The sequence below is a fragment of the Methanosarcina sp. DH1 genome (assembly GCF_020804205.1).
In the GTDB taxonomy this organism is placed as follows: domain Archaea; phylum Halobacteriota; class Methanosarcinia; order Methanosarcinales; family Methanosarcinaceae; genus Methanosarcina; species Methanosarcina vacuolata.
The window spans coordinates 88,771-146,441 of sequence record NZ_WJBJ01000005.1; the positions used below are offsets into that span (position 1 = coordinate 88,771).

43 protein-coding genes and 1 pseudogene are annotated in these 57,671 nt (G+C 41.4%); 35 read left to right on the forward strand and 9 right to left on the reverse strand.

Translation table 11 applies throughout. The annotated features are described in order from the left end of the window. Positions 1 to 539: 539 nt before the first annotated feature. The 4 genes from FXW07_RS02245 (at position 540) to FXW07_RS02260 (ending at position 3,497) form a co-directional block, all read left to right on the forward strand. On the forward strand, positions 540 to 1,007 hold the full coding sequence (locus FXW07_RS02245; RefSeq protein WP_229393567.1) for a DUF2124 family protein: 468 nt from the start codon (positions 540 to 542) through the stop codon (positions 1,005 to 1,007). 252 nt (positions 1,008 to 1,259) lie between these two features. Beyond that, on the forward strand, positions 1,260 to 1,619 hold the full coding sequence (locus FXW07_RS02250; RefSeq protein WP_229393787.1) for a carboxymuconolactone decarboxylase family protein: 360 nt from the start codon (positions 1,260 to 1,262) through the stop codon (positions 1,617 to 1,619). A gap of 355 nt (positions 1,620 to 1,974) precedes the next feature. Then, on the forward strand, positions 1,975 to 2,487 hold the full coding sequence (locus tag FXW07_RS02255) for a DUF6141 family protein (RefSeq protein ID WP_229393568.1): 513 nt from the start codon (positions 1,975 to 1,977) through the stop codon (positions 2,485 to 2,487). 515 nt (positions 2,488 to 3,002) lie between these two features. After that, positions 3,003 to 3,497 carry a DUF6141 family protein gene (locus FXW07_RS02260; protein WP_229393569.1) on the forward strand — a complete coding sequence of 165 codons (495 nt, stop codon included), beginning with the start codon at positions 3,003 to 3,005 and terminating at the stop codon, positions 3,495 to 3,497. Between the two features lie 297 nt (positions 3,498 to 3,794). Here FXW07_RS02260 and FXW07_RS02265 read toward each other — a convergent pair whose 3' ends face one another. Together FXW07_RS02265 and FXW07_RS02270 are read right to left on the reverse strand one after the other, a co-directional pair. Beyond that, positions 3,795 to 4,364 (reverse strand): UPF0228 family protein, encoded by a 570-nt coding sequence (locus FXW07_RS02265; RefSeq protein ID WP_229393570.1) that lies wholly within the window; start codon positions 4,362 to 4,364, stop codon positions 3,795 to 3,797. Positions 4,365 to 5,028: 664 nt separating this feature from the next. Further along, positions 5,029 to 5,457 (reverse strand): hypothetical protein, encoded by a 429-nt coding sequence (locus FXW07_RS02270; protein ID WP_229393571.1) that lies wholly within the window; start codon positions 5,455 to 5,457, stop codon positions 5,029 to 5,031. Between the two features lie 438 nt (positions 5,458 to 5,895). Here FXW07_RS02270 and FXW07_RS02275 point away from each other — a divergent pair. After that, positions 5,896 to 6,388: pseudogene (locus FXW07_RS02275) on the forward strand (DUF6141 family protein). A 112-nt stretch (positions 6,389 to 6,500) separates the two neighbouring features. On the opposite strand, the gene FXW07_RS02280 reads toward FXW07_RS02275, so the two are convergent. Continuing rightward, positions 6,501 to 7,532: a class I SAM-dependent methyltransferase family protein gene (locus FXW07_RS02280; protein WP_229393572.1), complete on the reverse strand. Its 1,032-nt coding sequence runs from the start codon at positions 7,530 to 7,532 to the stop codon at positions 6,501 to 6,503. Positions 7,533 to 7,974: 442 nt separating this feature from the next. On the opposite strand from FXW07_RS02280, the gene FXW07_RS02285 reads away from it, so the two are divergent. The 22 genes from FXW07_RS02285 to FXW07_RS02390 all read left to right on the forward strand — a co-directional run bounded on the left by FXW07_RS02285 (position 7,975) and on the right by FXW07_RS02390 (position 38,945). Beyond that, a complete protein-coding gene (locus FXW07_RS02285; protein WP_229393573.1) occupies positions 7,975 to 8,304 on the forward strand; it encodes a hypothetical protein in 330 nt (109 codons plus the stop codon). A gap of 1,008 nt (positions 8,305 to 9,312) precedes the next feature. Continuing rightward, positions 9,313 to 9,729 carry a hypothetical protein gene (locus tag FXW07_RS02290; RefSeq protein ID WP_229393574.1) on the forward strand — a complete coding sequence of 139 codons (417 nt, stop codon included), beginning with the start codon at positions 9,313 to 9,315 and terminating at the stop codon, positions 9,727 to 9,729. 18 nt (positions 9,730 to 9,747) lie between these two features. Beyond that, positions 9,748 to 11,256: a phage tail sheath C-terminal domain-containing protein gene (locus tag FXW07_RS02295; RefSeq protein WP_229393575.1), complete on the forward strand. Its 1,509-nt coding sequence runs from the start codon at positions 9,748 to 9,750 to the stop codon at positions 11,254 to 11,256. Positions 11,257 to 11,269: 13 nt separating this feature from the next. After that, positions 11,270 to 11,797 (forward strand): phage tail protein, encoded by a 528-nt coding sequence (locus FXW07_RS02300; protein WP_229393576.1) that lies wholly within the window; start codon positions 11,270 to 11,272, stop codon positions 11,795 to 11,797. Further along, positions 11,794 to 12,537 carry a hypothetical protein gene (locus FXW07_RS02305; RefSeq protein ID WP_229393577.1) on the forward strand — a complete coding sequence of 248 codons (744 nt, stop codon included), beginning with the start codon at positions 11,794 to 11,796 and terminating at the stop codon, positions 12,535 to 12,537. Before FXW07_RS02300 ends, FXW07_RS02305 begins: the two co-directional genes overlap by 4 nt. Then, positions 12,534 to 14,159, forward strand: a complete 1,626-nt coding sequence (locus tag FXW07_RS02310; RefSeq protein ID WP_229393578.1) for a hypothetical protein — start codon at positions 12,534 to 12,536, stop codon at positions 14,157 to 14,159. The genes FXW07_RS02305 and FXW07_RS02310 overlap by 4 nt, the downstream gene beginning before the upstream one ends. Next, positions 14,152 to 15,462 (forward strand): Pvc16 family protein, encoded by a 1,311-nt coding sequence (locus tag FXW07_RS02315; protein WP_229393579.1) that lies wholly within the window; start codon positions 14,152 to 14,154, stop codon positions 15,460 to 15,462. Before FXW07_RS02310 ends, FXW07_RS02315 begins: the two co-directional genes overlap by 8 nt. Beyond that, positions 15,455 to 17,428, forward strand: a complete 1,974-nt coding sequence (locus tag FXW07_RS02320; RefSeq protein ID WP_229393580.1) for an AAA family ATPase — start codon at positions 15,455 to 15,457, stop codon at positions 17,426 to 17,428. Before FXW07_RS02315 ends, FXW07_RS02320 begins: the two co-directional genes overlap by 8 nt. Further along, entirely contained in the window at positions 17,425 to 17,685 is a 261-nt protein-coding gene (locus FXW07_RS02325; RefSeq protein ID WP_229393581.1) for a hypothetical protein, read from the forward strand. Before FXW07_RS02320 ends, FXW07_RS02325 begins: the two co-directional genes overlap by 4 nt. A 143-nt stretch (positions 17,686 to 17,828) precedes the next feature. After that, positions 17,829 to 18,479, forward strand: a complete 651-nt coding sequence (locus tag FXW07_RS02330) for a hypothetical protein (RefSeq protein WP_229393582.1) — start codon at positions 17,829 to 17,831, stop codon at positions 18,477 to 18,479. 249 nt (positions 18,480 to 18,728) lie between these two features. Continuing rightward, positions 18,729 to 19,016, forward strand: coding sequence for a hypothetical protein (locus FXW07_RS02335; RefSeq protein ID WP_229393583.1), 288 nt, complete (start codon positions 18,729 to 18,731; stop codon positions 19,014 to 19,016). Positions 19,017 to 19,027: 11 nt separating this feature from the next. Further along, positions 19,028 to 20,149 carry a hypothetical protein gene (locus FXW07_RS02340; protein WP_229393584.1) on the forward strand — a complete coding sequence of 374 codons (1,122 nt, stop codon included), beginning with the start codon at positions 19,028 to 19,030 and terminating at the stop codon, positions 20,147 to 20,149. After that, entirely contained in the window at positions 20,146 to 20,649 is a 504-nt protein-coding gene (locus FXW07_RS02345; protein WP_229393788.1) for a phage baseplate assembly protein V, read from the forward strand. Before FXW07_RS02340 ends, FXW07_RS02345 begins: the two co-directional genes overlap by 4 nt. Further along, positions 20,649 to 20,984 carry a hypothetical protein gene (locus FXW07_RS02350; protein WP_229393585.1) on the forward strand — a complete coding sequence of 112 codons (336 nt, stop codon included), beginning with the start codon at positions 20,649 to 20,651 and terminating at the stop codon, positions 20,982 to 20,984. Before FXW07_RS02345 ends, FXW07_RS02350 begins: the two co-directional genes overlap by 1 nt. Continuing rightward, on the forward strand, positions 20,909 to 21,340 hold the full coding sequence (locus tag FXW07_RS02355) for a GPW/gp25 family protein (RefSeq protein ID WP_229393586.1): 432 nt from the start codon (positions 20,909 to 20,911) through the stop codon (positions 21,338 to 21,340). Before FXW07_RS02350 ends, FXW07_RS02355 begins: the two co-directional genes overlap by 76 nt. A 1-nt stretch (position 21,341) precedes the next feature. Further along, the gene (locus FXW07_RS02360; protein WP_229393587.1) at positions 21,342 to 23,711 is read left to right on the forward strand and encodes a putative baseplate assembly protein; all 2,370 of its coding nucleotides are present in this window, start codon (positions 21,342 to 21,344) and stop codon (positions 23,709 to 23,711) included. Then, complete coding sequence (locus FXW07_RS02365) at positions 23,708 to 26,689, forward strand: putative baseplate assembly protein (RefSeq protein WP_229393588.1); 2,982 nt, start codon at positions 23,708 to 23,710, stop codon at positions 26,687 to 26,689. The genes FXW07_RS02360 and FXW07_RS02365 overlap by 4 nt, the downstream gene beginning before the upstream one ends. A gap of 7 nt (positions 26,690 to 26,696) precedes the next feature. After that, positions 26,697 to 29,060, forward strand: a complete 2,364-nt coding sequence (locus tag FXW07_RS02370; RefSeq protein WP_229393589.1) for a hypothetical protein — start codon at positions 26,697 to 26,699, stop codon at positions 29,058 to 29,060. 400 nt (positions 29,061 to 29,460) lie between these two features. Continuing rightward, entirely contained in the window at positions 29,461 to 34,221 is a 4,761-nt protein-coding gene (locus tag FXW07_RS02375; RefSeq protein WP_229393590.1) for an S-layer protein domain-containing protein, read from the forward strand. A 251-nt stretch (positions 34,222 to 34,472) separates the two neighbouring features. Beyond that, positions 34,473 to 35,435, forward strand: coding sequence for a DUF4157 domain-containing protein (locus FXW07_RS02380; protein WP_229393591.1), 963 nt, complete (start codon positions 34,473 to 34,475; stop codon positions 35,433 to 35,435). Positions 35,436 to 36,566: 1,131 nt separating this feature from the next. Beyond that, entirely contained in the window at positions 36,567 to 38,216 is a 1,650-nt protein-coding gene (locus tag FXW07_RS02385; RefSeq protein WP_229393592.1) for a DUF4157 domain-containing protein, read from the forward strand. Positions 38,217 to 38,543: 327 nt separating this feature from the next. Then, positions 38,544 to 38,945 (forward strand): hypothetical protein, encoded by a 402-nt coding sequence (locus FXW07_RS02390; protein ID WP_229393593.1) that lies wholly within the window; start codon positions 38,544 to 38,546, stop codon positions 38,943 to 38,945. Positions 38,946 to 39,789: 844 nt separating this feature from the next. Here FXW07_RS02390 and FXW07_RS02395 read toward each other — a convergent pair. Then, positions 39,790 to 40,885 (reverse strand): IS1 family transposase gene (locus FXW07_RS02395; protein ID WP_229393594.1). Its coding sequence is split into 2 segments (ribosomal slippage): positions 39,790 to 40,465 and positions 40,464 to 40,885, totalling 1,098 coding nucleotides; the frame shifts between segments, so codons are not numbered across the junction. 213 nt (positions 40,886 to 41,098) lie between these two features. On the opposite strand from FXW07_RS02395, the gene FXW07_RS02400 reads away from it, so the two are divergent. Together FXW07_RS02400 and FXW07_RS02405 are read left to right on the forward strand one after the other, a co-directional pair. Beyond that, positions 41,099 to 41,911, forward strand: coding sequence for a hypothetical protein (locus FXW07_RS02400; protein WP_229393595.1), 813 nt, complete (start codon positions 41,099 to 41,101; stop codon positions 41,909 to 41,911). Next, entirely contained in the window at positions 41,904 to 43,562 is a 1,659-nt protein-coding gene (locus FXW07_RS02405; protein WP_229393596.1) for a PKD domain-containing protein, read from the forward strand. The genes FXW07_RS02400 and FXW07_RS02405 overlap by 8 nt, the downstream gene beginning before the upstream one ends. Positions 43,563 to 43,736: 174 nt before the next feature. Here the strand turns inward: FXW07_RS02405 and FXW07_RS02410 are convergent, their stop codons facing one another. Both FXW07_RS02410 and FXW07_RS02415 read right to left on the reverse strand, forming a co-directional pair. Then, complete coding sequence (locus tag FXW07_RS02410; protein ID WP_229393597.1) at positions 43,737 to 44,816, reverse strand: cache domain-containing protein; 1,080 nt, start codon at positions 44,814 to 44,816, stop codon at positions 43,737 to 43,739. 287 nt (positions 44,817 to 45,103) lie between these two features. Next, positions 45,104 to 45,802 (reverse strand): hypothetical protein, encoded by a 699-nt coding sequence (locus tag FXW07_RS02415; RefSeq protein ID WP_229393598.1) that lies wholly within the window; start codon positions 45,800 to 45,802, stop codon positions 45,104 to 45,106. A gap of 746 nt (positions 45,803 to 46,548) precedes the next feature. Between FXW07_RS02415 and FXW07_RS02420 the strand changes: the two genes are divergently transcribed. The 3 genes from FXW07_RS02420 to FXW07_RS02430 all read left to right on the forward strand — a co-directional run bounded on the left by FXW07_RS02420 (position 46,549) and on the right by FXW07_RS02430 (position 47,903). Then, positions 46,549 to 46,938 (forward strand): VOC family protein, encoded by a 390-nt coding sequence (locus FXW07_RS02420; RefSeq protein WP_229393599.1) that lies wholly within the window; start codon positions 46,549 to 46,551, stop codon positions 46,936 to 46,938. Positions 46,939 to 47,430: 492 nt separating this feature from the next. Next, complete coding sequence (locus FXW07_RS02425) at positions 47,431 to 47,697, forward strand: hypothetical protein (protein WP_048123766.1); 267 nt, start codon at positions 47,431 to 47,433, stop codon at positions 47,695 to 47,697. 47 nt (positions 47,698 to 47,744) lie between these two features. Then, on the forward strand, positions 47,745 to 47,903 hold the full coding sequence (locus FXW07_RS02430; RefSeq protein WP_229393600.1) for a hypothetical protein: 159 nt from the start codon (positions 47,745 to 47,747) through the stop codon (positions 47,901 to 47,903). 126 nt (positions 47,904 to 48,029) lie between these two features. On the opposite strand, the gene FXW07_RS02435 is transcribed toward FXW07_RS02430, so the two are convergent. The 3 genes from FXW07_RS02435 to FXW07_RS02445 form a co-directional block, all read right to left on the reverse strand. Further along, complete coding sequence (locus FXW07_RS02435; protein WP_229393601.1) at positions 48,030 to 48,851, reverse strand: methyltransferase domain-containing protein; 822 nt, start codon at positions 48,849 to 48,851, stop codon at positions 48,030 to 48,032. A gap of 661 nt (positions 48,852 to 49,512) precedes the next feature. After that, entirely contained in the window at positions 49,513 to 51,015 is a 1,503-nt protein-coding gene (locus FXW07_RS02440; protein ID WP_229393602.1) for a right-handed parallel beta-helix repeat-containing protein, read from the reverse strand. 165 nt (positions 51,016 to 51,180) lie between these two features. After that, positions 51,181 to 51,351 (reverse strand): hypothetical protein, encoded by a 171-nt coding sequence (locus FXW07_RS02445; RefSeq protein ID WP_229393603.1) that lies wholly within the window; start codon positions 51,349 to 51,351, stop codon positions 51,181 to 51,183. Between the two features lie 469 nt (positions 51,352 to 51,820). On the opposite strand from FXW07_RS02445, the gene FXW07_RS02450 reads away from it, so the two are divergent. The 3 genes from FXW07_RS02450 to FXW07_RS02460 all read left to right on the forward strand — a co-directional run bounded on the left by FXW07_RS02450 (position 51,821) and on the right by FXW07_RS02460 (position 57,617). Beyond that, complete coding sequence (locus FXW07_RS02450) at positions 51,821 to 54,031, forward strand: phosphoadenosine phosphosulfate reductase family protein (RefSeq protein ID WP_229393604.1); 2,211 nt, start codon at positions 51,821 to 51,823, stop codon at positions 54,029 to 54,031. A gap of 167 nt (positions 54,032 to 54,198) precedes the next feature. Beyond that, the gene (locus FXW07_RS02455) at positions 54,199 to 55,305 is read left to right on the forward strand and encodes an AI-2E family transporter (protein ID WP_229393605.1); all 1,107 of its coding nucleotides are present in this window, start codon (positions 54,199 to 54,201) and stop codon (positions 55,303 to 55,305) included. A 404-nt stretch (positions 55,306 to 55,709) separates the two neighbouring features. Further along, complete coding sequence (locus tag FXW07_RS02460; RefSeq protein WP_229393606.1) at positions 55,710 to 57,617, forward strand: threonine--tRNA ligase; 1,908 nt, start codon at positions 55,710 to 55,712, stop codon at positions 57,615 to 57,617. The last annotated feature ends 54 nt before the right edge of the window (positions 57,618 to 57,671 follow it).

The window sequence follows — 57,671 nt, forward strand, 5'->3', positions numbered from 1 at the left end:
ATATTTATGTTTTTATGAAAGTTATGAAAATAAATTGCAATAAATTCTAATTTTGAAAGTAAATGTAATATTATATCAATTTTTGAACTTAACTCGTATTCAAAGGTATTTTGAAGTATTATTTTAGAGGCTTAAAAAGTAATTTTATGCCAAAATACGTGATTTTAACAGATTTTTTAGGTTTTAGAGCATTTTTATCAATTTTGGTAGAGCCTCAATTCTTTTTAATTTTATTCAACTTTTTTAATTTTATATTTACTTGTCTTTATTTCCCTTTTTACTTCCCTTTTTACTTTCTTATTCCCAAATTCATTTCCATTTCAATATTCAAATTTTTTAATTTCATATTTCTTGTTCCTGGCGAAAACTGTGATTTTTTTCCCGATTCTTCCCTTATACACGCTGTTAACATCACCTATTTAAGTAAATGTCTCCAATCCTACTGTAAAAATATAATGCCACAAAGAAATGTCATAACGAGATGTTATGAAGAATTGTTCAGAAGTAAAATTTTACTGAAACCTTAAGGAGAGAATTCAGTGCCAATAATAAACACTTCAAAGGGAGTAGGAGGCATCCTGAACAGCTTCAGGGGCCTTGTCGAAGGCGCAAAAAAGATTACTTTTGTGGGAACTCCGGGGTTCTGCACACCTTTTGCCGAACTTATCGGTTTTGTAGCCCGGGACCGGGAACTTGCTTTTGTTTCCAGCGATGATTTTGAGAAAGCCAGATCTATCTACATGGATCGTGAAGGCATGCAGCTTGGAGATCTTACAGATAAACACGCTGATGTTGTTGTCCTGCTTGGAGGGCTTTCGATGCCAAAGATAGGGATTAGCCCTGAAAAAGCAAAAGAAATTGCCAGTAAAATCCTTGAAGGCTCTGAGAATGGAAAAATTATTGGCGTTTGCTTCCAGTCCGCATTCATGCAGCAGAAATGGGACGAAATAATAAATTTTGAGTATATAATCAATGCCGACCTGGCAGTTGAGGTACTGCAAGTCTGAAAGATTCGGAAGTATATTTTCAGGAATTCTTGTGACTTCCAGGCAAAAAAATACCTTTTTTAGTTCTTTTTGCAGTTCTTCACTGTTTATATTTCCTTACTTTTTTACATTTCCTTACTTTTTTACATTTCCTTACTTTTTTACATTTCCTTACTCTTTTTGACTCTTCTTTACCTGTTTATTTTCCCAATTCTGTAAATTTTCTAGTAAGATAGGATTATATCCGATCCTGACTTATGACATATGATAATTATGGAAAAAGCGGCTAAAGAAGTCAGGGAATTAAAAGGGTTTATGCCCAGGTCTATTGAATATGCCGGAAAGATAAACAAAGATTTCGCCGACGGGATAGCAGGCTTTTATAAGGCTATCTGGAGTGAAAGGGAAGGCGGGCTTTCTATGAAAAATAAGCATTTAATAGTCTTTGCTATAGCCTGTTCAACCAACAACACCCAGAGCGCGGTCAAAATCCTTGAAAGACTTCATAAATTCGGAGCCACAAGAACCGAGATCAATGATGCCATGATGCTTGCTGCCTGGGCAGGAGGAATCCAGCACTTTACGGATTTCAGTGAAGCAATAATTAAAGAGATGGATAGATTAGGTTATTAATTTCATAAAAACGCACTTATTTAATTATTTTTTCTTTAATTTTTCTGCAGATTTTGCTTTTGTGATGTTATATATTATAGGACTTACGCGGTTGAACTGAAGAATCAACAGCATTAGACATGAAACTGTCTAAAACATTACTTTAATCCACAGTCTTTGTTGTAATTGATTTTGTTCCTCAAGTGCGTAAGTCCTATATTAAAATAGTCAGATCTCAAACCTAAGAAACTCCTATCTCATACAAGTTTTATGAGACCAACAATGCATTTTACATAATTTAGAGACCTGGTAAAAAATAAATTTTGTAGATGTAGATCGAAAATTGAATGGTCAAAAGCAAATTGGTCAAAAGCAAATGAATTCTCAAGTTCTTTATAGAGAAGTTCAAAAAATGAACCAGATCTGGATCTGGCTCATTATTGCGATCCCCGTTGTTCTTTCATGGTATGGGGCGTATCAGCAGCTCTTACTTGGAAAGCCTTTTGGAAATAACCCGGCTCCTGACTGGATGATGTTTCTTTTACTTCTATTATTCGGGATTCTTTTCCCTATTTTATTTTATTCCATGAAGCTGGTTACTGAGGTCAGAAAGGACGGGCTATATGTTCGCGTTTACCCTTTTCATCCATCATTCAAAAGATTTCCATTTGAGAGCATTCAAAATTACAAAGTTCTAACCTATAACCCTATCAGAGATTATGGAGGCTGGGGTATTCGCTACGGAATAAAGGGAAATGCCTATAATATGGCAGGTAACAGGGGTATACTTTTCGAATTTGCAGATGGGAAAAAAGTGAAAAAGCTAATGATTGGGTCCCAGACCCCGGAAAAACTCTCAGAAGCTATTAGAAGGTCTATTGAAAAGTAATAGATATGGCACAGAGCATCAAAAAGTTAAATGTAGCGCTATAAAGAGTACTAAAAAATTCCTGAAAAAGGGCGTTAGAAAGTAATCTTTTATTAATTCACTTTTTTCGTTATTGTCTTTTGGACTATTTTTCTTTATAATTTTTGATTTTTAAAAGACACCGTTGTTTTTTTACACTGATATTATTTTCAAATTTTTAAATTAAAAAATGTATACAATTTTTAATTTTTTTCGGAAGGTTTATTACTCAGTTTTTATAGAGAAAATCAGGAATATTTTCTACTACATACCCCTACTCCAATACTGAGTCGGTATGCTGGTATCTAAATAATACGTATTAAACGGAAGAGAATTCGGTCGGGTGTATAAACACCATATGCAGTTCAATTAGTAGCCAATTAGTAGCTGTAATATAAATTTCAGCAATATCGAGATTTCTGTCAGCCAGGCAATCTAAAAATTGAGTCTCCAGTTAAAACAAAAATGAATCAGACAGGTTTCAAAGAAGGGATTTTGTGGAAAAGCCAAAAGCAGATGTGATTTTTAGGGAAGTACAGGATCTGCGGAACAATTTTTTCCTGGTTTCGGTCCTTTATCCTGCGCTCCTTCTCTGGTATATCGAAATCCATAGCCTGATTTTTGGAAGACCTGTCGGAATTAAGAATATCCCTGGAACATATCTGTTTGCGCTCTGGATTGTCTTCGGGTTATTTTTCCCTCTTATGTTTTACTGTACAAAGCACATAACTGAAGTAAGAAGTGATGGAATATACGTTCGCCTGGTACCCCTTAATCTATCCTCCAAGAAAATCCCGTTATATGTAGTGGAGGACTGCAAAATTAAGGTTTATGACCCTCTCACTGGAAAAGAATCTGATGTGTCACAGTCTTCCAAAAAAGTTAGCCCGGTTGTAATCCTCAAACTTATTTCAGGAGAACGAATGCTTCTTAGCTCCAGGAAACCTGAAGAACTCTGTAGTGCAATCAAGCAGGCTACAGCAGAATACTGAAAATTCCTGCTTTGAAAGGTTCTGTCTTTGTGATTACTGCTTTATAATTCTGCTTTATAATTCTGCTTTGATAATTCCTGTTGTCCAGAGTTAAGCATATTAATGATGTCAAAGGCTTTTAAGTACTTCCTTACAGATGGATAGTAGAATGTACTTGGATGGCTGGAAAGTTATCGACGTTTAGTAAGGACTACAGAATTTGACAGAGTCAAGTTAAACATTAATATAAGCTACTATAGTCCGTATAATGATTAAGACGACTATTATAGAGCCCGAATTGCATCGATTTTTAAATATTTATGATTCAACATGTTCAACGAATACAGTGAAAATATTCTCGTCTTTTTCAAGCCTGCTTCTTAATTCATTTGCATTTTCCTGAGAAATCCCATTTTTAGTGTGATCTGTGAAAATAACACGGCACCAGAAGAACTTTTTCACCTGAAGATTACGTTTGTTTAGCATTTCAATAAAATTTTTATCTTGAATAGCTTGTTCAGATATTGAAATCATGCAATAATTTCCTTTTTCGACATCAGGAGTAACTCCTATCCAATTTTTTTCTTTTCTCAACTCATATTTTATTTGTGTCGCTTCATCTTTATTGACTGTTATGTAGTATTTACCCATATCATGAACATTGTAATCTATCTTATACGCAGTCAAATTGTAATTCTCAAGAATTTCTCTTGATTCCTGTTCAGTAATACCATCTTTGAATTGAATAATTAAGCTAGACACATATGATTCATGACCTGGTGTATCCGTAGCAACAAACGTTGGTGTAAATAATAATTTTATTCCGAAAATCAAAATAATAATAAAAGCAAAGGTAAATAATATCTTATATATTAATTTTTGTGTCATGAAAAAAATACACCCCTATAATAAGGATTAGTTTACTTTTAAGAAGATATGTCTTGGTCTCTACACATCTTTTTAGAGCTATAAAAATACCCTGTAATTTAAATCATATACATTAATCCCACATTCCGCAGTATTTTTTTGAAAATCAATATCCTGTTCCAGTTCATAATAAATTAAAATATTTAACGAATGTTGAGGGAACTGAAGCAATTTGCCACAGTTCTTTACTTAACCGAAGATGCATGAAATCGAGTTCATCCCAAAACTTGAAATTTGCTTCATAGACCTTGTATTTTGAATAATCAATCAAGCTTATGATCATGAAAATAATTCTGAGAATTCCCAATGATTAAGAGTAAAGTAACTTTTGGGATAGGCTCCTCATATATTGGTTTGCTTGTAGTCCCCTACTCTAGTGACACCAAACAAACTTATTTTTCGAAATAGACTCATTCAGTACTGTATTACAGATAATATTTGAGTGAACGTTATATATTTACTTTATAAACGCACATGAATCTATTTGACTAAAAGCTTCAATACCATTTATATTCTAAAAAATAAAATATCCTCAATATTCAAAAAAATATTAAGGATATTGCATTAAAATCTTTTAGTAACTGTTTTACTAACCAATTCTTTCTAGATTTTTAATAACGCTCAATTAATTATCAATGTAACTTTTAGTAACTTGTCCATATTTGTTACAAGACATATCTAGCTCTATATATTTATCTTGTACTTTTATAGTGTTCCCAGAAATTGTATATCCCCAACTGAAACGCCCATCACAATAAACCTCTGCAGTAGTAGAAGAAGTTTGTCTTGCACCCTCATGCCAGTTCGAAACCTCCCATGGATTGAAAACTATATATTTTGAGTACCAGGAGTCTATGTGATAAGCCTCAACAGTATTATAGTCATACCCAAAATACCCTTTTGTGTAGACTGTAAATAATTTCCAGCCTAGATAATTATACCAGCTCACGCTATATTTTATCGGATCAGTATAAGCTGGAGGAACTACCCATTGTGGATTCATTACATTGTTTTTATTACTCGATTGAGTGTTATATTTGTTTGCATTGGTCATCGGTTAAGGATACATGTCCGTCCTCTGACCCTCTTTTTTAACCCAATTCTTTCATTTTTTATTCAAACCATTCGTCTCTAAATCTTTCTCCATTGGTCATCGGTTAAGGAATTTTCTTACCTGAAAGCTATCGATTTAGCACTGGAAGCCTGCTTTAAATCTTTGCCTCTTTACATGAAATCGATACCCTGTTCCAGCTCATAATTTATTAAAATATTTAACAGATGTTGAGGAAATTGACGCAATTTATTACGATTCTTCACTTAACCGAAGACGCATGGAAAAGAATTTGGTTGTGTGTACGAACACTATATGCAGTTCAATTAGTAACCGTAAGATAAATTTCAGCACTATTGAGATGCCTGTCAGCAAGGCAATTTAAAGTGAGTCTCCAATTAAAACACAAATAAATTAGGCACGTATCAAGGAAGGAAGTTTGTGGAACAGCCAAAAGCAGACGTAATTTTTAGGGAAGTACAGGATTTGCGGAACAATTTTTTCCTGATTTCGGTCCTTTATCCTGCGCTTCTGCTCTGGTATATTGAAATCCATAGCCTTATTTTTGGAAGACCTGCCGGAATCGATAACATCCCTGGAACATACCTGTTTGCTCTCTGGATCGTCTTCGGGTTATTTCCCTTTTATGTTGTACTGTACAAAGCATATAACTGAAGTGAGAAGTGATGGAATATACGTTCGCCTGGTCCCCCTGAATCTGTCCTCCAAAAAGATTCCTTTACATGTAGTGGAGAACTGCAAAATTAAGGTTTATGACCCCCTCACTGAAAAAGAATCTGATGTGTCACAATCTTCTAAAAAAGTTAGCCCAGTTGTAATCCTCAAACTTATTTCAGGGGAAAGAATGCTTCTGAGCTCCAGGAAACCTGAAGAACTCTGTAGCGCAATCAAGCAGGCTACAGCACAATATTGAGAATTCCCGCTTTGAGAACTTCTGTCTGTGAGTACTGCTTTGCGAGTTGTTGCTTTATAATTCTGCTTTGATATTTCCTTTTGTACAGAATTAAAAGCGAAATTTCAAATTTTTATTCGAATATCCGTGCGTCCACAACCACATGCAGGACACCAGGAGAGTACTTTTTTATCCTGTGGGTTTCCAGAATCTCAACCTTCTTTCCAAGGGCACAGGCAGCTTTTTCTATCCTTTCCTGGGGTCTGGTTCTAGCAAGACTTTCCGGGACTGTTTCGTGATAGTGCAGAATTCCCCCACTTTTTTTCAGGGCCTTTATAGCCGGCTCAAGATAGTAGTGTGTTGTTCCCACATATCCCATAAGCACGCGGTCGGCTGTTCCTTCAGGAGCAAACTTTGAGCAGTCCCCACAGATTGGGATAAAGATATCCTCTACCTTATTTAATCTGATGTTTTCCTTAAGATAGGCAAAAGACTCAGGATTAATTTCTATCCCAATAATTTTTTTTGGCCTGGAATGCACAGCCATAGGAATTGAGAAGTACCCTATTCCCGCAAACATATCCACTATAACTTCTCCTTCTCCGAGCTGGCTCATCCTCTTTCTCTCTTCGAGGTTGCCTTTGGAGTACATTACCTTTGTTACGTCCTGCTTAAAAAAGCAGCCATGTTCCTTGTGGATGGTTTCGGTTTCGTTGCCGAGAAGGAGTTCTCTTTTTGGCTGGCGGAACTGCCCTTCAATTCCAAAATCCCTTACAACGGTCCTGCACTTTGGGTACATCGAAAGTAAAGACTCAGCTATTCTCGTTTTTTTGTCTTCTAGGATTTCAGGGATGAAAACTATTATTATGTCTCCCAGGACCTGCCAACCTGACGGGACAGATGCAAGTTCAGTTTCGGAAAGAAAACCTTTAAGGGAATCCTTGAGAGAGTTGGGCTTTTCAAGGAATTCCGGATTTTCCTGTTCAAGAATCAGAAAACCGTCCACACTGTCGTATGCAGACTCCGTGACCGGGATTTCCAGAAAATTGCCTTCTTCAGTCCTGACTTTTCGAATCTTTCTTGAAGTATCCAGAAATCCCCCTTGAATTGCTTTTTTCCTTAACTCTTCTCCTTTTTCCGGGGCAGTCCTTATCATTCTGTACATTGGAATTGAAGGATAGCATACATAGAATTAATGTTTTTTTGTCTGAACTTTATATAGGCAGGTTGTTTGATCAATAGCAATTGACTTCAAGAATACACTACATATTCAAAAATTAAATTAATAAAAAAGTATAAGTAGTCTCAAAATATAGATATATCTTGACCTGTGAGGTATCCGGTTAGAGGACATTATCCTTTTTGGCTTTCTGGAGCGAGCAATAGGGCGATGAAAACTCCTACGACCAGCTTATGCTGTAATTGTTAATACAATTTTTTATTTTTTAGTAAGATTATTGCAGCATAAAAAATATTACAGGTAAATCAGTAGCTTAAGTAGTCATAGTTATTATTTATATCAATCCGGGTTGAATTTGACTATTTTATTTGACTGTTTTCGGAAACACAGGTTGTTTTTAAGATATATGTTGGAAGGAGGAGGTTCCGTGTTTATATGTGAGTGTGGAAAATTGTTAAGGGGAAAACTACGGGAAGATACATTCAAAGATTATATCGAAACATCCCGAAGTCCATCTACAAGAACGATAGGACATAAGAACTGTGGGCTCATTTTTAATTTTGTGGACGGGAACTGGCCAAAGAAATACTCTTCAAAAAAGGAATTAAAAATTCTGGCGGCAAATTTTGCGAAAAGCAATAACCTATGTCCCGAAAATATCGAAAAATTTTTCCTCGAGGTAGACAGGCTTAAGTCTCATGGAAAATTTTCAGATGATCAGATTCTCGTATATGCATATCACAGTATTATTGAGTAGGACTTACGCAGTTGAATTGAAAAATCAACAGCAACCGGCCGTCAACGGTCTAAAATGTGACCTTAATCCACAGTCTTTGCCGTAATTGATTATGTTGCTCAGGTGCGTAAGTCCTAATTGAGTTTTGAATTTCATTGATTTCTGAGTTTCATTGATTTCTGAGTTTCATTGATTTCTGAGTTTCATTGATTTCTGAGTTTCATTGATTTCTGAGTTTCATTGATTTCTGARTTTCATTGATTTCTGAGTTTCATTGATTTCTGAATTTCATTGATTTCTGAGTTTCATTGATTTCTGAGTTTCATTGATTTCTGAGTTTCATTGATTTCTGAATTTCCAATGATTAATATGATATTGGAGTTTGAACTGGTTCATTGCTGATTTAGTTGTAAAACCTATGAAAAATCGTGAGACAACAACTTGTGAGACAACAACTTAACTGATTTTCAGCTCAAAACATTAAAGCATTTTTCACTTTCATTTTCACAGTACACTCATGAGTTTACAATGTTTCTCAAATAAACTATAGTTTCAAGTGTACTGATACACTTATAGTCACGCCTTTAATTGTTGCAACAAAAAACTTCATCGTACTTCATTGGACAGTTGCATTATTTAGCCTCGTGATTATAAGTCACCCAAAACTCGATAATTCTAAAAAAACGCGGAAGATATTTTCCAGTATCTATTTTCATCTATTTATCTGAAGTTTATCCAGGTTTAAAATAGTGAAGAAATTTTGATACGTGACCACAGGTGCATTTTCTCCTTTTAATGGACATTGATTTTTTTGTTTTGAGGAGACTACAAAACGCTTTCTCAGTACCATGGTCGATGTATTAATTGTACAACCTGTGTCAACTCAGGAGGAATATGAATGCGTAAATATATTTTATTTGATTCATCTGCTGGTGATGATATGGAGGTTCTAGACTCGGTATCTTCTAGCGTGATGATTAATCGTAGCATAACTACAGAATCTACTGCTATCTATATGGAGGTACAATGATGACCGAAAAGATCATTGTTACAGCGAATATCGGCGTACAGAATGGCCCTAGCATAAGTGTAAACCGAGTAATGGAAGTACAGGCATATGAACTGATAGATGTAGAAATTAAAACGGCAGAACCCGAAAAGTCAGTCAAGCTCCCAAGCACAGAAGAAGGCGAAATGCTTCTGCTGGCGATCACTTCGAACTGGTATGAAGATAGTAAAGACCCGGATCACTGTGTTACTTATAAGGTTAATGCTAGTGACGGTGAAGAATTCATACTCGACCAGCCCCACCTTCTTATGGGCAATAGTTCCGTAACTATGTTGGATTCTGTACCCACACAGCTTTTATTTTCATACACAAAGGGGACTACTGCGCCGGACGTTGTTAAAATAAAGATCCTTATCGGACTTAAAGTAACATCATAAGCTCTGAAGGTGACAAATATGCAGACGACTTATCCAGGTGTATACATTCAAGAGGTGCCAAGTGGGGTCCGCACAATAATGGGCGTGAGCACCTCGGTGACAGCATTCATCGGCAGGGCGAAAAAGGGCAAAGTGAACACTCCCGTAACAGTCTATAACTTTAGTGATTATTCCCGAGAATTTGGTGGTTTATGGGATAAGAGCCCAATGAGTTATGCCGTGCATCAGTATTTCCTTAATGGTGGCAGCGAAGCGGTCATTGTACGCGTTTCTCGCAATGCCAGTATTGCCACAAAAACATTTTCCAATGGCCTGGTTCTGGAAGCCTCAAGCCAGGGCGAGTGGGGAAATAACCTTCTTGTGACTGTTAATTATGAAACCAGCGAAGGTAACATAGATGATTCCGAACGGAAGCTGTTCAACCTGATCATCCAGGATCCCGAGCCCATTGGCTCAGGTGGCATCGAGACTCTCCGTAATCTTTCATTAGAAGAAAATTCGCCTACATATGTCGTGAAGGTACTGGAGCAGCAGTCCAGGTACTTAAGGGTAAACGACAGTGTACCGACTGCCATACCGGCAATAACCGCGAGCCCTGAAAATTTAACGGCAGGTTCCGATGGTGACAATATCCTCGACGAAGATCTTATACCGACCAGTGAGAGCAAAACGGGAATTTATGCGCTAGAAGACACCGATATATTTAACCTGTTATGCATACCTCCGCTTGCCTTTGGTACTGATGTAGCCCCTTCTACCTATAATAACGCCGCAGCCTATTGCAAGAATCGCCGTGCGATGTTGCTTTTAGACATGCCTTCTAGTGCGACCGATCCGGAAAAAGCCAGGACGTCCCAGGAAGACTTTAGCTTGCCAGGCGATTATGCAGCATTGTTCTTCCCCCGTATAAAAATGGCTGACCCGCTCAAGAATAACTTGCTGGAAACATATGTTCCTTCGGGTGCTATCGCAGGAGTCTTCGCCCGCACAGATAGCCAGCGTGGAGTATGGAAAGCGCCCGCAGGTATAGATGCTACGCTTGTCGGGGTAAGCGAACTGAGCTACACAATGACTGACGATGAGAATGGCTCCCTTAACCCTCTGGGCATCAACTGTCTCAGGACATTTCCAACTATCGGTACGGTGGTATGGGGTTCACGGACAATGAAAGGGGCTGATGCTTTAGCAAGCGAATGGAAGTATATTCCTGTGAGGCGTACTGCGCTCTATATTGAGGAGAGCCTGTTTAGAGGCACGAAGTGGGTCGTGTTTGAGCCAAACGATGAGCCGCTTTGGGCGCAGATTAGGCTGAATGTAGGAGCGTTCATGCATAACCTCTTCAGGCAGGGGGCATTCCAGGGAAAAACGCCTAAGGAAGCGTATCTGGTTAAATGCGATAAAGAGACTACGACTCAGGATGATATCAACCGCGGTATAGTGAATATCCTTGTAGGCTTCGCTCCATTAAAGCCCGCCGAGTTCGTTATAATTAAGATACAACAGTTAGCAGGGGAAATTCAGACATAAGAGGTGATCTCACATGGCACAGTTCAGTGTTAATTCACAGCGTTTTGACCCATATAAGAATTTTAAGTTCAGAGTAAAGTGGGATGGTAAGTATGTTGCGGGGATCAGCAAAGTTGGAGGTTTGAAGAGGACTACGGAAGTTGTCAAGCACCGTGAGGGTGGAGACCCAAGCAGTACTCGCAAATCTCCAGGTAGAACCGAGTACGAAGCTGTTACTCTTGAAAGAGGAGTTACTCACGATACAGAGTTCGAAAAATGGGCAAATAAAGTTTGGAATTATGGTTCGGGTCTCGGTGCCGAAGTCTCTCTTAAGGATTTCAGGAAGGATATTACCATAGAAGTTTATAACGAGGCCGGTCAGTTAGTTCTGGCGTATAACCTTTTCCGCTGCTGGGTGTCTGAATACCAGGCAATGGCCGACCTGGATGCCAATGCCAACGCAATACTAATCCAGCATATCAAGCTGGAAAATGAAGGCTGGGAACGTGATTATAACGTGCCTGAGCCTCAAGAGCCGAGCTTCACAGAGCCATCTGCATGATCCCGGAAGTGAAGCCCCTCTCTGCTCATGACATCATACGCATTTGGGAGCTGGGGCATGATATGCACCATATCGAGCGAGCTCTGCTTATATTATCGGCTTCATCGGGATCTACCCAAAATAAGCTGGCTTCACTGCCTGTTGGAAAGAGAGATGCTCTGCTGCTGGATATACGCAGTAAAATTTTTGGTGACAGGATGAACTGCTTTGCTACCTGTCCTGAATGTGGCGATAAAATCCAGTTTACTCTCAGTGCCAGGAGCCTGATCGTAAAAAGTCCGGATAAACCTTATGATATACCGCATGAGCTGTCATCGGATGGTCTGTCACTAATATTCAGGCTCCCAGACAGCACAGATCAGCTTGCAGTCCTCTCATCCGACAACATTGAAACCGCAAGACTCCTTATCATCAAGCGGTGCCTGTTAAAGGTGATCAATGATGGCACTCCGATAGCAACAGAAGATGTGCAGGAGAATGCTATCAATTTATTGTGCTCGGGAATTTTGGAGCTGGACCCTGGGAGCGAGTTGCTATTGGATGTAACATGTGCTTCTTGTGGAAATAACTGGCAGGCACTTTTTGATATAGTGACATTCTTCTGGTCAGAGATATCAGCGGAGGCCAGAAGATTGTTATTAGAGGTACATAACCTGGCATCTGCGTATGGCTGGAGTGAAGCGGAGATACTATCAATGAGCGCTTTAAGGCGGCGCTATTATCTGGAGATGATCGGTTGACCTCTGATTATTTTACGAGGCTGGCCGGAAGGGCTCTTGGCAAAATTAGTGTAGTACAGCCGGATATCGCTTCCATATTCACTGTCTCTTCATTTCATGAAAGCGAAAACCATGAAAGCGAAAACCATGAAAGCGAAAACCATGAAAACGAAAAGATACTCTCAGAGTATCAAGTAGATCTATTAGATGTGGCAGAAGATAACGGAGTTTCCAGCTCATTTCTCTCAGCCAGGCCTGGGGCAAATATGACTGACGTTACATTGCCTGAGCCTTCTTCAGACATAAATCATGGAGTACGAATACCAGCTACTGTATGGACACCGGCTGCTGTACGGACACCGGCTACTGATATTTTGAATAAGGCAGTAACTCAAGTCGACGATACTATGATAAAAGTCGATGATGCTGTGATAAAAGTCGACGATGCTGTGGTAAATAATGAGTTGCGTTCAGAAAGATGTAAAGTGCAAGATGAAGCTACTTCTTCAATGATAGGTAGTGACAGTGCAAAAGTTACCTCAAAAATAAGATCAACAAGCAACTTTTACTCATTGTCGACATCTGAACATGCTGAAAGTCTCGATTGCAAAATCTCAGCATCGGAACACTTTGAAAGTCTCGATTGCAAAATCTCAGCATCGGAAAACGCTGAAAGTCTCGATTGCAAAACCCCGGCAATTAGCGAATCTTCGTTCCCAAATATCGTGGATGAAAAAACTCAGTATAAGCTTTCCGGGGAAGAGTCCAGAAAACATGCTGATTTTCGCCTTGAAGGGATACCTGTTAGCCTGCGAAGTACTAGAATAACGTCAAGTAACGATATACTGCATGAGGACACAGGAAGTTCTCAAATAGATAGTTATTCTAAAGGGGAAATTTTCACTGGAGAACAGTCGCCTTCTGTATCTTCTTTAGTAGAAGATAGTTTCAGAGTACAGGAAAAAGATAAAAAGCTGCTTCTCAACTCCACTGACATCAGCGAACAAAGGACTATTGAAAGTTCAAGAACGATTAAAAGTTCAAAAAACAGTAAAAAATTACTGGAAGATAATGGCAGCTATGAGAATGGCAGCTATGAGAATGGCAGCTACGAGGCTAGAAGCTTGCATGCTTCTGAAATTAGTTTTAAGGAGAATAAAAAGGACAACATATCTCATTTGGTCTCATACGCTGCAGATGCAGAAAATAAAGAGATTGTTTCTAAAGAGATTATTTCGCCTCCTGTAGGTGAGACAACTGTCGATATGCATGTAGCTACTCATCTGCCAGATAATGAAAAAGTATATTCCCTGCATGAAAGGATCTCGGAGAACCCCGAAGATTTGCCTGTTGAGATTGCTTATAACACTGAGGCTCAGAGTAGAGAAACAATATCGGCTCTTGATAACAACAGCATCGATAGTGTCCGAAAGTTGGCTCAAAGCTCCGTCGATAATGTCCGAAAGTTGGCTCAAAGCCCGATCCCGCAGGAGCAGCTCATTCATGTAAACATCGGGCGCATTTATGTTAAAGCTTCGTTACCTCAAGGGTACAGTGAAGAGCGGCATAAAATTGTGAAGCGAAATCCATCTCTTTCTTTAGATGAATACTTAAAACGCAGATCTGGTGGCAGCTATGAGTAGCGCATTAGCCATAGCAGCAGTTACAGCTATCTTGAAAGATCTTCTGGACAATGGCATCATAGACGGTAACATCGCCGAAAAGACAGGCGATGTAAGTGTCACTACACTGGCACCTGAACTTATATTACCTAAAAAAGATGACACATCCAGCCAGCTTGGACTATTTATGTACCAGGTAACATTCAATCAGGGGTGGCGTAATGCGGGTTTACCTTCGTTTGACAGTAATGGTTCAAGAGTTAGTAATCCTCCTCTCGCGCTGGATCTTCATTATTTATTAACCGCTTACGGCCTGAAAGATTATGATGCAGAGATACTTTTAGGAACCGCCATGCAGATTTTGCACGAAACTCCTGTCCTGACAAGGAAAGCGATCCAGAAGTCATTATCCGGTTACCCTAATCTCTCAGGTTCTTCACCGGAGCAGATACTCCCGTTTTCCGGATCGGATGCCACCAACCTGGCAAGACAGCTTGAGTCTATAAAGATCACCCCTGAGCCATTGAGCACAGATGAGATGTCCAAGATATGGTCAGCGCTCCAGAAAAGTTATCGGCCTACAATGGGCTATAAAGTATCCGTAGTACTCATAGAAGCTGAGCGTCCGACAAAGCATCCTCTTCCTGTCAGTTCGCGAGGAATATACTCGTATACTTTCAGCAGTCCCGTTATAGAGCAGCTCACTTCACAGGATAAGGCCCACGACCCGATTATAAAATATATGCCGATAGTCATCGGTCAGCGCCTGGTAATTTTAGGTAAGGGTCTGCAGGGTGAAGTGACAAAAGTGAGGATAAGCGGCATAGAAGTTATGCCTTCAAAGGACGACATCTCTGATACATGTATAATAGTACAAATTCCGCCAGAACTTATGGCAGGTGCACAGACTGTCCAGGTTATACATAAAAAGCAGCTTGGAAATGAAAAAAGAGAGTTCCAGACCTCCGAATCTAATGGTATGGCATTCATGCTAAGGCCATCCATAAAATCAATTGACTCAAGCAGCAAGACTATCACTTTCAACCACTATGTAGGCAAGTTCCAGCGTGTGTTCCTGCTGTTAGATGAGTATCGAGAACCTGGAAATCTTTCATCGATACCTCTCAAGACTTATAGTCTCCAGGCCCCGAAAGATAACGGCATAACAGATATCTCTGAAGAAAAGACTGAGAATATAACTTTTGAAGGGGAAATAGTTCCCGGAGATTATCTTGTTCGGGTAAGGGTGGATGGTGCAGAAAGCATGCTCAACTCTGACACAAAAGGGTATTATGATAGCCCGAGGGAGAGCTTCAATGGATAAAAATGATTGGCTTGAAGCGAACCGGCGTTATCTTGTCGAGGAAATCTCTGCCGTACGCCGCCTGCTTGAAAGACATGCAGATGGAACGGAAAACGATCGAACCGAAGAAAACGATCGAACCAAAGAAATTGATCGAACCGAAGAAAAAGTTCAAGGTGAAGCTCGGTCGCCTATGCTGGATAGTCTTTGCCGTGCTTTTGGTCTCTCAAGATTCGAGCGCTTAATAATGATATTATGCGCAGGCATGGAGATGGACAGCAAATTCGGGCCTCTTTGCGCGGTTGTCCAGGGAGATGCATCAAAGGATTATCCGACTTTTGGCCTGGCTCTTTCAATATTTCCTGAAGCTCACTGGTCCGCGCTTACTCCAATGATGCCATTGAGGTACTGGAAACTTCTCTATCTCGAGGGCAATAACACTATTGTGTCAAGTCCACTTCGAATCGACGAGAGAGTGCTCCATTATATTGCCGGCATCAATAATATTGATGAACGGCTCGACGGAGCCTTAGAGCAGATATACAACGACCCCGACCTGCTGCCTTCGCACTATGAACTCGCTGTGCTTCTGGCTGAAACTTTATCGAGCACTACTGAAACTGACCGACTCCCACTGATACAGCTTTGCGGTGAAGACCCATCGAGTGCTCGAGATATAGCCCTTAAGGCATGCGATATGGCCGGGCTTAACCTGTGTTCTCTTCTAATAAATGCTATCCCCCTGGCTATGGATGAGCTGGAAATGTTCATACGGCTCTGGCAGCGCGAAGTAATTCTTGGGCAGTGCGCCTTGCTCATAGATTATGACGAAGTGGCTGGAGAGATAGCTAGAGAAAAGGCGGTCATGAGGCTCATACAGAGGATACGTGGACCAATTATCGTCATAAGTAGGGAACGTCTCAGGACATTATATCGAAGTAACATCATACTGGACATAAAAAGACCGAAGGTAGAGGAACGCTTTGCAGTGTGGCACGAGGCGCTTGGCACAGCCGCAGAAACTCTTGATAGCCAGCTTAAGGCTATTGCTTCCAATTTTAACTTTAACGCCACGACTATCCAGGCCATATGCGAAGAAGCAGTTGGGCTTCATTACACGGGAGAAGAGCTTGAAAACTATATCTGGAAGTCTTGCAGAGCATACTCAAGACCCCGGCTTGAAGCTCTGTCACAAAGGATCGAGCCAGCTGCTTCCTGGGAGGACCTTGTGCTTCCGGACCAGCAGCTTTCCACGCTACACGAGATCGTTGCACACGTTAAATGGCGCTCCAAGGTATACGATGAATGGGGCTTTGAATTGAAAGGCTCACGTGGTCTTGGGATCAGTGCATTGTTTTCAGGCGCAAGCGGCACGGGTAAAACGATGGCTGCCGAGGTATTGGCAAATGAATTAGGGCTTGACCTTTATCGAATCGACTTAAGCCAGGTAGTAAATAAGTACATAGGAGAGACAGAGAAGAATCTTCGGCGCGTATTCGATGCAGCCGAGGAAGGCAGTGCCATCCTGCTCTTTGATGAGGCCGATGCTCTCTTTGGAAAGCGGAGCGAGGTCAAGGACAGCCACGACCGATATGCAAACATAGAAATAAGCTATCTCCTGCAGCGCATGGAGGCCTACCGCGGCCTGGCAATCCTGACAACTAATATGAAGAGCTCCCTGGATACGGCGTTCATGCGTCGCATTAAGTTCATTGTTGAATTTCCGTTTCCAGAAATTTCGCAGCGTGCATTAATATGGAAGCAGGTTTTCCCACCCTGCGTGCCGACCGAAGGCCTGGCCTTTGAGAAACTTGCAAAACTCAATGTCGTAGGTGGAAACATACGCAACATAGCATTGAATGCTGCTTTTCTTGCAGCTGAGTCCCAGGGGCCGGTGTGCATGGAGCACTTGTTGCGTGCCGCTCGCAGTGAGTATGCCAAAATTGGAAAGTCGCTCACCGATTCTGAAATAAGAGGATGGGTATGACGCGTACAAAGATAGAGCTTTATATTGAAGAGCTGGTTCTTGAAGGGTTTCCACCAGGTGACCGCCTGAGAATCGCTTCAGCAATAGAGGCTGAACTTGTCAGAAAGCTTGAAAGTGGAAACCTGAACGGCTCCCTGTTAAAAACAAAAGAGATCAGATGGTTGAATCTTGAGACGATCAATATGGCAGAAGGTTCCACTGCTGATAAGATAGGGAAGCAGATTGCAAATGCGATTTATGATGGATTAGGCAGGTGAGCCTGGAGTTTTTCTTTAGTGCTTGAGCTTGAGAATATTATGAGAACCATGATAAATATTATCAGTTTTTATATTACCAGTTCTTTTCCCGCACCTGAATCTGAATTTGCAGAATGATGAGGAAAGATGGAGAGTAAATAACAATGTATACATTTCCCGGTTCCCCACGCCTTGTCAAAGGCGCTATTGTCGCCTACGACGACAAAAATAAGCCAACCAGCATTATCAGGTTTCAGTTCAACCCGGATACTCTCAGCCGCTCGCTTCAGGCCCAGACATCAGGTGAGGGCGGGGCACAGGCTGACGTGTTGCGCTTGAAGGGGCCGCCGGTTGAGACAATAAAACTTGAAGCTGAAATTGATGCCACTGACCAGCTTGAAGTGGGAGATCAAAATGCTGTGAGCATGGGGATCTACCCACTGCTATCAGCTCTAGAACTGCTTATTTACCCTGACAGCGGGCTGGTGCAGGATAATGAAGCACTTCTCGAAAAAGGTGCCATTGAGATTATTCCGCCTGAAGCTCCTCTGACACTATTTATATGGGGGGCTAACCGGGTGATCCCTGTTCGACTGACCGGCTTTGACATAACTGAAGAGGCCTATGACACGAACCTGAACCCCATACGTGCAAAAATCTCCCTTAACCTGAGAGTTCTGAGCTACAATGACCTCTCAAAGACTAATCTCGGGTATTTCATATTCAAAACACACCATCTGAGTAAAGAATTGATGGCTAAGGGCGGGGTATCCTCGATTTCCAATTCCATTATTTCCAATATTAAGTTCACTTAATTATTCAGTCAGACGAAATAGTATCTATGGACAAATTTGCATACTGTCCTCTGTCCTATGGATAAATTTACGTGAATTAGTCCAATAGATAAATTTACGTGAGTTAGTTTTTCTTAAAACTCCAGCTATTGATTACGTTTCTCTTTTTCTTACCTTCAGTTATAATCACAATAACAGGTTACATTAAATCAATATATTCAACTGATCTGGTAGACTGAATTGTCACAAATTAAGTTGCGAGTGATTCACATGTTCGAACATACCAGTAGATATTATGCACTGGATACCGATGTCTATAAATCTCCAGATGGGAGCGAGATCAAGTATGCGAAAAGGCGCTTCCTACCACAGGGAGAAAGCTTGCCTCTGCTTGTAGAGGTCATCGTGTCAGGGAGTGATCGACTCGATATTATATCCGACAGCACACTGTGTGATGCTGAACAGTACTGGCGCATATGCGATGCGAATAATGTCATGGACCCTTCCTGCCTGCTATATCCAGGTCTCCGACTGCGCATCCCGGCAGCACAGTATTAAAAGGGGATGCTATGAGCAAGAGGGGTATCGATCTTCGATTATCGCTGGGGCAAAACGTCCCGGAGCATGCGTCTTTGGAACTGATGGAAACCATAGATAGTATTGAGGTCACCCATAACGACTCTGCACGGTCTGGGTTTCGGATTACATTCCGGGCCGGACGATCGAGGGAAAAAACCAAAGCCGATTTCATATTGCTAAAAAGTCCGCTGCTAAAACCATGTAATCGCGTTATCATCGAAGTGATTTTTGGCGCTACTCCTCGCGTTCTTATGGACGGAATCATCACCAACCAGCAGATTTCTTCAGGAGGTGAGCCCGGTTCATCCACTTTAACCGTAATAGGTGAGGATGTAAGCCTGGCCATGGATTTTAAAGAAAAGTCTCTCCAGCATGATAGCCAGGACGAGTACACTATCGTCCAGAAAACGATCGGGAATTATCATAAATTCGGTCTGGTAGCAGACGTCGTCAAGCCGCCTATATCAAATAGGCCCGATCCTGCCATACGAACGCCTTCACAGGAGTTTACAGATCTGAAATATTTGCAAAAATTAGCTGAACCCTACGGTTATGTTTTTTATATTATTCCTGGGCCGCAGCCCAAATCCAATACTGCTTACTGGGGGCCGCCTAAAAGAGTCGGCGTTCCGCAAAAGATGCTCACGACTAATATGGGCTATGAGTCGAACGTGATCTCGATAAATTTTCAGTACAACGCCCTTACACCCTTTGTGGTCGAAGGCACGATAATGGACAGTTCGACTAACAAACTCGTAGATATAAATGATAAGGCAAGCGGCAGACAGTCCCTTTCAGGAAACCCGGCATTGACCACTCAGCCCAATGTGCGTGTAAAACGTTACCGTGCGCTAAAGGGCCTGGATTCGGCACAGGCAAGGGCACAGGCAAAAGGAATGATAGAAGAATCAGCCGACGCTGTCAGAGCTGAAGGTGAGCTGGACAGCTTGAAATATGGCACCTTGCTCCAGGCAAGGTCTATTGTCAAATTGGGAGGAGCAGGGAACAGTTTTGACGGTTTATATTACGTAAAAAGCGTGACCCATAATATAAAAAGAGGCGATTACAAGCAGCGTTTTTCCCTTGTTCGCGAAGGGGTTGGCGTAAAATAACAGCCGGTGGTAGCACGGATAATTTTTATGGAAAGTATAGGGGTAAAGTCGAAGATAACGAAGACCCGAAAAAGAAAGGGCGGTTACAGGTCAGCGTCCCTGCAGTTCTGGGGTCGAACGGGAGAAGCTGGGCCATGCCCTGTGTGCCATACGCTGGAAAAGGTGTCGGACTATTTGCTATTCCTCCAAAAGGCACTAACGTCTGGGTGGAATTTGAGGGAGGAGATCCTGATTATCCAATCTGGACTGGATGCTTTTGGGGAGACGGAGAACTGCCTTCAACTGCCAGTGCACCGGATGTTAAAGTCTTGAAGACGGAGGAATGCAGCATTACTCTGGACGACTCCTCAGGAAAAGCAAAAATTGCCATTGAAACCAAAGCCGGCATGAAGATCATTATAGATTCGAATGGAATTGAGATCGATGACGGTAAGAATGGGAGTATCAAGCTTTCAGGCCCTAAGGTAGCAATCAACGGTGACGCTCTGGAAGTGACCTGATGCCTGGATTTTTACTGCATGTGGGAATAACATCCATGTGCCCTCATGGAGGCCAGATATCGGTAGTTTCCACCAATACAAGAGTCAAGGTAAGCAGCCAGGCAGTCGCTGTCATGGGAGATAATTTCACGGTCGCAGGTTGTGCTTTCACAGTACCGACGAGCAAACCGCAGCCGTGCGTTAAGGTGCAGTGGATCGTTCCTGCTATGAGAGTAAAGGTCTGCGGAAAACAGGTTCTTCTGCAGTCAAGCACCGGCCTGTGCCAGAGTGCAGAACAGATCCCTCAGGGTCCGCCAAATATTGTATCAACTCAGGCAAAAGTGAAGGGAACATAATGCAGATCGATTACCCGTATCACATAAATAGCAATGGAAAGACGGCAGACACTGATGACGATGATCACATCCGTGACCTGATCGAGCAGGTACTCTTCACGTCTCCTGGAGAACGTGTCAACCGTCCTGCATTTGGCACAGGCTTGCTGCAGCAGGTGTTTGCACCTAACAGTGATGAACTGGCCATAGCTGTTCAGTTCATGGTTCAGAGTTCACTACAGCAGTGGCTAGGTGACCTGATACAGGTTGAAGGTGTCGATGTGGAGAATCTCGATAGTACGCTCCAGGTAACCGTGCAGTACGTTGTCCGCCGCAATCAGCAGCGTATGATCAGCCAGTTCGCAAGAGAGGTATGATATGGGAGAGCATTACCAGTGTAAGAACCAGATGAGGAAATTGCTTGTTCGAAGAGCGAGCGAGAATGGTCTTCTACTCAACGGCATTGATTATCTCGAGGTTGATAATACTGATAAGTCAAACAGAAAAATAGTGATATACTTTATTAACGACCTTGGCCTGCCGGATCTAAAAGAAAGCGATATATCCATATCAGGTACTTCAAAAGTTGACTTTCGCATACACTCAGTAAATAGTAATGTTCTTACGCTCATATATTCGCCTCCTGTCGATTTTTCCACCTATACGCTCCGTTTGATCTGCTCGCTGGTCGATTCCGATCCATCCAGGCACTTTGATCCTCAATTATCAGAAATAGATTTCTCTTTCAAGATCGACTGTCTCAATGAGTTTGATTGCAGTTTTTCTGAAGCTTGCCCTGCTGAAAAGTTGCCTGTACCTCAGATAGATTATTTGGCCAGGGATTATGCCAGCTTCCGTCGCCTGATGCTGGATAGGCTATCCCTTGTATCACCCGAATGGAAAGAACGGAACCCCGCTGATATTGGCATAATGCTTGTGGAACTTGTCGCATATGTAGCTGACCAGTTGAGTTACTATCAGGATGCTGTTGCAACCGAAGCGTATCTAGGGACAGCTCGCAAGAGGACTTCAATACGCCGCCACGCACGCTTGCTCGACTATAAAATGCATGATGGGTGTAATGCACGCGCATGGGTACAGGTTTGTATTGCTGATGACGTTAATGGCGAAGTATGCATCGAAAAGGGAATTCCATTGTTTTCAAATGCGGTTAATGAAGAACCTGTCGTATTCGAAACAATGCACGATGCAACGCTTTATAAAGCGCATAACAGGATACTGTTTTATACCTGGCAAGACGGACAGTGCTGCTTGCCAGAGGGCGCAACCAGAGCCACTCTCATTAATGAAAACGGAGAACTGAACCTTAAGATAGGAGATATTCTTGTTTTTAAAGAGGAAAGAGACCCAAAAACTGGCAGGACGGAAGATGCTGACACATCACACCGACATGCTGTAAGGCTGACGAACGTCCTGTACAAGAACAGTAACGATGAACTTATTTACGACCCTCTTTTCCCAGATAGGAAGATCATGGAGGTAGAGTGGTCCCAGGAAGATTCACTGCCTTTTCCTCTCTGCCTCTGGGAAGTTGACAGTGATGAAGACGATACGATCAAAAAACCTGTCAGTGTAGCTCTCGGGAACATTATCCTGGCTGACCATGGCAAAACCATTGTCGAGAAAGTTACCATTGATAAGAGTGGTACAGTACGTTTAAAAGAAAGCCCGGTCACACAGCAGGGACAGGTCCGTAACAGCAGGGGAGAATTAGTATCCTTTGACACCGAAAAGTCAGCTATTTCTGCCATCGTTTGGAATATGGACGATGTCAGGCCATCTATTGAGCTTATCGACAGTTCAGGTCTTGTTTGGGAGACACAAAGTGACTTGATCGAAAGCGGTAGGTTCTCGCGGAACTTCGTTCTGGAGACGGAAGAGGATGGTACGGCTTATATACGCTTCGGCGACGACGTACTTGGGAAGCGCCCCGAAATAGGATCAGAAATGATCGCCCGGTATAGAGTAGGAAACGGGAGGGTGGGTAACCTTGGCCCGGGCACGATTGTAAATGTGGGCGTAAAAGATAGCAGAATCGTAGGGGCCTGCAATCCTATAGCTGCTACTTGTGGTACTGACCCTGAACCCATGGAGACGGCGCGTCTTAACGCCCCACAGGCGTTTAAAGTCCAGGAGCGCGCAGTGACTGAAGACGATTATGCGAGAATTGCCGAACGCCATCCTGAAGTGCAGAAAGCTGTAGCTACGCTGCGCTGGACAGGAAGCTGGCATACGATGTATGTAACCATTGATCGCGAAGGTGGAGCTGAAGTGGACGAGCCGTTTAAAAAAGATCTTATTACTTTCATGGAATGTTACCGGCTCACAGGGCATGACCTGGAAGTCTGCTCTCCAAGTTTTGTACCTCTGGATATAAGCATGGATATATGCGTAGCTCCAGGTTATATAAAATCCAATGTTAAGAAAACATTGCTCAATGCGTTTAGCAACGCTGATTTCCCTGATGGAACCAGAGGCTTTTTCCATCCTGATAATTTCACTTTTGGTCAGCCTATCTATCTCAGCCAGCTTATCTCAACAGCGATGAAGGCGTCTGGCGTTTCCCGGGTAAAAGTGACGAGGTTCCAGCGCTGGAAGGAACCTGAGGACGGTGAGATTGATAGAGGATGCATGATCCTGGACCGCCTGGAAATAGCGCGGCTGGATGACGATCCCGATAAACCAGGGAATGGCAGGATTGAATTCAACATGGCGGGTGGACTATGACTGATACTGATGTAAATGGCGAAAAAGAAGCCTGTACAGGATGTAAAAAGTCGGGGCTTGACCAAGACCATGAAAATTTGCCTGGAAAAACCTCAATCAACTACCGACTGGGGAACCACCCGATATTCCTCAGACATATGCTCAATCAACTGCCGACCCAGATAATAAAAGGTAAGACGATCAATGGAACCGATGAACCCGATAAATGGCCTCTTGCCAGAATTTTTACCGGAGACAGCGAGGATCCTACCGTTGCTCTGCTTGATGCCTGTGCTGTCGTTGCAGATGTTATCACTTTCTACCAGGAACGAATCGCAAACGAAGCATTTTTGCGTACGGCCACCGAGAGGCAGTCGGTTCTGGAGCTGGCCAGGTCTGTCGGCTATGAGCTAAAACCAGGAGTATCCGCTTCTACTTATGTTGTATTTACCGTGGACGACACGGTAGATAAAGGTAAAACAGTAGAAGTCCCGAAAGGCACGAAAATACAGAGCATACCTCCGCCTGATAAGCTGCCGCAGACATTTGAGACCATGGAAGACCTCGAAGCAAGTAAGGAGTTGAACGTGCTCAGGCCACGAAGGACAGAGCCTGCGAAATTGGAAATCGATGGTAAAGACGTTATTCTCAAAGGCACAAACACGGGCTTAAAGCCTGGAGATTATATACTATTTGTCGGTGATGAGCGCAAGAACGACCAGTACAATGAGCACTGGGACTTCAGGCAGGTCTCTGCGGTCACTCCGGATCTGGACAAGGGCATAACAAGGGTAGAATGGAAAGAAGGGTTGGGCTGGAGGTCTCCAGATAGAATACGTAAGATCCTGCCTTCTCAAGAAAATGCCCGTTGTTTTGCGTTAAGGCAGCGTGCGGCACTCTTTGGCTATAATGCCCCTGATTGGAGGGCGATGCCAGAGGTTGTTAAAGATGCATATCTTGCCTCTGATACCAGTATTGATAAAGACGAGGCTGTCCAGTGGCCGGGTTTCGACCTGCTTTCTTTACTCTCAACAAGTAATAATATTCTTAAAAAAGGCTTACACGAAGAGTATTTTAGCCGTGAAGATTACAGTGGACTATTGGATTACAAGCCAGTTTCATCCTTTTCTACATACAAAATCACCAAAAAATTCACCAGGAAAATCGTCAAATCTGCTCGCCTTACAGGCTTAATAAAAACTTATAAGGGCGCCAGTAATGCTGAGTATAAATTCAGTATCAATGCACCTGAAAACGCTAAGCTATGGATAAACAGTACGCTTGTGATAAATAATTCAAAGAACAGGAAAAATAGTGGTTCCATAAATCTCAACCCTGAAAAATATTATTTTATTACGCTGAAGTGCCATGACAATAAAGGCCTGGATTTAATAGATTTGCAGTGGACTCCACCAAACAAAAAGGAATGTCCGATCCCGAAAAGTCATCTTTACAGTTACAATGCATTTCCCGTTTATCTTGATGCTTCCTATCCTCAAATACTGGCAGATAGCTGGCTTATGATGTCTATTCCGGGTTATCAGGAGTTGTACAGGGTAGACAGTATGGTTGAGGATTCTCAGACTAACTTTACTTTGTCTGCAAAAACTACCCGCGTGTCGTTGATTGGCGAAAACATGTGCCTTTTTAATAACAGGATAAGGGAAACAGCAGTATATGCAGTTAGTGATGAGCTCGAAATTGCGGATGTACCTATAGACGACGTAATAAGCGACAGGACCATAGAGCTCGATAGTATCGTCGATGGTTTAAGTCCCGGTAAAGTGCTCGTAATATCTGAAATCGATAACGAAAAAGGCCAGTCGAAAAGCGAAATGGTCGAGCTGCAAGAAGTTAAAAATCCAGAAGAAAGAAATACGATAGAAAGCAGGACAATACTCACACTCAAAAGTCCTTTGTTAAATTCCTATAAGCCTGACAATATGGTCATTTATGCAAACGCTGTCAAGGTTACCCATGGTGAGACTATCAATGAGGTACTCGGCAGTGGTGATGGGTCTGTAACTTACCAGAAGTTTACTCTTAAAAATCCGCCATTAACCTATATTTCTTCTAAGAACGGAGCTCTCAGTACTCTAGAGGTGCGGGTAAATGATATCCTGTGGAATGAATCACCTTCGCTGTATGGTAAGGATGAGAAAAGCCAGAATTACATGGTAAGGATCGATAACGATAGCAATGCAACAATTACATTTGGAAACGGGAAACAGGGAGCCAGACTTCCAACAGGCGTGGAAAATATTACAGCAACGTACCGCAGCGGCATTGGCGAAGATGGCCAGGTGGAAACAGGAACACTTACTATACTCCAAAATCGGCCTATCGGAATCAAGGAAGTGACAAATCCCTTACCTGGAACGGGCGCCGAGAACCCTGAGAAACTTGAGATGGCTCGCCTGAACGTTCCTGAAGAGGTCCTGACTATGGAGCGCATTGTGTCCCTGCAGGATTTTGAAGACTATGCAAGGGCTTTTCCGGGAATTGGCAAAGCTCAGGCAGTATCCATATGGACGGGCAGCATGAATGTCGTATGTATTACCATCGCTTCGGCTTTCAGCGAGCCTGTGGAACCTGACTCAACGTTATTTTCTGACTTATCCGGTTCTATAGACAGGGTTCGTGACCCTGTGCAGGAAGTATGGATTAAAACTTATAAACCTGTTTTTTTCGATGTAGAAGCATTTTTAAGGATTGATACGGCGTATAAATTGGATTTGGTACAGGAATCTGTGAAAAAATCTCTAATTGATGCTTTTTCATTTGATAAACGATCTTTCGGCCAGAGTGTGACCGAAGCTGAGATTGTAAGCGTCATTCAGGCTGTTCCGGGGATTATTGCGGCTAAACTCGATAAAATATCAGTGCCCGATGCTAGCCAGCCCAGCTATGACATTGAAACAAAAACGTTCGCCGAGGCACAGCTTTTACTCATTAAAGGCATCGAGCTGAAGGAAATGGCAAAATGCACCTTGAGGTGATAGGGAAATGAACGATGAGGAAACGCTGTATAAACTACTTCCTTCCATTTACCGCATCCGGGATAAGGAAAGTGGAGAGCCGCTCAGGGCATTTCTCCAGGTCATCGAGAATGAGATGATGCTCTTAAAAAAGGATATTGACGACCTTTACAATAATATGTTCATTGAAACCTGTGATGAATGGGCAGTCCCTTACATAGGCGACCTTCTGGGAGTAAGGGGCATTCATCCAGCGATCCCGGGCGTTTTCAGCCTCAGGCCTTTCATTGCCAATACTCTCCGTTATCGAAGGCGTAAAGGCACTGTTGCTGTGATAGAGCAAGTTGCCAGGGACATTACAGGCTGGCCATCGAGAGCAATCGAGTATTTCCACCTGCTTTCTATTACCCAGAATATGAACCATATCCTGCCCGATAGTACCACTATCGATTTTCGGAACACGGATGACCTGGAACTCATTGGTGGCCCCTTTGAAAAAGCGGTCCATACAGCCGATATTCGTCGGATCTCGGGAGATAAAAGCCGATATAATATCCCGAACATCGGGATTTTCCTGTGGCGCCTGCAAAGCTATAGGCTTGATAAAGTGACAGCCAGTGTTGAAACAGGCAGTAGCGATCCAGTATGTTATTTATTCAATCCGCTGGGGCTTGAGGCACATTTATTCAACAACCTTGAGGAAGAGAACAATATCTCTCATATTGCCGGAGAGGCTGACACTCCTGGTAAACTTAGAAGGCTGCCTTTACAACAGGAATTAAAAGCGCGTCGGTGCAACATCCATTTTAATAAGGACTTTCTCTGCACGTACTTTGGCAAATACACTGATACAGATAATGGCAACAGTGTCTTTGAAGTTTATCTGGATGATGAGCTTGTCAAGCCTGAAGAGATGGTTATCTGTAATCTGATTGATTCTAATAAAAACCGGTGGGCAGGTCTGCCAAAAGACATAAATTTTCTATATAAAAATGAGGACGGAACCGGGATTGAGGCCAATCAAACAATAAAAGTAGCAGTAGACCCTATCCATGGAAGAATAGCGGTGCCTGGAAGCGTTAATCCTGGAGCGGTTAAAGTAAGTTATGCTTATGGATTTAGCGGCGACCTTGGTGGCGGCCCCTACGACCGTTCTGAGTACGTCGGTAGTGCCTGGAGGGAAGCAGACGTACAACATTTTGGGGTCACCTTAGAAAAAAATAATCCAGAAGAGGCAGGAGAGACAACCTTCTTTGATAGTGTATCCGGAGCAGTAGATGCCTGGAATAATAATTTATCTGGCACAAAAGGGGTAATATCCATTCTGGATAACGCTACATATACGGAAAGTGGGGAGAAACTGGAGATAGACTTAAAAGGTCGCGAACTGCTAATCATAGCAGCAGGATGGCCCGAAGAAGACAACCCTGACAAACCTGGGACTAAGATCCACAAACCTTCAAAGTTCAATGCCTCCGGAAGAAGGCCTTATCTGAAGTTCGGAATCTCAGTAAAGGATTCCGGGGACGAGAATGCCAACTCGGGCAAATTATACTTGAATGGGTTATTATTGAAGGGACCAATCGAGGTAAAAACCCCAGGCAGCATTTCTATGCTGGACGTTACTCACTGCACAATCGTACCCTGGAAAAATGGCAGTCTGGATAGCAGTCTGGATAGCAGTATTACCGTTAATAACCAGATCGTCAACAGTCCAGAAAGCAAGGTCAAGTCCAGACTGGCAATATACCTGAACAGAAGCATTTGCGGTACTATAGTTTGCCCCAGCTCGGTTAACTGGTCAGAACAGACTTCTATTGTCAGCGAGTTGTCCATGACCGATTGTATTATCGACAGCTCTAAAAATGCCGGAGCGGTTGCCATAGATGCATATAATACTCTGGTAAGCGCAAATGAGTGCACTATTTTCGGGACGACACAGGCGGGGGTTATCACTGCGAGCAATTGTATATTTAATGGCCTGGTTATTGCAAAACGGAGGCAAAAGGGATGTATACGCTATAGCTATGTCCCTTCAAGCTCGATTACTCCAAAGCGCTTCAGGTGCCAGCCTGACCTTGCGATCTCAAAACGGTTAAAGGAGCTGAACAGTGCAGCAGGATCGGCACAAATAAGCAGCCTTCCAGCGAAGGAAGAGAAAAGGATTATGGACAGCATGGTTCCCGTCTTTACTTCATCAATATTCGGAGAACCGGGATACGGCCAGTTGAGCCGTGTATGTCCTGATGAAATATTTAAAGGAGTGGAATCAGGGGTAGAGATGGGAGCGTTTAATTTTTTAAAACAAACCCATAGATTAGCAAACCTTAGAGCCATGCTGGATGAGTATATGAGGTTTGGACTGGAAGCAGGGATATTTTTTGTTGATTGATAATAAACTGTAGTTAGTGTTTGAGTTTCTCGATCTGTTAATTCAAAATTCCCATAGTGGAGTTCTTACAATAAAAAATTTTTAATAAATTTTTAACAAATTTTTAACAAATTTTTATTCATTATCTATTTAAAAAAATAAAATATACAAAAATTAAAGAATTAAACTCTTAAGCCTCAAATTAAGCTTAATTATCTTTTTAATTTTAAATTATCTGTATTTTAACTTCTCTTTTTGATAAAAAATACTTTAACAGATTTAATCCATTAAATAAGGTCCAATATCCTTTTTAATGACTGATAACTTTTGCAAAATTTATAATTATCATGATTAGGTGGTTCAAATAAAGTTAGGTGGTTCAAATAAAGTTAGGTGGTTCAAATAAAGTTAGGTGGTTCAAATGAAAGGTGATTTTTCCAGATCCACGTTCAAGCGTGAGAAGCATTACAGTAGTGTCAGGATGCAGCAGGGTCGCGTTCAGGTCGATGCCGACTGGAACGAGCAGGCGGATATACAGGAACACCTGAGGAGGAGCGCTGTAAGAGACTTGATAGGGCAAAGTGGAGCCCCTGTTGATGGAGGAGGATTCAGGTTAGAGCTAACACCTGACAAAAAGGATTTCATCATACATCCCGGGCGTTTTTACGTGGACGGCATTCTCTGCGAGCTGGAAGAGGAAGCAGTCGAAGTCAGCGAGCAAAAAAACCTGCAGCTTGCGGATAATTCTAACTTATCCATTTTGGGATTGAATAATAAAAATTACGCTGAAGGCCAGTGGGTCGAGGTCTTCTATGATAAAAACAAAACGCAAAAACTTCAGGTTATTAGTTTATCCAATACCGTTTTGGTATTGCAGGGTTTCAATGGTTCTATCGAGGAAGTAAAAAGCGGGATTAGCATACGGCGTTTAACCACCTATTACCACCAGCCTTATTCCCCGGAAGTTAGCGATTCTCTGAGCGCCGATAGCCAGAATCTCGCTTACCTGGATGTCTGGTATCGACATGTCACCGACATTGACGATGCTTCCATACGCGAACTCGCACTGGGCGGCCCGGATACAGCTTCCAGGATACAGACAGTCTGGCAGGTAAAGATAAAGGCTCTTACAAATGATGAGAGTGATGAGAATTATATTCAGAAACCTTGCAGCCTTCTCGAATATAAAGAGATAATACCTTTCCGCCACGCTAGAATGGCCGCTGATGTAGGTGAAAGCGGCTGGTCATCCGACGATTGCACAAAAGTGGACGCTGGTGGATATTACGGACTGGAGAACCACCTTTACCGGATAGAAGTACATGATGTGAAAAAGAAGGGTAAAAAGTTTTTCCCGAGATTCAAGTGGTCCCGCGATAATGGCAGTATCGTCAGGGAAATCAAATTCGATAACACCGCAGCTTCAATCTCCGAAATCGAAGTCCTGGGCAGGGACGTCTCCACTGTCTTTACGTCTGGTTCGTGGATAGAGATCGCGGACGAGCTGACCGAGCTTCAAGAGCAGCCTGGAGTGCTGGTCCTTACAAAGGCAGTTAGCGGTAACAAGCTATCTTTTAACCCGCCTGCTGCCGGCTCCGATGATGAGAAGACTATAAAAATCATCAGGTCAAGGGCGTGTAAGCCCAGAATACGTTTGTGGGACTGTGTAACAGATAGTTCGCTAGAGGCTACCAATTCTAAAATAGACATCGAGAAGGGTGTCAAGGTCAAATTTACGGACGGGGATGAGTATAAAACTGGTGATTACTGGCTCATTCCAGCCCGGACCATAGATAGCAGTATCGAATGGGAGAAAGATGTAAACGGTAATGGAAAATTTTTGGAGCGCTTTGGCATAAAGCACCATTACTGTGCCATTGCTAAAGTTACCTTTGATAATGATAATGAGATGTCTGTTAGTGATGTCCGGCATACTTTTGGATCATTGACAACACCCTCGCTCTATTATGCAGGCGGTGGCGGCCAGGAAACTATGCCAGGAAACCCTTTGCCTCAACCGTTCGAGGTCTATGTGACGAATGGCTCTGTACCTGTTGAAGGTGCGTGGGTTAAATTTGCGTTCAAAACTAAGCAAGGGAACGGACAGCTTGTCGACAGTTCAGACAATACTAACGAATCAGCCAGCTGGATAAAAATCAGGACCAATTCAAATGGCATCGCCAGTTGCTACTGCACACCAAACTCTTTAAAGTGGAACACGGATTCCTCAATATGGCATCAGCAGGTTGAGGCAGTTCTTCTCGATGCTGACTGCGGTGTTACAGGCAATGTGCCGCCTGTACATTTTAATGCCAGTTTGAGTGTAGCGGGTGATGTGGCTTATAAACTTCCTGATTGTACAGCATCTTATGTAACCTGTGATGTTGTCAGTACTAGTTATCAATACTGGTCTGGCGAGCAGTATCCACTAATCGAGTTATTTGGAGAAAAGTACGTCCCATTGCTAGCAAAAAACGACCCTATCTGGAAATCTCATATTAATAAGCTCTCCAAGCTGGTTCGTGACGATAATGAAAAGTACACTCTCAAGACTGGTGAAATACTTGACCTCGGCGAAGGCTATACTCTCGAAGCAAAGCAGGTCGATGTTGACGGTAAAAAGGTCTGGCTCGAATTCACCAGGGATGGAAAATACATAGGTGACGAAATCATCGACGTTGGAACCGGTGACAACAACTGGGATGTTGAACTTAATGGCATCCAGGATGAAGACAATGTTGTTGTCTTCAGAGTCCATGTCAACCAGGTCTTCCAGGGTGCAGTCGACAGTATTGTCCAGATCGATGGCTTATGGCTCATTGACTATGCAAATGTCATGACTCTCAAAATTGGAGAGACACTTGGAGAATATACAATCACTAATATCATCGACGGAATAAACTCGTTTAATCCAGGGAGTCTCATTTTTTACCATGATTGTACAGCATCTTATGTAACCTGTAATGTTGTCAGTACCAGTTATCAATACTTGTCTGGTGAACAGTATCCACTTATCGAGTTATTTGGAGAAAAGTATGTTCCATTGATAGCAAAGGACGATCCTATCTGGAAATCCCGTATTAATAAGCTCGCTAAGCTGGTTCGTGACGACGATGAAAAGTATGCATTCAAGGCTGGCGATATGTTTGACCTCGGCGAAGGTTATACTCTCGAAGCAAAGCAGGTCGATATTGACGGTAAAAAGGTCTGGCTCGAATTCACCAGGGATGGAAAATACATAGGTGACGAAATCATCGACGTTGGAACCGGTGACAGTACCTGGGATGTCGTACTTAATGGCATCCAGGATGAAGACAATGTTGTTGTCTTCAGAGTCCATGTCAACCAGGTCTTCCAGGGTGCAGTCGACAGTATTGTCCAGATCGATGGCCTATGGCTCATTGACTATGCAAATGTTATAACTCTGGAAGTCGGTGACGAATTTGGAGAATTCACACTTATTAAATCCAATGATGGAGTAGATGTATCTAATCCGGGAAGTCTTATTTTTGAGGGTATTGCGAATCAAGCTAATGAATTTCCCACGGTTCAAAAGCTTCTTAAACAAAAGATATCAGGATGGCCGCCAGAAGATAAAGTCGGAAATGTAAGCGTTAAGGGAATTCTTGATACTCTGCTGTGCAAATTGGATGCCGGAAAGATCCCTTATAATCCGCTAATAAATGAAAACCGGTGGAAGGACATTAATGAAACCTCTGATCTCGGTGAACCTCCGGCTCCCAATACGGTTCAGGATGCACTTGATAACCTGGCTGCAAATCTGGACAGCAGCGATATCTCTTACCGTCCCAGGGAGGACTGTCCATCCAGTCTGACCGTAAGGTCTCTGTTAGAGATTCCCCTAAACAAAGATTCAAAGGTCAATGAGGTTTTTGACGCTTTACTTTGTAATTTTAACGCAGCGTATCTTCCTTTGGACTTATCGGACGGCAATTTATGTAAAAAACTACTTGAAGTGAAAACTGTTCAGGATGCGCTTAAGGTTTTATGCGGAGAAATAGGGGGTGTCGGGGGCGCAGGGTGCTGTATAATTGTACAGGATTCAAAGCAGCTTCAAGAGGCGCTTAAAAAATTAAAAGACGGTAGCACTATCTGTCTGCTTGCCGGGGAATATAGTAATATCAAGGAACTTCTGATCTCAGACCGCAAAAATATAGTGATACGCGGATGCAATCTTGCCAGTAAGCTTTTCACGAATATTAAGATAACTGATTGTCAAAATGTGGTTCTGGAAAATCTGGATATCTCAGGAAATATATTTGTTGGAAATGTGATAGATTTCTCCATGAAAGGAAATGTGATATCCCAGGTTAATGATCAGATTTTTGAAGTTGCTAAGTGCCAGGGGATCATCATGGAATCTAACCTGTTCACAGTAAAATCGCAAAAGGGATTGGTTTTTGAGGCATTAAACGATTTAAAGATCCATAAGAATAGAATAAATATCGATCTCTCGAATACTGAAATAAAAGAATTATCCAGCATATTTGTAGCAAATTCAAGTGATATAGAGATTACAAACAATCTTATCCAGATATCAGATAGCGAAGGTATAAGCGAAAAAGTCACCGTTATAGGAATGCGGTTAGAAGACACTGAAGAAAGAGAATTGGAAGGTAATGTTTCTGTAATCAGCAATACAGTAAATGCTATAAACGCACCTTCTCTTAACATAAAATCTAAAGGATCGGTTAGAGTCCATGGAAATATCTTCAAATCAACGCTCAGAAGCCTGGGTCAAAGTGATGTAGAAGAAGGCAGTACAGTAAATATCGAATCACCTGAAAAACAGATCATTTTCACCAATAATCTCTGCTATAGTTACAGCATTAGAGGACCCGTAAACGATAATTATGTTTATTTGATAGGTATAAAGGGCAGAGATACGATTTTCAGCAATAATAACTGTGATTTTACTGCAAAATCCTATGAAGTGGAGCAGGTAACAACACACGTATATATTCATATTCCTCCAAAATCCGGTTTTTCTGCCAATGTTATAGGTAACAGGTGCAGCGAAAATATAATAGATGAAAGATTTTTCTCCATATTTGCCGGCGAAATGCCAGGGGTTTCTGCAGACAAACAATCAATACTCCTCGGGAATATAACCCAGAATGTGATAAGACCCGAAACGCAAAATCTTAACCTTCGGAGTTAACTATTTTTTTAGCAGAGGTGAGATACTTGGAGCGGCAGCTAGTCACAAAGCCAGGCACACTAGAAGCAAATGTTAACGATTACAGTTCTTCTAGCTTCAGCCATAAACCTCGTTTTCCAATCCGTGGACTTCTACATTCCGAAAAAAACCTGAATAATCAGTCCAGACTCCGTCCGCCAAAGTTACAGGCTAAACTTGCAGTCAGTCAGCCCGGAGATCCCTACGAACAAGAGGCTGATAGGGTGGCGGATATGGTAATGAGGATGCCTGATCCAATTCTCCAACGCAAATGTACTAAGTGTGAAAAGGATGAAAAAACGGTTTTGCAAGCAAAAAAGTCGCCAAGACAGGTGCCATCTCACACTGCCACAGAGACTGTTATGCGCCGACCAACTCCTGGGGTAACTGAGGAAGAGATAAGCCTCGAGAAACAGCGGACTATAATCAAGCTTGTATGTCCAGATTGCGATGATCTCCTGCAGGCTAAAGAAATCTCATCTGAGGACTTCAGTATGCCCAAAGAGTTTGAATCCCGAATTGAGAGTTTAAATACAGAGGGGGTGCCTTTACCCGAATCAGTGCGAGAGTTCTTCGAGCCCAAGCTCGGCTACGATTTCAGCAGAGTGAAAATCCACACCGACACACGAGCAAGAAACACTGCGAAGCGAATGAACGCTCTTGCCTATACAACGGGCCCTCATATCGTCTTTGCTCCAGGACAATTCGCACCCCAATCATATGAGGGTAAGAAGCTATTAGCACACGAGCTTACGCATGTCGTGCAGCAGTCCGCGACCAAGCCTCTGCTAGGTATCGGTAACACATTAGCGACGAATCAGGAGAGAAGTTTTCATGAAACTAGACTGCCAGTTCAATCGTTAGGCAGTAAGATCGGAATTCACATGCAGGCAAGTTCTGACAACATTTTCCGGCACAAAGCGGCGGATTGTTTGTACGAAGAATGCTGCAATCGATGCAGAAAACTACCCAACAAAACGAAGAAAGACAAAGCGAGAAGAGCGCTTTGCTGGTCACAGTGCATGGCTGAATACGCGTCTTGCTTGTCATCGTCAGAGGAAGCCATCAAGGGAGTGCTGACTGGGCTAGCAATTGCCGGTGCAATTGCTTTGGCGTCGGCTGATGGTCCCTTACCATTCGGTGACGCTGCGGCAGTGGGTTTATTGGGATTGGTAGGTATAAACTTAACTGATTGAGGGAACATAGAATGAATGATCTAGCTCTCGGCACTGTCGTAGCCGAACGTCACTTTGAATCGAGAAACGAGGCAGGGGAGGAACACGAAATTATCGTTCGTATCGGCATCCCAGTCCACGATCCTTGTCCAGATGGAGATTGGTATTGCCCCTATCAGATAAAGGGGTTTCCTAACAGTATAGTGAGTGTAGCATTCGGGATCGATTCTCTACAGGCTTTATTACTCGCCTTAGGGAAAGTTCATGCAGATCTAGTCTTCTGTCAGCGCATCAATAAGTTGCATTTAACTTGGCTTGAGCAGGATAATTTGGGCTTTCCCTAGTCTAGAAAAACTATGGATGAACGAGGCGTTGACAGCCTACCGAAGAAATTGAAGCTATGTTTACGAATTTAAACGGATATTTTGTAGGCCTGACCTTTTATATTAAAGTGATTATTTTCTTTGTTTTCTTTGGGAGTTGGTTGAAGTTTTTAAATTTATTCATATTTAATTGAAATAGAATTTACGCATTTGAGGAATAAAATCAATTACGTCAAAGACAGTGAATTAAAGTCACATTTGAGACAGTTATCGATTTGATGCTGTTGATTTTTCAGTTCAACTGCGTAAGTCCTATGAAATATATTTTTCTGGCGGGGAAGTCTGTTTCAATTTTCCCCGGATCATTTTGTAAAAAAGAGGGTAATTATTCAACCTAGATAAAAAACATCAATAGCCTTCATTATTAAGATTCGATGTAAATTCATACGAATAAATTTTATTTTACTATTGGCGAATGATTGCGTTTTTTGGCTGTTCATTAGTTAGTTATCAAATTTCTTGATTTCATATAATTGATATCAACCAACTTTTTTTGGTAAAATGAATAGTTACAAAAGAGGAATCAAATATCTTTTTAGTATCATTTCATGAGGCACCCAACTAAATATTTCAAGGAGTGGTTTAAAGATTTTTCAGATTTATTGTCTATGCAGAAATTAATTTCGCTGATATCCTTTTGAACAACTACCGCTGAAGTACTTTTTCATGTACTCGGCTGAAATTGGAAGGAAGTAAAGTAAGTTATAAAAAAATAAACGTTTTCTCATTTACATAGTTACAATCAACTGTCAAGTATGGGGATAATAAAGTGGCTGAAAAAGTTATTGCACCTACCAAAGCACCTGAAACAAAGCAGATATGCTCGAATTTTAACAAGCGAAAGCCTGGCTTTTATTCTTTAGGATCTCCTGCTAACAGAAGATCACAACTTCAGAAAACTGTAGGCAATCAAGCAGTTCAAAAACTTATCAAATCAAGAACTCTACAGGCTAAGCTTAGAATCGGACAACCTAATGATACTTATGAGCAAGAGGCTGACAGGGTTGCCGAGCAGATAATGAGGATGCCTGATCCAGTTCTCCAACGCAAATGTACTAAGTGTGGTAAGGATGAAAAAGTGGTTTTGCAAGCAAAAAATTCGCCTGGGAGAGCGTCGTTAACCCGGGGACAAGATGTACCACCTATTGTACAGGATGTATTGCGCTCGCCAGGTAAGCCGCTCGATACAGATACACGTGCTTACATGGAACCGCGCTTCGGGTATGATTTTAGTAGAGTGAGGGTGCATACAGATACAAAAGCAGGGGAGTCCGCGCAAGGGGTCAACGCTCTGGCTTATACTGTGGGTCAGAATATTGTTTTTGGGGAGAAACAATCTAAGTCTTCAACCGTTAAGGAAAAAATGTTGATGGCACATGAACTTGCACATGTCATTCAGCAAGATGAAGCTAGCACGTATCGAAAGAATCAGCTTGTGCTTTCTCCAGTTAAGCAACTTACTGTTCAGAGGACTCTTGGAGATGGCCATGACTTGACCTCACCACGTTTTTCGCGTCTACTTGATTTAGAGGCAGCTTATGATGACGAGATTGTGATTAGTGTAGATAACTCTTCCAGTGGTCGTGGCGTGCAGGCTATCCAGCAAGCTCTATATGACTTAGGTTACGCACTTCCTTTGGATGGTGCTGACGGCGTATTTGGAAAAGAGACAAAAGCTGCAGTCAAAAGTTTCCAGAGCGCAAATTCACTAGTTGATGATGGCGAAGTTGGGAAACTCACAATGTCGGCCCTTGATAAGAGATTCGGTGCCCCGAAATTACCATCATCGGTAAGTTTATCTGCGCCCTGGACTGGTGCATGTGTTCGCTCGGTAATATGTCCATGGAGTCCACATACAATAGAGGTCTTGAAAACCAGAATAACCCTCAAATCCTTTGATAGTATCTACTGGGCGGATGAAATGTGGAATGGAAAAGGTTGGGTAACGTCTCTTTTCCCAGGCGGAGGTTATAACAATGGAAGCGAGATAGGAGTTCTCAACAGTTCTTGCAAAAATATGTCTGAGACCCTCTACCACGAAATACTTCATGCCGAGCAGCCCAGTGCTCACAAAACGACTAAACAAAGAGAAGCCTATGCATATCGTATTGGAGAAGAGTTCAGTATCGCAATGGGTTTAAGCGGCCGGTCTACACTTCGAAGCACTGATGCGCAGGGTCGCCAATATGCTAATCCAACTAAAGTAGAGACATTTGTCAAGAAGACATATCCTTCAATTCCAGTGGGAGGTGGAAGTGATGAAATCATTGGCAAAGCAACCAGTTACGGGCATGTGAGAGTTCAAAAACCCGATGGTACTATATATACTCGACCAGCAGTGGTAGGCGAAAAAGTCCCGGGACCTATGACTACTGTCAACGAGGTGACTCATTCAACTGCAGGGTGGAAGTGTCCCTGAGATAAGTGATATTCATTGATTAATCAAAAAAGTTCTAAAAGTAAATGTGTGAGATTTTTCAATTAGAGAAGCACTATAACCATATGTGAGCTACTAAATGAGGCTGATTAGCCCTTAAAAATGGATAATTTTTGAGAATCTTGACAATTATATAAATAATGATAATTGGCTCTTCGTTGTTTTGTGTGGCTATCTTCATAATGTTCTCATAAAAACCACGCGACCTTGAATTGAAAATCATCTTATCCATAGAGGATCGCGAAGAGCCTGATAATTAAATTATCTTGGTATATACAACTGATACCAATTTAATGAGGTGATTATTATATGGCTATGCATGAATCAGTCCCTCAGCTTATTGGAGAAACAGTTACCTTAAGTTATGTAGCGGGTCCGTTCATAAGCTATGGAAAATTTCGCTTAGAGAATCATACGACTCGCACCATAACAGCCTCCGTTAAATCGGTATGGTTGAACTTAGACAAACACCATAAGCCACTTTCCAATTTTACTGTTTTTGACCTCACTCAAGATCGAATGGTAAACCCAGAGAGCTTCACGGTTGATGCACAAACAATTATGACTTTTCTAGTTGGCTTTCCCAGAGTTGCTTATGAGCCTTTTATGGGGGAATCCATTTCTGTAGGTCTACGAGTAATTGTGAACGATGCTGAAATAAAGGCATCCTCACCCATTGAATTCGTGCGCCGTTTACCATATGGACTGTGAACAGGTTTATTAATTAAAATTATACAGTGGTTAAGTTCAACTTTAGGCAGTGTGCTTAATTTTCTGTAAAATTAAAATATTAAGTCTTAGTTCCGCATTTTCAAGCACATAAATGTCACTTGATATCGATACCTGCGCTCAAATTTAAGCACATCAAATGCAAGGTAAAACCTCTAAGTCACAATTAACTGACACCACAGATATATGAAAAAGCATATATTTGCCTAAAAAGGCGGAAGTTAGGCTTAGGAGTTGTCACAGAATAAAATATACACAGATTTTGATTCAAGGCTGTCTTAAAATTCAAATCATTTATACAATTGGATAATAGGCGACGTTCCGTTTAATTCATATTACGCACTCGATATATAAAATCAAACACAATAAACATCATAGTTTAAACTTTCGTTTTGGACAATAACAGTTTGACACTCCGTTTATCAATTCAAATGCATAAGTCCTATCCCAATTATAGAACCAAATTTAATTTTAAGACACGCTCTTAGATACTTTGATTTTCAATATCAATGCCACCAATTAAAAATTAATTTTATGAAAAATCTGTATAATCTATATTTTAACAGTTACCTAAGAGGTTTTTGAGTCAAAAATTTGAGATATAGTCACGAGGCTAAATAATGCAACTGCCCGATGGAGCTTCAATAAAGTTTTTTGTTGCAACAATGACAGGCGTGACTATATGTAGATTCATTTTACATACAATATTCAAAAAATTGACGTTGAATTTACAGCAAATTCGAGATACTGCCAAAAAATCTATATGGATATCAAGTTGCTTTAATTCTGCATTAAATCGATATTTTTAATGTACGATAGTCCATTTTTATCTGATTGATGTTTTAAAACACCTGAATGTTAGTAGTTCCTTTAAAGTCCATATTGAGTCCACAATTCCTGCCTCTCTCGCAGGTGTATTTTTACATTCAACCCCTCTTTCATCTTTGTACTTTAATCCTCCATGACCTCTACAGAAGTTAAAATGCGTGCAATATAACCTCATTTGATGCTCTAACCATTCTTTGGCTTTTGAAAACCCTATTGTTTTTCTTGAAACTCTGTTGTTATCCTGCCTAAAAGTCAGGTTTTGTCTTTCAAGTAAAGTTGTTGAGATTTCGCTTTGTTCAATGTTTTCTCCAAAAATGGTATTCTTCTTTATTTTCTTGAGTACCCCATTTATTCTTATTTTGACTACCTGTGCATACTTCAAATCATCAAAGGGAAAGATTTTTGGTTTTTTTGGCCTTCCTCTTTTCCCAGTTCTTGGGAACTCAATCAAAACTCCAAAATGTTTCAAAAGAGCTTCTTTATAAAAGTTCAACCCATCTGTGACAAAAAGAGGGATTTTATCAGAAAGATGTTTTTTAACTGACTTAACTAACTTATCCGCAACATACTGTTTTCTTGGTCCTATTACAAAGTCAAGTATTAGCCTACAACCTGGTGCAAAAGCTACCCACATCCATGGCCCATCATCTTCATAATCTTTCATTCTAGGAACTTTTTTTTTGAATTATTACCCATAGTTCATCCATTTCTATCTTGGGTACATCCATGTTTTTCATCATGCTATCATTTACTTTATCGCATTGGTTAGCTGCACGAGCTAACCATCGTTTTACACTGGCAGATTCTACCTCTAAAACATCGGCAATGGCTTCAATGCTCATACCTTTCATAGACATTTTTAAAGCTAAATCAATAATTTTCTCAGCTTTCCGAAGATTATGATAAAAAGTGTCTGTATGGTCGTTGAATACTTTACCGCAATGACGGCAAAGATATCTTCTTGTTTTTTCTCCACGACTTATGTAAGTTCCATTTCCAACAACATTGCCCTGGTTAGTAAGACCATAGAGTTTGCAGTTTTTGTTCTGACAAGAAACGTCAATGAATCTTGGTTTTGGACCTCGTTTCCCCATAGTATAAATATATGATTTTCAAATATATAATCTCAATCAGATACAAATTGACCATCTAATGTACCAGGATTCTTTAATATCTCAACATTTTTCGAAAAATTTATTATAAATGGTAATTTTTTAATATGTATCAGAATTTTGATTTTGAGAAATTGTCGCATCCTCCTTACATGTCTACTTTATAATCATAATTTTCTAATGTGGGGTTACAGTTTGACTGAAATCGAGACTCCTCTAAACGATTACTGCAGCAGTTACGAAACCATGGTTGAAGAAATTCAAGAAGGCATAGCCGAAGGTTTTAACGAAGGGCTTATAGCCGGCATTAAGCAGGGCTTCATAGCTGGCATTACGGAATGCAGGACTTCGGGCTTTGATAACATTGATGTTAAAGGCATGTTAGAGATCCTGGAAAACTCCTTCGAAACCGCCTCAGAGAAAACTATACAGATCACGTACAGGCAGGTGGTTGGCAATGAGTACCGAGAAAAGATCGGCCCTTCTTTTAAGAAAAAAATGGAGGAGGCATGTGATAAGGCAGTAGAAAGAATAAAAAACTCGGATTGTGAACTGGAGGAAGCGTCTGCACTCAAATTAATGTATCGTGTGGATATGTCTATTGAAAAAATCAGGGAGTGCATTGGGAGTGCCTGTGGGAGTATGAAAAAACAATTTTCGACAAATATGGTATTCGATAGTTTTTTTGATTGTATGCAGGATGAGTTTAAGAAAGGACTGGATAAAAGTCTGGAAGCTTGCGAGGGCAGGGTCTGCAAAGCGATGGACAGTAAGACCGACAACAAAAATCGTGTTGATGAATCTATAGAAAAGTTCAAAGATTGCATTGGCAATGCCTGTAGTGGAATTAAGAAAACTCTCCCTGCGGATGTAATCTTCACAAACTTTTTCGACTGCCTGCAGGATGAGTTCAATAAAGATCTGAATGAAAAACTGAAAGCTTGCGAGAAAAGGATCTGCAAAACGATTGACGGCAAAACCGGAGACAAGAAGGCTGATCATGAGTGACATTAAAAGGGATGTAAAGTCCAGTGTAAAAGACTTCACCCAGGGTTCTGTCAGCAAGGTAGTAAAGGAATCAACTAAGAAACTGATTAAAAACCTGCCAGAAAAACAGAAAAAACTCCTCGAGGACAGAATTGTAAATATGTCGGATGATCAGCTTGAACAATATTTTGCTGATGATCCCTATTTCAAGGATGCTCTGGAAAATACTATAAAATCGGCAAGTGATATTCCGCCGAAAAAGAGCCCAGGCTTCTGGAAGAAAAGAACAGAATTGGTTTCTAAAGGTACTTCTGAAAACCTGGCAACGGCCCTGAGCCCGCAGGTTGTTATAAGCATCATTCTGGTTGTAGCAAGTGTTGCGCTACTGGCTATACTTTTTCTAAAACCACCTGTTGCAAACTTCACTACCTCTGTTCCTAATGCCTCTCTAACAATTCAGTTTAATGACACCTCAAGCTATCATCCTACTTCCTGGGAATGGGACTTTGGAGACAACAATACTTCCACCGAGCAGAATCTAACCCATAAGTATTCAAAAGCTGGAAATTATACGGTGACACTTACAGCAAGCAATGTAGCAGGTAGTAATACGACAACAAAAGAAAAATCCGTAAATAAAACTTTGCAGACTCCTGTAGCAAATTTCAGCAGCAATGTCTCATCAGGAAAAGCTCCATTCAGCGTTAAATTTACTGACAAAAGCACAGAAATCCCCACTAAATGGAACTGGAGCTTTGGAGACGGAAAAGCTTCAACGCAGCAAAATCCAGAACATCAGTATTCAAAAGCTGGAATGTATACTGTGACATTTACAGCAAGCAATGCAGCAGGCAGTAATACGACAACAAAAGAAAATTATATGAAAGTAACCGGAAAAACAGTTGCAAACTTCACCAGTAATGCTACCAGAGGCCATGTTCCTCTTACAGTTCAGTTTACCGATTTCTCGCAAAATGCGACTGGATGGAATTGGGACTTTGGAGACGGGACCAGTTCAAGCGATCAGAGCCCAGTGCATGTTTACTTCCCAGCAGGAACACATAATGTTAATCTAACCGTAACAAATGAAAACGAAACCGATTCAAAGTTTGCCACAATAGTGGCTCTGGGAAAAAAAGATCACGACCACAATCCAAAAATTCTTCCTGTTGCAAACTTTACCAGTAATGTTACCAGCGGTTATGTTCCACTCTCAGTCCTATTTACTGATCTCTCGCAAAATGCAACTGAATGGAACTGGAACTTCGGAGATAGAACAACACACTCAATAGTAGATAATCCAATCCATGAGTATTTAACAGCTGGGAATTATACGGTGACACTTACAGCGATAAATGCGGCAGGTAGTAATACGACAACAAAAGAAAACTATATCAAAGTAGAACCAATTCCTGAGAAACCGGTTGGACCGGTTGCTATTTTTTCGGCATCCCCAACTTTAGGAAGTATTCCATTGAAGGTACAGTTTACTGACAATAGCACAGGAAAACCTGAGGAATGGAAATGGGACTTTGGAGACGAAACAATTTCAACCGAGAAAAATCCAGTGAATATTTACTTTAAAGCAGGAAATCATACCGTTAACCTGACCGTGACCAATAAAAACGGTACGAACTCAACATCTGCCACAATAACAGTTCGTTGTGCATAATGTTAGCGTCCGAGGTAGTAATACAGTTTATGTAATTGATACAACACTGTTGTAACCTGAAATGATTTCGTAGAGTCAAGAATATTTGAAAGTCAAGAATATTTGAAAGTGTATGATCTTTTAATTTTTTCGGTTCCTTTCTTTTCCCTGTTTCTATCTATTTTTTAGTCCATTTTATTTATTTAATTCGAGCATCTCTGTATTATTATCTGACTTCGCAGGCTGGTCTATGATCAGAAATCTTAGCGTTGTATTTCCGGTATTATATGTATCCTGTACCGAACCCGCAGGGATGTATATAAGCTGGTCTGGATGTATCTCGATCGGGATTCCGTCAATATAAAGCAGGCCCTGTCCTTCAAGGATATAATGGATTTCCGAATTTTTTACCATATGGGGTGCAACATTTTTTCCGGGTTCTACAATGGAATGGGCAATGCTGCAGTTAATGTCGAGGTTTCTGTTGAGACTTAGGGGATTAAAGAGTTCAGAAGTTTGGAGCTTTCCGGGTTCTTCAGTATACTTGCACCCTTCAAGATTCCTGCAAACGATATAATTCTCCAGGTAGAGATCAGCGCCTACAATGTAGGTTTTTTCTCCATAAGAAGCCTTTTTGACGAAAGTACACTTGCGGAAAGGCTCGGAATTGTTTTCCTTCCAGTTGTACTCTATCCAGCCCTCACCTTTTTTGCTCTTGGCTGTTTCGATAAAGAATTCTCCTATGGGCTTGCCGTCGGCGTCTACAAGCCCTTTCATATCTTTGCCTTCAAGGCTTTGATTCGAAGGGCAGACCACCTGGGTCCCATTTTCGGTCCAGACAAAAATGCAGAAATTGTCCTGGAACCAGGGAGAGCCTTCTTTACGCATTGAGGGAAACAGTTGTTCTCCCTGGGTTTCAATGAGTCGGACTGTAGCTCTTACCTTGCTTTCGATATTTTTCCTTTCTCCTGCCAGCTGACTCTCTCCTTTTTCCAGAATAACGGGATCTGGTGCGGGAACCGAAACAGCAGGTTCGGAAACAGCAGGTTCGGAAATTGCAGGTTCGGAAACAGCAGGTTCGGAAACAGTAGGTTCGGAAATTGCAGTTTTTTCTTCAGCCTGTGCCATTCCAGCTACTCCGCTGGCATTCGAATTTACGGTTTCATTTTCAAGCTCAGTTGAGATTGCTGGTGTTTCATCCTTACCTCCACTGGTAAGGATTCCCAGAAAGAACGCAACTGCAAGCATAATACAGGCAATTTTTATTAAATCCATGAGTTTCCCTGCTGTTCTGGCTTAAATCTTCTCTGTTACTGAAGGAAGGTTTGCCGGTGTTCAGTATAGTTTTTCTGGATAATTATCTGAAGTATTATTTTATTTTTTCATTTTGATTATAAACAAAAAAGAAGTCTTGAACTCAATACGCAGGGAAATTCATTTTTTATTTTTGAAAGTTTTTGATCAACAGTAAACTCCGTACTTGTTAAATCGGCGTTAGCAAGAGAGAGTTAACAGAGATAGTAATCTGTTAACACTCGATACTTCACTTTACTTCCTTTACTTCACTTTTTCCTGAGCTTCCAGCCACCGTATAGGCAAACCAGGCTCCCCAATAATCCGAAACCTGGAGTTGAGTTAACCTTATTCGATTTAGTCTCATTCGAGTCGCTTGTGTTAGAAATACTATCATTAACAGAGGTTTCATAATTCTCCGTCGAGTTTGGAGGTTCAAGATTAGAGCTTGGAGGTTCAAGATTATCCAGAGGTAGGTCATCTTCGCGCACGAACACGACAGGAACTTCTTTAACCCCCATATTGCTTGCTTTTGTGTCAATAAGCTGATAGAATTCGTCCAACAAAGGCTCATCAACTTCTGAACTATTGTTAACACTTATCTCTATAACACCATCAAAGGTTACACCAGAAGTTTTAACAGGGCCAAATGGATCAAAATACTTCAAATTTTCCTGGTCTTGCATAAAACTTGCATTATATAAATTGTCCAGTATATTACTGAGAGTGTCAATCCATTGATATCTCTCCTCCGAAGTTGTAAAATCAGGTATGCTTCCATATGCAGCAACACAATACGGATCATTTTTCAGTTTATCAAAAGTTTCCGGGCCAAAGGTAAGCTCCATAGTCATATTTTCTTGTGTGGCCTCATTTTCTTGTGCACTTGCTATCGACGCTGGCAGGATGACTGCTAGTAATATTGTTGCAAATATTGCACTTATTCCAAATTTTTTATTTAATGTCATCTACTCTTTACCTCTTTTCTTTTATTCAAGAGGCAGGAACAAACAAACCTCAAGTACTCTCAAAGCTATCATTTCTCGCCTCTGGGTATGTGGGTTTCAAGTTTAGTTTGACAGACGCATTTAAACTCCGCACATTACTTTCAAGGCACTTTTTATAAACTTTCTGTGCAAACTATTAAATTTAGGACTTATGCAGTTAAAATACCGAAAACTGGATATCTTGATAAATATACTTATGAATTTGTATTTATTTAAAAACGTATGGAGTTATGGATATAAACCAACCTAAGTGTAATGCCATTGACTGCATTGATTTCTTCATCGCAGCTTCCAACGTTTTTAGCTGCACTGAAGCTGCTAGATGTTACCCAAACGTAGTTAATGCTCCTTTTAATAATAGTGGCAGTGACAGAATACTTAAGGAATCCCCAATGCACGTTAAATTAATTTAGATATTTGAAAGTTTGAAAAAAACAATATGCTAGGAGACAACTGCATAACTCCTAACTAAAAAACTGCGGAGTGAATCTAACTTTTGAGACTCTGATGTATAATATAAAAGTCAGGCGTTGGGTTCATATGTTAATCGAAAAAGGTTTAGAAATAAAGAAATCAAATATATTAATGAAATAGTTATAGTGTTACAAAATTGATTGCATAAGAGTAAAAATTCCTTAACCGATGACCAATGAAATTAATATATGAATATCGTCCAAATTATCTAATTAAAACAGGGGGTAATTCTCATGCCAGGAGTAATTCATTTTGAGATATATGCAGGAGACATTGCGAGAGCTAAGAAATTCTATCAGGATGTATTCGGCTGGAAAATCGAGAGGTCGGAAAGTTCAATGGAATACTGGAATGTAATCACCGGCAAGGAAAATGAGCCAGGAATCGACGGCGGCCTTATGAAAAGGCAAGGAATGGAACCAAAGGCGAATACGCCGATAAGTACCTATATCTGCACAATAGGCGTCCCGGATATTGATGAATACCTGAGCAGGATACAAAAGCACGGTGGTAAAATCACTATGGAAAAAAGACCAATACGTGGAGTCGGCTGGTATGCATATTGCCTCGACACCGAGAGGAACATATTCGGGATAATGCAGTCAGACCCGAGTGTTAGATAAGCTCTTTTTTCCTATATTTTTCATACTGTCCCGGTTTGCCTGTACTTTATTCTCATGTTCTGTTTTTCACTTCATTAGCATGAAAATGCTGCCATCTGAAAGCACTTTCATTGGTTGTGCATGTTATTCAAAGAATATCATGTTTGTTTGGCATGAAAATGCTGCCATCTGCAAGCACGTTCATTGGTTGTGCTGTTATTCAAAGAATCTCATGTTCGTTTAGGGTATGCTCTGTATAAGGATTAATTCATTAATTTTTTTGTTTTGTATTCTTTCTCTTAATCAAAAGTTGTTATAATTCCTGCCACTTTGATCAGAAACTCTTATATATTTTATTTATAGAATAATTAATAACCTATGAGATAAATAACGCGGCGAAAAGATAGAACGAACTTGAATACCCATATGGGAGCACTGACAGAAAATAGCTAGAAATGGCAGACTGTTGAGCCTTTATTTTCAAAAAGTTATTTCATAGAGTGGAGAAACTATATGAGCGTTATAGATGAGCACATTGTTGACCAGAGTAAGTATATTGTTGATGTCGCTTTGAAACTGAGAAATCTTGATCTTGAAATTGCTAAAAATCCGAACTGCTATGAGCTTAAATCGAGACGATTTAAAGTGCTGGAAGACCTTCACGACAAGACCCGCGCAGAAATGGTGCAAGCTGCAGCCGAGCTCCGTAGAAGTAAAGATAGAGAAGGTAACCATTGTGCTGACTGCATGAGATGTGATTTATATAAGGAGTTTGTTTGAGCCGTAACTGTATCACTGAAATCTGACAAAAAGCAATCAAAAATGAAATGCTGCTTGAGCTACTCTTTATCGGCTTTGAGAAGAAACTTGAAACAAGGGAATCTTTTTCCTCTTCTTTCCCCCTGCTGGTAAACAGGCTTATTTTTCGTTTGGGGGACGGAGTAGGATTTGAAAAAGGGTTTGATGTAGCTGGTTCTCCAATTTAATATTCTTATTTAAACAGTACCGTATTTACTTTTACATTTCGACCCCTATCAAAAATATTTGCCAGCATATCGGAACCTTAAAATGATTCATGTCCTTTGATTTCACATCCTCCTCATCCTTTGGTTTTACAGCCCCTCTTTCGTTTTTGTTGCAGTTGCAAACAGTGTAACATTCCCATAACCGGCAATTTCCGAAACTTGTGCTTTCCTGAACTCTTCAGTGATCTCCTGTCTGATCTTCTCCCTTATCTCGGAAGGGATGTCCTTCAGCAGGCTCTCAGGGCTGTCTTTTTCTTCCAGGTGCTTTAAAAACTCTTCAGGAGAACCATACTTCCAGGGGATATCCCTTGGCTCGATTGATATACTGTCAAAGCCTGCGTCCGACAGGAGATCCTGGAGTTCTGTTGCAGTAACCTTTTTCATCCTTCTATGCAATTCCTGATTCCTTTCAATGTGATATTTTGCAAGAATAGGATCTGCAAGTGTCTTCATGGTGCTGGAGCTGTTTCTGTCAAGTGTGGTCATCCCAACCCTGCCTCCCGGCCGGAGGACCCGGTATATCTCACATAGGGCAGTTTTCTTGTCGTCAACCCAGTGGAATGAGGAACAGAAATATGCATGATCGATTGAATTGTCCGGCACGAAACTGAGGTCCTCAGCCTGTCCTACAAAAAAACGGATGTTGCTGGTGGAGTCTCTGCTAAATTTTTTCCGTGCAAGTTCAATACGATAAGATGAAGGATCAATACCCGTGAGCTGACCAGCCGACCCTATGATTCCCAGAACATTCACAGCCTGCTGCCCTGTCCCGCAGCCTATATCAAGCACTGAATCCCCTTTTTTTATTCCCATCATTTCTATCAGTGCTTTGCCTTTCTGGAACTGATGATCGCAATTCCGGTCATACCTTTCGGCACCCTCCTGGGACTCCCAGTCAATTTCACTCATTTTCATTCACCTTCTGGAACCTGTTTTTTTGCTGAAATTTGTATATATTCAAAATGTTGTTGCGGTTTTATGTTTGAGTTTTCCCCTTATGCAAACTCCTCTGTCTGTGAAAAGTCATCTTTGGTGTTAGTTTTTGAGTTTACAGTTTCGTTTCAACGGTGTCATTTCAACAGTTTAGTTTCAACAGTTTAGTTTCAACAGTTTAGTTTCAACAGTTTAGTTTCAACAGTTTAGTTTCAACAGTTTAGTTTCAACAGTTTAGTTTCAACGGTTTAGTTTCAACAGTTAAGCTTATTTGAAAGCTGTTTAATCTATTCTTCTCAGAAATCTGTGAGAAAAAAAATCACTATCAGTACAACTTAAAGTTTCTCTTATCCTTAAAGGTAAAGGAGTTAGCCCACTACTCTACAGGAAAAACTACAAAACCTTTTTTTTTAAGCTGGAGTATGAAATTGAATGAACTTATTCATATGAACCGCAGCAAAAGTTATATATATTTCTTACTTTTTGGAAGAGGTCAGGTTTTTCTAAGTGAACTTTGCATTACATTTTAAGCAAGCTCCCACTAATCAATATAACTGCAGAAGATAATATAACTGCAAAAGCCAACATAACTGCAAAAGCCAATAGAATTGCAGAATCCAATATAACTGCAGGCGCGTTATGAGCATCGTTTTATTAAAATGGAATTTATCATGGTCTGATTAATTGATTCTTGAAACTCTTCTGAAAAATATCCGGCTCCAATGTTCTGGTTCAAATGTACAGGATCTACATAGATATCAGTGGTTGACGTGCAGTTCATATAGTTACCTGCATAGTTATTGTACAAACAGTTATTTTCAAGCGTAATAGTATGTGTTTCGGGCAAATAATTAGTCACTCCATACCCTGTTCCATCTGGATCTTTTTTGCGTTGTTTGGTATTTGCGATAATATTATTGCGAGCAGTTGTTGTATATCCTGTGCCTTTGGGTGAAAGGTCAATGTGGCCTGAGTTATTATATGTAGGATAAATGTGAGTACCTGTAGGGTACATCTGAATAATTGCACCATGATATACCCCATCAAAAGTATTGTTTTCAATGAGGGTATCGTAAAATCCGCTTGTCACTATGCCCCCTACCCAGTCAATATTAGGATTCGTGCCGGTTTTGTAGAAAATATTGTGATAAATATATACATTTTTAGCCTCATCTCTTGGATAAGACCTACAACAGCCTATCAACCAGACTCCAGGCCCATAAGTATTCTGAATAGTATTATTGTATACTTCTACGTCGTTAACGACAGCTGTTGTTTTCTCAATCAGAATTCCAGGTCCGCCCGCACTCCAGTGGTAAAAGGAATCTATCAGGTTATCATGGAATTTTACGTGGTTAGAATTCCTTGATCTAAGACCGCAGTCAGTCCTGACTGTTATGTTATTATTCCAGCCCTCTACATTCTGGCAGTTTTCGGCAAAAAGCCCGTTATGCCCCATTTTATATACGCTGTTATTGTAAAACTGGATATTGGAACTATTGTCCACTTTCAACGCTTCTCCATGCCCATCATGCATATACATATTATGAATTTGAAGGTCTCTGGAGTTATGGAAATGAATTATGTTGTAATATCCATACCCTTTCGGCTTATCCAGATTGTTGTCGTGATTTCCGTCGATTTCAAATCCTTTTATAGTAACCCCATGTATTTCGGTACTGTTAATCTGCGTTATAAGGGGCTTAAATACTGGCCAGTCTGCCCTGTCTATAAGTTTAATTACGGCTGTAGGGTCTCCTTCCAGGGTAGTATTATTTCCGATGAAAATAGTATCTGATATAAGGTATATGTTCGGACCTTTCAAGTGAACAGTTGTGAACTGCGGGTTTTCTGCAACATATGCAAAAGCTTGATTTATCTCCACCTGATCATTGCTCCCATCGCAGGTGAAGTTCCCACTCCTATCGCCAGTTACCCATACAGTCACATTTGATGGCGTAAGTGAAGAGGTATTTGATGGTGTAAGTGAAGAGGCATTTGATGGTGTAGGCGGAGATCTGGACTGTATTAGTATGTAAACAATTATTAAATCCAGTATAATCAAGAGAATAAAAATTGTAATGTAAAATCTTGTTTCTGTCCAGTTCTGCCGTATATACCTGAGACACCTTCCAGTCATTTAACTCCCCACCCCAAACTTATGTAATTTATATTAGTTGAATCATTTATTTTTAACTAACACTTATTATATAGCGAATATTATTTTAAAATACTTTATAAAAAAAGATTCAACCGCTTAAGTCTTATAACCTTAACTTCTCCCTCGTGTGGGGAATAAACCAATTCAAGGATTATGTCTGATGTTGTTGTTTTCTAACGCCATTTGTATCCTCTTCAAATTTAATGGAGTTTCAACCACAAAAAAATACAATAGTTGTTCCATTTTTGAGCTTTCCTCATCATATTTTGGAGTAGGAAATGAAACTTGAAGCTTTAATACAATAGCTGGCTTCACTGGACATCAACCTGGTGAAATATAAAGATAAAAAGCGAAGCGTCTCAACCTGGTGTTGACAGAAATACAAAATAAAGTTGAAAGCAAGAATTCGTCTGGGAGATACTTTTAAAGAAGTGGGTATCAAATTAGATTAGAGATTTTAAAAGCTAATTTGAGATCCTAATGTATTAGGTTAATTATATAACCAACTTAATATTAAAGAAGCACAAACAGTATTATCAAGTTTTCTTTCATTGAATATTCATTTCTTTCAAAAATATTGGGTAATGGGTGTGAGTTATTGAAAACCGTAAGCGAAAGAATCTCTCTGAATTGTTCACAAATTCGGTAGATGTACTTGCCTTATCGGAATTGATCAATGACTCACAGACAACAACCAAATATTGATATATCGATAAACTCATCCTTGCAGAAAACTGAACAATAAGGTCTTAATCATTTCTTCGAACTATCGGTCAGGGCACCCATGCATCAGAAAAAAGAAAAACACCAGCCTTCCAGCTCGCAAAAACATATAAGAAACAGTCCAGATAGAAGCAGCCAAGACAGAAAAGGTTCGCAAACCCTTGGAAAAGGGACAAAAAATAGGTCTCAGAACTTTAAAGAAAAAACCTCTGCAAGGAAGAGCTCTGGATTTGAAAAGCCGTCAGAAGTGGTAACTTTTACAAAGAAAAAGTCCTCTCCACGTTTCGAGTATGAAGACGATAAAATTTTCTGGTGCGGAAAATGTAACCTTCCCCTGATAGGGGAAGAATGTGGAATATGCGGCAGCAAAGGGGAAGTCCTTCAGCTCTCCCAACCTGCTGACGTCCGTTTTTGTTCTCCTTACGAGCGAGAAGTCATAGACAGGCAGCTTCACTCCGCTTTTGGTTGCAACCCCCTTGGAGATAAGCTCATTCTTTTAAACAAAATTCCCGGAGAAGACAAAACTGATGAGGTGCTCGTAGATGGCTTTATTTTCGGAATTCTCCGGTTTGAGCTTTCAAAAATGGATTACAGTTTTGAACCTTCCCTCCAGGGTGCAAAAATTCTCCTTAAAAATGCCAGAGGCAGGAAAGTCGAGCTTAAGAAAACAAATCGGCACCTTAACGGAAAAAGTGTCACAGTAGAATCTATTGAAGCATTTGACAGCAATATAAAAGCAGGAGACTTTGTCCTTGTTACTACAGGCAGCCTGACAGGCTATGGAGTTTCTTTAGTTGAGGGTGTGGATTTTTTGGGCCTGAAAACCCTGCCTGAGCCCGAGAACCGAACTGAATTGAAACTTTCAACCGGAGCCGAAACAAAAGTTTTCAGGATCAGGAAGGTTGACAGCAGTAAAGCGTCGCTTCGCCCTGAGACTCCTGATCTTGCGGCATGCATCGAAGCAAACAAAAAGCATCTCCAGGCGCTTGGGAAGAACGCAATCAATACTATTCGCGGAATTATTTCCAGGAAAGAATACCAAAATCTGCCTGTCTATGTCTCTTTCAGCGGCGGTAAAGACAGTCTTGTGGTGCTTGACCTAGCTCGGTCTTCCCTTAAGCAAAGGGAGCTCAAAGCTTTTTTCCTGAACACCGGGATTGAGTTTCCGGAAACTATCGAGTTTGTACGAAACTTTTGCCGGGAAAAGGAAATTCCACTCATCGAAGCAAATGCAGGTTCCGCTTTTCGAGAGCAGGTCGGAAAATTCGGGCCTCCTGCAAAGGATTTCCGCTGGTGCTGTAAGGTCTGCAAACTGGCATCAGCAGGGGACTTCGAGACAGGAAAAGAAGCATCTTCTCAAGAAGAGACTATTGGTGGTGTGGCTTATCTCACAATTGATGGCAAGCGCAAGCACGAATCTTTCTCAAGGGCAAGGATTGCAGCAAGTGAGACGAACCCTTTTGTCCCTGCCCAGCTCAACATCTTTCCCATAAGGGATTGGAAGGCAATTGAGGTGTGGCTTTACATACACTGGAGACAACTTTCCTACAATCCTCTCTATGACCTTGGCTTTGAAAGAGTAGGCTGCTGGCTTTGCCCGTCCGCCCTCGCTGCCGAGTACGCCAGGGTAAAAGACCTGCACCCCGAAATGTATGCGAAGTGGAACGCTTTTCTGCTGGACTGGGCGAAGTCCAGAGGGCTTTCCGAAGAATTCATAGAGCATGGGTTCTGGCGCTGGAAAGAACTGCCTCCCAAGATGCTAAAACTGGCCGAAGAGTTAGGGATTTCCGTGCTTGCCAGAGAAAAAACTGAAGACTTTGAAATTGAAGTCGTGTCAGGAATTTCTCCCTGCCGGGCAGGCGGCTATTCAATAGAAGCAGCTGTGAAAGGTATAAGGGAAAACGAAGCTGCAGGTTTTATCAATGTCCTCGGAAACACGGTTTATGCGGAAGACCTCGGGATGTTGCTGGTCAAAACCGGGACCGGAACTCTAAAGTTTTTTTCGAATGGGAATCTGCTTGCAAGTTCGGAAACAAAGGAAAAAGCTATTTCACTTTTTAAAGAAGCTGCAAAGCAGTTTGCAAGGCTTTCCCGCTGTACCGGATGCGGGATTTGTGTAAAAGCCTGTCCGGTCGGGGCGGCTTCTCTCGAAGGAAAAATGCCGCATGTAAACGAAGCCTGTATCAGATGTGGAAAATGTACAGAGTCCTGTGTGGTAACCAGATATTTTGATAAACTTGTACCTGACCTGAATCAAAAGTTAAAGGTGTGATTAATTAGAAATCCGGATTTCACATCTCTGTGATATTTTTAAATAGTTTCTAAATATATTTAGATATTGCACTTTTTAATTAAGTTTAGATTTCATATATTTATAAAATTTCCACAAACTTGATTTAAACCTGTGTATAATTCATTTACTCAAACGGAAACTAAAAAATGAAATTGAGCCAAAACCCTGACGGAGTAAGTCAGATCATAGCCAGCCGATGGAAAATAGGAGCAGCACTGGCGGTAGCGCTGCTTCTGTACTTTGCGTTTCTAATTCTGCTGCCCCTCGCAGATGGAATCGTACTGGGCATAGTCTTTGCTTACATTGCCAGGCCTATCCGGGTAAAATTCAAAAAGCACAGAAAAATAGGGGCTCTTATTGCCAGTCTGTGCATATTCATCCCTATAGTGTTTATTGTAGGGGCAGGTATTGTTGAGATCCTTAACCAGGTTTCCTGGATTATTGGACATAAGACGGCAGTTGCGGCAGTGATTCTGGATTTCATAAACTCTCTGAACGTTCCGGATAGAATCATAGAAAGTATTAATTCTGCAATCTGGGACCTCTTTACCTCGTTACTCCCTGCAGTAGGCAGTATAGGGCTTCTTTCATATGCCCAGAGTATCGGTCTATTTGTCATTAATTTTTTAATCTCGATCATTTTCTGCTATTTTATACTCGCTGATGGGGATCGGCTTTACTGCGCATTTCTTGGCGTGATCCCAAAAGAGTACAAAGAAGTTGTAAACCGTTACGCGCATCATCTTGATATGATCCTTAAAGGAATTTTCATAGGCAATGCCTATTCTGCTCTAATAGTCAGCGTAACCTCGGTTATTGTTTTCTACTCTTTTGGTTTTTCCCATGTGCTTGCCCTGGCGACCCTTATCTTCATAGCTTCGATAGTTCCTCTTTTTGCGGGGTACATGGTGCTGGTGCCTCTGGCTTTAATGCGATACTTTGAGCTTGGGTTTAGAAGTGCAGCCGTTTTCTTTACAGTATCCTCCCTTATTATCTACGGTCCCCCAGAGCTGATTCTCAGGCCCTATCTGACCAGCCTGCAATCCAAGATTCACCCGATGCTGCTTATGCTTGCCTTCCTTGGCGGGGCTTTTGTCGGAGGAATTGCAGGATTTTTTGCAGCCCCTATTCTTCTCGGGGCTCTGGTTGCGGCTTACAGAGTTTATCAGGACCACACCCATCCCGAAATTGTCGAGACCTGCACAGACCTCAAGAAAGTGGGACACCCAAGTAAGGCTGACTCGGAAAAGTAATTTCTGAGTAAAATTCAGAAAACGTACCGAAAAACATCTGAAATCCTGAAGTTTTCCATTATATGCTCAAAAGTATCAGTCGAAAGGGATTATTTTATATCGTTGAAGGATATTAGGACTGTCATATATTCTTCTTTACCCCTTTAATCAAGATCTACTGACGGTACAGACCTCAGTTAGTCTTATATAAATCAACTATTTGATTCAAAAGAAAACAGTTCGGGATAAATTCCAAACCGAGGCTAGTTCGGGATAAATTGAAAACTGAAGCTAGTTAGGGAAAAATTAAAAACCGAAACAAATTCGGGACAAAACTCAAACCGAAATAAATTCGGAACAAAATTCAAACCGAAATAGATTCGGAACAAACTTCCACACCGAAGAAATCGAACATAGGTGATAGAATGCAGTTATTGCTCATTCACTCTGATTATATTGAATACGAAACCAAAAAACAAACTCCAGTTGCTGAAAAAATTGAAGAGTCCTTAAAGTCCGGCAGGCTTGAGGAAGCACTTACCGCTTTTATGGCTGTTGAAAGTGTAGATGAGGCAAATCCTGAGGAAACTATAGAAAAGGCGGTTTCCGAACTTGAAAAGGTAGCTACCCAGGTCAAAACCGACCGTATAATGCTCTATCCTTATGCTCATCTAAGTTCTGACCTTTCTTCTCCGAAAGTTGCAGTAAAGGTACTAAAAGGCATAGAGACTGCGCTCTCAGGAAAATACGAGGTCAAACGTGCTCCTTTCGGGTGGTATAAGGCTTTTAGTATTAGCTGTAAAGGGCACCCACTTTCCGAACTCTCAAGGAGCATACGCCCTGAAGGAACTCAAAAATCAGAAGGCAAAGTAGAAGCAACCGGGGCAAAAGAAGAGGTTGTTTCCGAAGCCCTTAAAGCCGAAGGTACGGCAAAGTCTTACTGGCGCATCCTTACTCCTGATGGAGAACTTCACGAAGTTGAGAGTTTCGACCTTACGCCTTACCCCAAACTCCAGCAGTTTGTAAACTACGAAATTTCCAAGAGCAGAGCTGTTGAGCGTGCTCCTCCTCATGTGGAGCTTATGCGGAGGCTTGAGATTGCGGACTATGAACCAGGGTCTGATTCCGGAAACATGCGTTATTATCCGAAAGGGAGGCTTATAAAGTCCCTTCTTGAGAATTATGTGCTTGATATCGCAACCGACTTTGGGGCAATGGAAGTTGAAACTCCTATCATGTATGACATGAACCATCCGACTCTTAAGAAATATCTGGACAGGTTCCCTGCAAGGCAGTACTCCATTGAGTCAGACAAGAGGCAGATGTTCCTGCGTTTTGCAGCCTGTTTCGGGCAGTTCCTTATGAACCACGACATGACGATTTCCTACAGGAACCTGCCTCTTCGGATGATCGAAATGACCCGTTACAGTTTCAGAAAGGAACAGCGGGGAGAACTTGTGGGCTTGAGAAGGCTCAGAGCTTTTACCATGCCTGATATGCACAGCCTTTGCGAGGACATGGACCAGGCTGTAGACCAGTTCAAAAAACAGTATGACCTCTGCATTGATGTGCTTGAAAATGTGGGAATCCATATTAAGGATTATGAAGTAGCCATCCGCTTTACCAGGGACTTTTACGAGTCGAATAAAGAGCTTGTAGTCAATATGGCAAGGACCGTCGACAAACCTGTGCTTGTTGAAATGTGGGACACCCGCTTCTTCTATTTCGTGCTCAAATTCGAGTTTAACTTCGTAGACGCCCTTGCGAAGGCAAGTGCACTTTCCACGGTCCAGATTGATGTCGAAAACGCCGAAAGGTATGATATTTCTTATGTAAATGCTGACGGCAAACTGGAAAGGCCTACCGTGCTTCATTGCTCTCCAAGCGGGGCAATCGAACGCTGCATTTACGCCCTTCTCGAAAAAGCTGCAATGGAAACCGAAGAAGGAAAGGTTCCTATGCTGCCAGTGTGGCTTTCTCCTACCCAGGTCAGAATTGTGCCAATCTCAGAAAAACACGTCGCTTTTGCCGAAGAGGTTGCACAGAAGCTGGACTGCAGGGTTGACATTGACGACCGCGACCTGTCAATAGGAAAGAAAGTGAGGGAGGCAGGCAGGGAATGGGTACCTTACGTGGTTGTTATTGGAGATAAAGAAGTTGAGGATAACACCATTAATGTGACCATTCGGGCCGAATCCGAACAGAACAAACCTAAAAAAGTTCAAATTACTACGGAAGAGCTTAATGCCCGGATTAAAGGTGAAATTGCAGGAAAACCGTACAGAAAACTGCCCCTATCAAAATATCTTTCGGAAAGGCCAAAGTTCGTTTAAACATATTAAAATGTTTCTGAGTGTTTTCAAGAAAACATACTGAAATTTGCTAAA

Bases quoted from the DNA above. Each gene is read 5' to 3' on its own strand.
- FXW07_RS02250 (WP_229393787.1), top strand. From the start codon at position 1,260: ATGGAAAAAGCGGCTAAAGAAGTCAGGGAATTAAAAGGGTTTATGCCC.
- FXW07_RS02255 (WP_229393568.1), top strand. From the start codon at position 1,975: ATGAATTCTCAAGTTCTTTATAGAGAAGTTCAAAAAATGAACCAGATC.
- FXW07_RS02265 (WP_229393570.1), bottom strand. From the start codon at position 4,364: ATGACACAAAAATTAATATATAAGATATTATTTACCTTTGCTTTTATT.
- FXW07_RS02270 (WP_229393571.1), bottom strand. From the start codon at position 5,457: ATGACCAATGCAAACAAATATAACACTCAATCGAGTAATAAAAACAAT.
- FXW07_RS02280 (WP_229393572.1), bottom strand. From the start codon at position 7,532: ATGTACAGAATGATAAGGACTGCCCCGGAAAAAGGAGAAGAGTTAAGG.
- FXW07_RS02290 (WP_229393574.1), top strand. From the start codon at position 9,313: ATGACCGAAAAGATCATTGTTACAGCGAATATCGGCGTACAGAATGGC.
- FXW07_RS02295 (WP_229393575.1), top strand. From the start codon at position 9,748: ATGCAGACGACTTATCCAGGTGTATACATTCAAGAGGTGCCAAGTGGG.
- FXW07_RS02300 (WP_229393576.1), top strand. From the start codon at position 11,270: ATGGCACAGTTCAGTGTTAATTCACAGCGTTTTGACCCATATAAGAAT.
- FXW07_RS02305 (WP_229393577.1), top strand. From the start codon at position 11,794: ATGATCCCGGAAGTGAAGCCCCTCTCTGCTCATGACATCATACGCATT.
- FXW07_RS02315 (WP_229393579.1), top strand. From the start codon at position 14,152: ATGAGTAGCGCATTAGCCATAGCAGCAGTTACAGCTATCTTGAAAGAT.
- FXW07_RS02320 (WP_229393580.1), top strand. From the start codon at position 15,455: ATGGATAAAAATGATTGGCTTGAAGCGAACCGGCGTTATCTTGTCGAG.
- FXW07_RS02325 (WP_229393581.1), top strand. From the start codon at position 17,425: ATGACGCGTACAAAGATAGAGCTTTATATTGAAGAGCTGGTTCTTGAA.
- FXW07_RS02330 (WP_229393582.1), top strand. From the start codon at position 17,829: ATGTATACATTTCCCGGTTCCCCACGCCTTGTCAAAGGCGCTATTGTC.
- FXW07_RS02335 (WP_229393583.1), top strand. From the start codon at position 18,729: ATGTTCGAACATACCAGTAGATATTATGCACTGGATACCGATGTCTAT.
- FXW07_RS02340 (WP_229393584.1), top strand. From the start codon at position 19,028: ATGAGCAAGAGGGGTATCGATCTTCGATTATCGCTGGGGCAAAACGTC.
- FXW07_RS02350 (WP_229393585.1), top strand. From the start codon at position 20,649: ATGCCTGGATTTTTACTGCATGTGGGAATAACATCCATGTGCCCTCAT.
- FXW07_RS02360 (WP_229393587.1), top strand. From the start codon at position 21,342: ATGGGAGAGCATTACCAGTGTAAGAACCAGATGAGGAAATTGCTTGTT.
- FXW07_RS02365 (WP_229393588.1), top strand. From the start codon at position 23,708: ATGACTGATACTGATGTAAATGGCGAAAAAGAAGCCTGTACAGGATGT.
- FXW07_RS02370 (WP_229393589.1), top strand. From the start codon at position 26,697: ATGAACGATGAGGAAACGCTGTATAAACTACTTCCTTCCATTTACCGC.
- FXW07_RS02375 (WP_229393590.1), top strand. From the start codon at position 29,461: ATGAAAGGTGATTTTTCCAGATCCACGTTCAAGCGTGAGAAGCATTAC.
- FXW07_RS02380 (WP_229393591.1), top strand. From the start codon at position 34,473: ATGGTAATGAGGATGCCTGATCCAATTCTCCAACGCAAATGTACTAAG.
- FXW07_RS02390 (WP_229393593.1), top strand. From the start codon at position 38,544: ATGGCTATGCATGAATCAGTCCCTCAGCTTATTGGAGAAACAGTTACC.
- FXW07_RS02405 (WP_229393596.1), top strand. From the start codon at position 41,904: ATGAGTGACATTAAAAGGGATGTAAAGTCCAGTGTAAAAGACTTCACC.
- FXW07_RS02410 (WP_229393597.1), bottom strand. From the start codon at position 44,816: ATGGATTTAATAAAAATTGCCTGTATTATGCTTGCAGTTGCGTTCTTT.
- FXW07_RS02415 (WP_229393598.1), bottom strand. From the start codon at position 45,802: ATGACATTAAATAAAAAATTTGGAATAAGTGCAATATTTGCAACAATA.
- FXW07_RS02420 (WP_229393599.1), top strand. From the start codon at position 46,549: ATGCCAGGAGTAATTCATTTTGAGATATATGCAGGAGACATTGCGAGA.
- FXW07_RS02425 (WP_048123766.1), top strand. From the start codon at position 47,431: ATGAGCGTTATAGATGAGCACATTGTTGACCAGAGTAAGTATATTGTT.
- FXW07_RS02430 (WP_229393600.1), top strand. From the start codon at position 47,745: ATGCTGCTTGAGCTACTCTTTATCGGCTTTGAGAAGAAACTTGAAACA.
- FXW07_RS02435 (WP_229393601.1), bottom strand. From the start codon at position 48,851: ATGAGTGAAATTGACTGGGAGTCCCAGGAGGGTGCCGAAAGGTATGAC.
- FXW07_RS02440 (WP_229393602.1), bottom strand. From the start codon at position 51,015: ATGACTGGAAGGTGTCTCAGGTATATACGGCAGAACTGGACAGAAACA.
- FXW07_RS02450 (WP_229393604.1), top strand. From the start codon at position 51,821: ATGCATCAGAAAAAAGAAAAACACCAGCCTTCCAGCTCGCAAAAACAT.
- FXW07_RS02455 (WP_229393605.1), top strand. From the start codon at position 54,199: ATGAAATTGAGCCAAAACCCTGACGGAGTAAGTCAGATCATAGCCAGC.
- FXW07_RS02460 (WP_229393606.1), top strand. From the start codon at position 55,710: ATGCAGTTATTGCTCATTCACTCTGATTATATTGAATACGAAACCAAA.